The sequence below is a fragment of the Anatilimnocola floriformis genome, assembly GCF_024256385.1.
Taxonomy (GTDB): domain Bacteria; phylum Planctomycetota; class Planctomycetia; order Pirellulales; family Pirellulaceae; genus Anatilimnocola; species Anatilimnocola floriformis.
In genome coordinates, this window is the sequence record NZ_JAMLFW010000001.1 from 230687 (window position 1) to 288357 (window position 57671).

Below are 57671 nucleotides of genomic sequence, written 5' to 3' on the forward strand. Positions count from 1 at the left end.
AGCAGGCCCAGGTAATCTGCGGCGGCAAACTGAGCTTTCCCGCTGCGAGGCCTGCTGGCACAATAATGCTAGGAAGCATTTTTGCGAAAGGATTTGCCGGTGAATAGGCGCGCGCGTGTTCTCGTTGGTTCGTTGTTTTGTTCGTTCGCGCTCCTCGCTGCGCTCATCGGCTGTCAGAACGATCCGCCGGCGAAGCCCGTGACCACGGGCGGCAACGGCGTGACGCCCGTCAGTCAGGCGACGGCTGAAAAAGGAACGCCGAATGAAATGCTGCAGCAGTTGCTCGCGGCGTATCGCGGCGCGCAGAGCTACCAAGATCAGGCCGTTGTCAAGCTGCAGTTCCGCCGCGGCGGCGAACAGAGCTCCTTCGCCTGGCCGATGTCCGTGGCCTTCCAACGCCCCAACAAACTTTCGCTGAAGGTCTATCAGGCCGAAGTTCGCATCGACGGCAAAGAGTTCAAAGCGTCGATTAACGATCCTGAGTCGAACAACGTCGACGGCCAGATCGTGGTGCGCAAAGCGCCAGAACAATTGAAGCTGACCGAGCTCGCCAATGATCCACTGCTGTATGAAATTCTCTCCGGCCGTGCGCGGCGACAACCAATTCAGCTGGAGTTGCTCCTGGAATCGCGCGGGCTGGCGAATGCCTTTGCTGTCGATGTCGCTTGCCAGGCACTCGAAGATGGTGTGACCGATGGCAAGTCTTGCCGGCGAATTGCGGTGCCATCGCCGGGCGGCAACTTTGTGTTTTGGATCGATCGCGATCAACCGCTACTGCGGCGGCTCGATTATCCAGCCGCAGCACTGTTGCCCGATCTCGGCACCGACAGCAGTGTGAGCGATTTGCAATTTTGGGTGGAGCTGCCCGGCGCTCAACTGGGCGCGCAGATCGCCGCCGACAAATGGAATCTGCCCACGCCAGCCGGCGCGAAGATTGTGAAGTCGTTCGTCACGCCGCCGCGGCCGTTGCCCTCGCAACTCTTCGGCAAACAGCCTGGCGAGTTTTATTTCACCACGCTCGATGATCGCCGCCTGACGCAGGCTCAGCTCACTGAAAAAATATCCATTCTCTGCTGGTATCACGACAATCCCGCCTGCGAAGCGACACTGCAACAAATCGCCCTCGCGGCGAAGGAATTCAAGGATCATCCGCAGGTCGTGTTTCAAGCCGTTGCGACCGATCCGCTGCCGGCAACATCGGCTCAGATTCAAAGCAAGCTAAAGGCCTGGCAGGTCGAACTGCCCGTCGTGCGCGATCTGGAAGCCTTCGGCGACAAGATTTTCAAAATTCAGTTTCAGCCGGCAGTGATCGTCTTCGACAAGCAAGGCCGCGTGCAAATCTTCGAACTCGGCGGCAATCCAGAGCTCGCCAAGCAACTGTCGGTGATTATCGAACGCCTCTTGAAGGGGGACGACATCGCCGGCGAACTCCTCGCCAGCTCGGCGCGCGAGCACAAGGACTATGCCGAACTGATCGCCATGGGTGGCAAAGAACCGGAGCCCGTTGTCGAACTCACCGAAGCCGTTATTCGTCGCAAGAGCGATCCCAAGCAATTGAAACTCACGCCGCTGTGGGACAATGCAGAGATCAAAAACCCCGGCAATATTCTCTTTGTGCCCGGGCGAAACAAAGATGAGCAGCCGAAGCTGATTGTTTGCGAAGGCTGGCGGAACGTCGTCGAAGTCGATCTCGTCGGCAAAGTGATTCGCCGTTACGAACTCGAACTGCCTGAGCAGGCCGCGGTCACGTACTTGCGAACGACGGTCGACAAGGAAGGCAAACGTTTCTACATCGGCAGTGCCCCCCTCGCGCCGCAATGGTTTTTGTTCGACGATCAATTCCGCGTGCTGCGAGCTTATCCCGAGCTCGATCAAAGCCTGCGGATCACCGACATTCAGCTCGCCGATGTCGACGACGACGGCACGGCCGAGGTGCTTGCCGCGAATGTCGGTTTGCTCGGTCTGCACGTAACAACGCTGCAAGGCGAAATGAAATGGCGGAACCGCGGCGTGCCGAACGTGATCTCGCTCGCCGTCACTCACAAGAATGACGTCGGTTCGTGGCAGATCCTGCTGACCGGAGAAGCAGGCAGCGTGTTGCCGCTGAACCGCTTTGGCCGCGAAGAGCCGCTGAAGACGGTTCCCAATTGGCCTCTCGCGCGGTTGGCGGTGGCGAGTTTTCCCACGCCGACGCAATCTTCGTTCGTCGGCATCTCGAATGACGCCAGCGGCAATCTCGTCGCGGTCGGGCTCACTTCGCAACTGCGCGAATGCTGGAACTATCAACTTCCTGCGGGCGCGCATCAGCAACCCATCGATCCGATCGCCTCGTCGAACATGCTCGAAGGGCATCAAGGCGAATGGTGGTTCGCCGGCGCCGACGGCAGCATTCACCTGGTGACCGAAGACGGCAAGCTGCACGATTCGTTCGCCCGCGGCGCCGTCCTCAGCGGCCTGGCGGCAGCCGAATATCAAGAGCGCGGGATGCTCATCATTTCTGCAACCACCGGGCTATCGGCAGTGCAGGTGAGCAAGTAACGTAGCATTTCACTTTTTGAAAGTCTTCGCATCGAGCACCTTGCCGTCGAGCGATTTCAACTCGACGGTCAATCGCAACGGTGTCGACGTCAGCAACAAGTAGCTCGCGGTGCTCTCAAAGAACTCGGCTTTCGCATCTTTATACTTCGCACCCACGCCGAGCGCGGTGTTGTAATACGGAAAGCCATCGACCTCGGCCCGCTCGGCAAAATAACCAAAACCCGTCGCCGCCAGCGTGCCGCGACGAAATAGGTCATGCCAGGCCCCTTTCTCCTGGCCCCGCATGTTGCCGCTCTTTTCATTGTGCAGCGTGACTGTCCAGGGCTGCTGTGGCTCGTCCTTTAGCAGCTTCTCGTACCAGCGAAATTGTTCTGATTCGCGGGTGAGCGGATGGCATGTTTGCCAGGTCGTTCCTTGATCCTGAATGTGATTCAGGTCGAGCGCGACCAATCGCAGGCCGAACTCCCGCAAATCGAAATGCCATTTCCATTCGTCGTCGGGCAGCTCAAAGAATTTTCGATAGGCCGTCGCATCGACGTCGTACACCGAGTCGGCTGGCGGCTTGTCGCCGCGGGGGCGAATCTCGCGATCGTGATTGCCTAGGCAGGGCATGAACCGCACCGTGCGAAACAATTCTGGATAACCATCGATCAACTCGCCGTAGGGCTTGGTGCAATCCTTCACCCCCACGCCGCAACGGGCATGCAGACTCGGAATGTTGTCGCCAGCCGTGCAGAGGATGTGAATCTTGTCGGCAATCAGCGCATCGAGGTTCGCCCGCGAATGCCAGTCGGCAACGACGGCGACTCGCAAGGCATCGTCTTTGGGATAAGCCCGCAGTTGCAGGCCAGCGGGAGAAGTTTGCGCGCCGGTTTGCACCTGATAGCGAATCATCTCGCCGCGCTGAGGAACGTCGATTTCGACATGGTGCAGTGTCGCTGTCGGATCGGCTTTCTCACGAAAGCTCTTCAGTTCCTCCGCCAGGACCACCACCTGTGACTCACCAGGAGCCGATGACTCCCAATTCACGACCACCTTGTTTGGGTCCGGCGAACGATGCGACAGCCAGATTCGCGTGATGGCCGGTTCCTGCGCGAGCGCTGCCGCAGCAATCAAAAACAAGGACGAGCCAGTCAACCAGCGAGCAACTGTCCCAAGCATATCCGCCTCGTCTTGCGAATCGAAATCACTTCCACCGCGCCGCCACGGCGACGAGGATGCTCACGGCCACCATCAGCAGCATCGGTCCCGCGAGCAGAAACAGCAGCGCAATCAACTTGAAACTAGGATCGTTCCCATCTGCCCGCACCAGGTAATACGCCCCCGCCGACGCCATGCTGCAGATCAGCATCACGACGAACATGCCCAGAATGGTGAACTGCGGCTTGGGCTTTGGCGGCTCGGGAGCTCGCTTCGGCAGCGACGGTTTCGGTTTGACGGGTCGTGGCGGCATGCTGCTACTTTAGCGGAACTACTTGCACTGTAGCACTGGCCGTCACCCGACGTCGCTTCGCTGGCGGCGCACTGTCAGCCGATTGTTGCGACGTCTCGTCTTGCCAAAAGTCGCGTGGTCACCGTCGATAATGCCCCGTCTTCTGCGCGCCGATCAACACTGGCTCTGGCCAGTGGCACACGTCGCAAGGCGAGGAGTCATCGGTATTGCCGGTTCCATCGCTGCATCATTCTGAACGTGAAATAACGATTGCTTCTCGTTGCTTGAAGACCTTTGCCTAACTGCCTGGAAGGCCCGCATTTACTCCGGACCGATATAAAACACATCATCACCACCCGGCGGTCGGCGTCGCGGCGGCACATGTTGCAAGGCAGCCGAGGTGGGCATCGTGTTTTCATCGATGAACAGCACTTCGCCCGTGGCCGCGGGGCTCGACCAGCGCACCCCTTCGCCAGCGCGATGCGAGTAGCGGACGATGTTCGACGGGCTGATGTTGCCGGCGCCGCGGAGTGGCCGGGCGTCGACCGGCAATTGAAACTTGCACTCGTCTTCGTACCAATTCTTGGCCGAGTAGTTGGTCGCGCGCTCGAGATTCACAAACGCGCTGCGGGCAATGTCCCACAGACGCTCGACGATCACATCGAGCCCGATATCGGGGGTCCACGGCAGACCCATTTCGGTCAGATTCACAAAGCCGCTGAACGAAACGTTGGGATGCAGAATGGGCGTCATCCAACGAATATCGGGCGGACTCGCGGGATAAGCGTAGGGCAACCTCAGTTCGACCTGATGCAATTCCACAATCGAGACTTCGCCCGGCTGCGTCACGTCACGGGCCAGGCCTTTGCCGCGAAAGGTGAGCACATAGCGATCGGCAGGATCGTTTTGCGACTCGATGCGCAGAATGGCATTGTTCGCGGCCAGGTTTTGCAGCAGCGCTTGATCGGCTTGCAGGCGGGTGGTCCGTTGATTGGGATCCATGAGTTACTACTTGCAGAGAAACAGAGCGGAAGGTTTCAACATCAAGGCGCCGTTTTTTCGGGTTCACTCTTCGGGGCAGGAATTTCATTGGCCGGCGCTGCTTCGCGGACAACTGGCTCGCGTGGCAGCGGATCGCGCGGTGCAGGTTCGCGGGGCGGATCGACCAGGGGCGAACGGCCGTACGGTGGCTCCGAAAGTGATTCGTTCGGTCCATCCTTTCCTTGACCCGCGTTATCTTGAAAGCGCAGCCAAAGCCCGACACCGCCGATGATGCCGGCAATCACGACACCACCGAACACCAGGTAGGTTTGCCGAGTCGGTGGCCAGGCAAAAATGCCGCGGTCGCTGGCCGTTGTCTTCTCTTCGGGCTCGAGTTTTGCTTTCAGCTCTTTGATCGTGGTGTCGCGGGCCAGCAGGTCGTCTTTCAGTTTCGACTTCTGCTCGCCCAGGTTCTTCAGCGCCAGCTCGACTTTTTCGATCTGCACGCTGCGCAGCGCGAGTTCAGCTTTCATTTCCGCGAGCGAGTTCGCCGTTTCTTCCTGCAATTTGTGCTGCACAAATTCGCTGTTGGAAAGCGCGAGCGCGAGCCGTTCGTTCTCTTTTTGCTGGAGATCGTAGGCTTCGACCAGGCCTTTCGGCGTGCGTTGCACTTCGTGCAGCACGCGATCCACGGTCTGCAGATCGCGTTTGTGCAGTTCGATCAGGCGCGCGGTCTCGTCGCGGGTTTCGATCAACTTTTCGAGCTTCGTGAGCGCGTCGCTATTCGCCGGCGGCTCGGCAGGACTCATCATCTTCACCGCGATGAGCGCCAGCAAGCAGAACTGCAGCGCGAGCATGCCGAACATGCCGGCCGTTTCCCACGCGGGCTTCGGTGGCGGAGGCGGAGACTGCACATTGATGATCGGCGAACCGTTGCCGCCGCCGCTGGAGTAGGTCGGCATGGGAGTTTTTCCTTCGAGTGCTGCCACCGCCGTCACGAGTTCCTGTTCGCGGAACCGTGACGCCATGACATAAAAGCCGCCCGTCCGTTGCGTGCGGGCTGGATCACCGCGACGAGGTTCACGCTTCATGCGCTCGTCACTGGCATGTTCCGTCCATTGAAAAAAAGCCCGGTCGAGTCGGCACGGATCGATCACGTAAGCGACGTCGAGCTTCTTGTTGAAAAAATTGTCGCAGATGAACATATCCATCCCGGACAGGAACACGCCCCAATCGGGATGCGTGTGATACCAGCCGGCCATCTGCAGTTCGGGTGGAAACTCCTCGCGCTGTCGCGAGATCTTCTCCCACGTCTCGTGCGTGAACTTGAAACTTCCCTTGGTGCTCTCGTAATGCTCGGCCCGCAGCGAGTCAGTCACCACGACGAACGGCTTGCCGTCGCTATCGTGATAATGCCCGCCGAGCATCACTCCGCCGAGCTCGACCGTTTTGTCCGACGCCGCGTGCTGTTCCATATCGAGCAGCACATCGAGATCGACAAAGATCGGCAGTTCCCGCTCGTTCGGATTGCCGTATGAGACGACGGCAAAATGGCGATTGCGGTCCGGCCGGAGATTTTTCTCCGGCTGAACTTCTTCGACGTCGCCAAATTGGATGTCGTCCATGGGGGAAGAGGGAAGAGGTTAGAGGTTAGAGGTCAGGGGAAAGGCGGTGGATTGATCAGTAGCGAGCAAGAACACTTTTTGTTCGCCGCCGCTGGTGATTCGCACGATATCGTAAGCGGGAATGCCCAGCGCTGCGAGTTTTTGCTCGGCGTGGGGGCTGGTTTGTTCGATGCTGTGGATCATCTCGGGCTGTGCCGTTTCGCCGCACTTCGGGCAAAGGGCTTCGTTGGCCGAGACAAGTTGCTGCGGCTGCATGACGGAGCGAGTGTTACCGCAATTGCAGTGCAGTGCGAGGACCAGGTCGCGATCGAGTTCGAGCGTCAGCGGTTGATCGCCGGTGAAATGCGACTTTGCCGCGGCGAAGAGTTCCTTCGCAGTGTTCTTCTCGGCGGAGAATGGCAGTACGACGGCCTCGGGATAAGTCTCATGGCTGAGGCAGTCCTCGCGGCGCTGATAATGCGTCGTGTAAAAGTTGTTTGCCACGCCGTTGAAGACCAGCGCTGCGCCAGCTTGCACGGGCAAACCGTGCAGCAGTTTCAACGCTTCCTGCGTTTGTAAACCGGCGATCATCGAAGCGATCGTCGGTGCCGTCGGCACTTTGCCAGCGAGCAGGTCTTCGCGTTTCAGCAACGGACAGCTGTACCGCAGGCTGATCAGCCGATAGTCGTTTTCGGTCATCGCGCATTCATAGCAAGCGCTGCCGGGTGGCACAAAGACTTTCGCCACGCCGCTGATTTCTTGAATGCCGCCGTCGACCCACGGCGTGCCGACCTTCCAGCAACAGCGATTCACCCACAGGCGGGCTTCGCGATTGTCGAGGCAGCCGATGACCACATCCACATCGCGAAAAACACCCAGGCCGATGTCGGTCATCACATTGCCGTGAATCGGCACGACCTGCGTGTCGGAATTGATCTCGCGCAGCATCTTCGCCGCAGCCACGGCTTTGCTTTTGCCGCGATCACTAGTACGAAACAGCACCGAGCGCGTCAGGTTCGAATCTTCAATCTCATCGAGATCGATCACCAGCACCTGGCCGATGCCCAGCAGCGCCAGATTCTTCAGCACTTCGTTGCCAAGCGCGCCAGCGCCGACGACCAGCACCTTCGCCGCGCGCAGTTTGTCCTGATTCCACCAGCTAATAAGCCGGAGTCGGGAGTAGCGGTCGGAGTCGTCGAGGTAGAGTTCGGACATTGGGGAAGAGATGAAGAGATGAAGAGGTTAGAGAGTAGGGATAGTGGTTGTGTTGTTGGTTTACATATGAGGTAGTTTTTGTATTTGCATTTCCCTAATCTCTAATCCCTTCCTCTCTTCACCTCTTCACTGCCCCAAACACACAAACCCGCAATCCAGCACCTCTTCATTCCGCCAGTGGAAGAAGCCGAGCTCTTGTCGTCGCGGGTCGACGACCATGGCGATTTGCCAGGGGGCCGAGAAAAAGTTGCGCTGGATGAACATGTCGTAGGCCGATAGGAAAATGCCGAAGCCGGGGTGCGTGTGTTGCCAGCCGATGACGGCAGCGCCGGGGAACCGCGACTCGGCCTGGCGATGGAGGTCGGACCAGGTTTCGTGCGTGAACGTCAGCGACGCCGCCCGCGAAGTGGCTTGCACGGCTGGATGAAAGTGGCGAATGATGACGCAATTGGGCTCTTGTTGATGTACTTCGCCGAGCAGGAACCCGCCGACTTCGCGGACTAGGTCCTTGTTCGAGTATTCGAGGATTTCTTCCAGCACCGGCTCTTCGATCACGACCACAGCACCGCTGCGATACAGCGTGCCGAGCTGCCGTGCGTCGCGCAGGCGGTCGAGATCAAAGGGTTCTTTGGCGCCGGTTGCAGTCTTCAGCGTGGACATATGGATTCAAACAACGGTTATTGAATGAACATGATGTCGGAGTCGCTCGCAGTGCGGGTCGGCGCCGGTGCGGCTTCGGAATCGAGAAAGATCACGCCGCCATCGTCAGCAGCAGCCGCTGGTGCAGGCCGAGCGGTTCGCAGCGGCGTGCGCACCACTGGCGGAACGGCGGGACGAACCGCCGCGGGCTGTTGCGGATACAACGGCTGCACGCGCGAGCCAGTCTGCGGCGAATAATGCCAACGACCATTCGGGGCCTGCGTCACTTCCGGCAGTGGCGGCGGCGGCGGAGCAGCCGGGCGGGTTTCTCCGGCGCGCGAGTCAGCAAAAGTGGCTTCCACCAATTCCGAACGCTCTTCAGGTTCATAACCGGCCAGGCGATCGCGCAGCGGCCGTTCGTCGAGCGGCAAACGAAATTCCGACTGCGTCTTGGCCCACAAGGCGGCTTCGCGGTTATAAGGGCTCGTCTCGTCGTAATTCTCATAACGAATCATGTCCCACAACATGTGACACAATTCGTCGAGCGTAAGACTCGGCACCCAATAGGTACCATAACCACCGAGGCAGACGCTGCCGTTGCCCGAAATATTCGGATGAAAGATCGGCGACTTCCAGCGGATCTCGGGCATCATGCGCGGATAACCAGCGCCGAGGCGGATGTGCACCTCGTGCCGCTCCTGCATTTCGATGGGCCCATTATTTTCCTGGCGCATCATGCCGCGGCCGAGGAAATAAATGGTATAGGCCTCAGGCAATTCACCATGCGCGGTGAAGTGGAGGATCGAGCTTTCGCTGCGCAACTGCTGCATGGCTTTGAGGTCGCTTTGCAGACGGCGCAGGCGGGGGGATGAGGCTGTCATAGTGCCTTAGACGAACAAACTGAAGAGTTGTGTAGGGTGGGTCGAACGTACTCGTGAGGCCCACCAGGATTCGCGTCGTTTCGGTGGGCCTCGCGGAGGACCGCTCGACCCACCCTACAATTAACCAGCCACAATCTCGGGATACACAATTAAGTGGTGACCATCCGCCACGCTGGCGTCGATCAACGTTTGTTCTTCGCGCAGCCGTTTGCCACCCTCTTTGTGATCGAGGCTGTAGCTCATCGGCTGGCCGTCGGGCCCCATCACCGGCAGGTTCATCTTGGTGATGATGTTGGGGAGAATCCGTTTCACGGTCACGGTGTCGGCGATCACAGCTTCGACGCTCTTGGCGCCAGTTTGATCGAGGAACGTCACGCGCGTCCCTTTGCGTTCATCATTCGAAGACATGGACATTACTCTCCTTGCTGACAAAAACGTCGGCTTTGCAAGGTATTCGTTGCATCGCCCCTGATCTTACGGCATGCCGTAACGAATTCCTATGAGCAACCTGAAAGGAGGACGGCACGAAAAGGAGTTTGGTTCGCGCAAAGTGAATCAGCCGCGACACTTATTGCAAAATTTCGCCTGCTGGCGGGAATAAGCCGGCTAGTCGACTGCGAAATGCTATTCAGCCGCTCGCTCCCGCGGTTTTTGGCGCAGGAAACTCCCGCACGCACGCCCGAGGCTCCGCCGATGTCACCTGCTCTTCGCATCGATCGACTCCTACCGCCGTGGTTGCTGGCGCTCGCGGTTTGCCTGGCAACGCTCGTGGCGATCACGGTGCTGCAGCAACAACAACAGCCCGCTGTCGAGACGCCGAGAAAAATCCGTCAGCAACAGCAACCATTGCGAACTGCTCCGCAGGAGAGCATTCCAAATTTGGAATCGTTTGTGGTGGCCGATCCTGGCGCGGCGACGACAACTTACCAAGTGATGCTGCAACAGGCCGATGAAGAGCCGCCGATGCCACTCGAGCGCGCACGTCAGGAACAAAATTCAGCAGCCGTCGCCTTGAGTTGGCTCGCAAGACATCAACAGGCCGATGGCAGTTGGAGCTTTGCCCATCGTGGCGAAAAGTGCGACGCGGGTTGCTCTCACGAAGGAAAAAACGCCGAGCAACGCAACGAACCGACGGCGCTAGTATTGTTGAACTTTTTGGGTGCGGGACAGTCCGACGTTACCCGTGGGCCCTATCAAGCAAATTGCAAAACCGGCTGGGCCTATTTGTTGGCACAGAAAAAGGAATCCAAGCAAGGCGACATCTCGTTTGCCGACTTTTCGCAAGGCAACACTCGGACACAATCGCTGTGTACCCTCCTGCTCTGTGAAGCCTCTCAACGATCTGGCGATGAATCGACCAAGCAACTAGCTCAGGCCGCCCTGAATCAACTGCTACGCGAACCGCTCGAACTGGATGACGGCTGGCGGTGGTTGGCTTTGCACAGCGCGCGGTTAAACGGCTTGAAAACGAATGAATCTTTGACGATCTCGGCGAATCAATTCCTGGCGGGCTCGCTGCAACTTCGCCCGAGTGGTGAGTCCGCCGTGCAGCGGCAGCGAAAGCTGGTTTCCACCGGTTTGCTGGCACAGATGACTGCAGGCTGGCGCGAAAAAGATATCTTCGTCGAGCGTGCCACGAAATCGATCATTGACGACGGCGTGGTTGGCAACGATGTCGACCAACTATTTTTCAGCACGCTGGCCCTTCGCAGCCAACCGACCGCGTGGGAAGACTGGAGCCGCCAACGGCGCAAGCATCTCGTGGCATCGCAATCGCGCGAAGGACATTCGGCCGGCAGTTGGTATTTCGCAGATGACTCCTCGGCGAAGTCCGGCGGCCGGTTGTACTGCACCGCGATGGTGCTCGCGTCGCAGGAAATTTATTACCGATATCTCACGGTTTATAAGCCGATTCCGGCTCTCGATGCCCAGCAGGAGTTCTGACCGTACTGTTGGCTTTCAAGTAGCCGAATTCGCCAGAATTCAGACTTGGCACAAAGGCTCCGCGATCTGAATTCTGGCGAATTCAGCTACACTTAGGAGATGCCAAAATTTCAACTTGCTCTCATTCAATTGCGCGTCGATGGCGGCGAGAAGGCTGCTAATCTGCAGCGCGCAGAAGAACGCATTGCCGAAGCTGCGCAGCACGGCGCTCAAGTGGTGCTGCTCCCGGAAGCACTCACGGCCGGTTGGACCTGGCCTGGTTCAGCCGAACTCGCTGATGCGATTCCTGGCGGCCAATCGTGCGAGCAGTTAGCGGCCTGCGCGCGGAAGCATGGCGTGTATGTTTGCGCGGGACTTGTCGAGTGCGCCGGCGATCGGGTTTACAACGCTGCCGTGCTGATTGACCCCGCCGGCCAGATCATTCTGCATCATCGCAAGATCAACGAGCTCGAGATCGGCCATCCTTACTACGCGCTGGGCGATCGCTTGCAGGTCGCTCGCACGCCGCTCGGGACGTTCGGCCTGATGATCTGCGCTGACGGTTTTGCGCAGGGACAGGTTATCGGGCGTTCGCTGGCCTACATGGGCGCCGATGTCATTCTCTCGCCCTGCGCCTGGGCCGTGCCTGCCGATTACGATCCTGTCGCCAAACCGTACGGCCAACTGTGGCGAGATAACTACGGCCCGGTTTGTCGCGATTTCAAAATCTGGATCGCCGGCTGCAGCAACGTCGGCCCGCTCATGGCAGGCCCTTGGGCAGGACGCAAATGCATCGGCAGTTCGCTGGTGGTTGGTCCGAACGGCGAGCAAGTGCTGCAAGGACCGTTTGGTGAAACGGCGGAAGAGATTCTCTATGTTGATGTCACGCCGGTCCCTAGACCGGCGCAGGGAGATGGCTGGAGTGGGCACGTGCCGTAGCACGAAGGCCCGCGACCGAATCAAGCTCTTCCAGCAGGAACACACGCCACGACAAACGATTATTTCCAGCGAATCAGACTTTCGTGATGAAATCGCTTTTGAACAACAGTGTCAATCCAAGGCTCTTCGATTTCAGAGAACGCGAATCGCTCTACCTGACTCAGAATGCGGCGGTTCACTTCTTTCACATCTCTTTGATTTACATCGCGGTAAATTACTTTGTTGATACCAAGATGCTGGCCGATTAGTGCGTGGGAGGTGGAAAGGGGAAACGTAAATTCTGAATTCGGCCGCCCCACTCCAAGACTCGGAAAAAAGTGCGCTGGTGTATCGCCGGTGACGAATCTGGCGTTCGATGCCTTGCAAATATTCCAGGTCATTTGAAACACCGCACCCACAGTTGATGGGCTTGTGAATGGTGTGCGGATGATTCCATCTTGCAGTTCTTGCGGAAGTGCCGCGTTGAATTGGGCCTCAACTTGATCCAGTTCCTTCAAACGCTTCGCCACCTTTTCCGGGTCACTACCCTGAGTGATCACTTCTCGAACTTCGGTGATCGTACTTGCAAGAACATCTGATGACATGGCCTGTACTTGCCGCCGGCGTCGCGGCCCGCGAGTTGCCATCGTGAACATGTAGAACGAGAACTGAAACCGCTCTTCCGTCGTCAGTGACTCATTCCTGATCAGTTTGCGAACGCATTCCGCTCCTGGGGCCTCGACTTTGATCGCTAGTTCTCTCTCGACCTCATCCGGATAGTAGTCGACTTCATTGGCGACTGCAGATATTCCTGCTCTGACAGACCGGCGTGATTGCTTGTCGTACATCCAGACGAACTTGCACTCAGCATTCTCAGAAAATCGTTTCAGGTGCTCACGGGGAACGTAGTGATCGCCCATATCTCCCCTTTCAGGATGAGGTTGCGTTGCACTTTTTCGCATCATCGAAGATTGGCACGGTCAAGGTGCGACTACGTCCACATCTGCCGATCGAGCATTCGATAATTAATCGCTTCGCTCAAATGCGCTTCATCGATCTCCGCGCTTCCTTCCAGATCGGCGATGGTGCGGGCGACGCGGAGGACCTTGTCGTGGGCGCGGGCCGATAAGCCCAGGTCGTTGACGCTGGCTTTGATGAGTTCCTGGGACGGCGGCGTTAGTTTGCAGAACTGCCGGACGAGGCGGCTGCTCATGTGGGCGTTGTAGCGGGTGTGAATGCCTTTGAAACGTTCGGCTTGAATCGCGCGGGCGGCGATCACTTGCTCGCGCATCTGTGCACTGCTCGTGCCAGCCCGCTCGGCGGAGAGTTCCTTGTAGGGGACGGCGGGAACTTCCATGTGCAGATCGATACGGTCGATGAGCGGGCCGGAAATCTTCGCCATGTAGCGTTCGATTTGGGGGACGGTGCAACTGCAGTCGCGACGAGGATCCGTCTTGTATCCGCACGGACACGGATTGAGCGCGGCGACGAGCATGAACTCGGCGGGGAAGGTCGTGCTGTTCAGCGCGCGGCTGATCGTCACCACGCCGTCCTCGAGTGGTTGCCGCATCACTTCGAGCGTGCGGCGGTTGAACTCGGGTAGCTCATCGAGAAAGAGGACGCCGTTGTGCGCTTGCGAGATTTCGCCCGGCGCGGGCGGATTCCCACCGCCGACGAGGCCGGCTTCGGAAATCGTATGGTGCGGCGAACGAAAGGGCCGGCGCGCGAGGAGCGGCTGACCAGGCGTGAGTTTGCCGAGGGAACTGTAGATGCGCGTCGTCTCGATCGATTCACTCGCAGTCAGAGACGGCAGAATCGTCGGCACGCGCTTGGCGAGCATCGTTTTGCCGGAACCGGGCGGCCCGAGCATCAATAAATTGTGCGAACCTGCCGCAGCGACCACGACCGCACGCTTGGCCATCTCTTGGCCGCGGACGTCGGCGAAATCATCGTCGTACTTGCCGAGCGTATCGAACAGTTCGCCCATTCGCGACGGCGTCGGCTGAATGTCGATCACGCCGCTGAGAAAACCGACGGCTTGCGTCAAGCTGCTAACCGGAATGACTTCGATCTGCTCGACCACGGCAGCTTCGGCGGCATTTTCGGCGGGCAGGATCAAACCGCGCAAGCCTTTTTGCTTCGCCGTGGCCATCGCCATCGAGAGCGCGCCTTTGACGGGCCGCGTGGCTCCTTCGAGCGACAATTCGCCAACGACTGCGTATTGCTCGAGCAGTTCCGATTGCAATTGTCCGCTGCCGACGAGCATGCCGAGCGAAATCGGCAGATCGAACGACGCCGCCGACTTCTGCAACTCGGCGGGGGCTAGGTTGATCACCACGCGATCGTTCAGCCGCAGGAAACCACTGTTGGCGAGGGCTCGCTCGATGCGATGCTGACTTTCTTTGACGGCGGCTTCGCCCAGGCCGACGAGAATGGTTTTCGGCATCGCGCCGGGCGAGACATCGACCTCGACTTCAACAGGAACGGCATCGATTCCCAACAGCGAGTACGTTTGCAACTTCGCGAGCATGAATCGTCAATCGATCAGCAGGTGTAGCCACGGCCAACAGACCGTGGGCGATCGACGCTGGCCAACCCCACACTCTGGTGAGCGCGGCTACAAGAATGGCGGATGATCGCTCTGAAGAATGTACACTCGCTCAGGCCCGCGCCGCAAACTGTTCGACATATTCCAGCACCCAGGCATCGATCAGCTGGCGGAATTTCTCGATGTCGACTTCTTCGAGCTTTTCGAAATAGTTGCGATTGAAAATCTCGCGATTGCGAATGGTTCCCTTCGCGGCCAGGTCGAGCACGTGGGCGCTCGTGTACGGCCGCACCGTCACTTCCAGCCGGCTGTAAGTGCTCGAACGGCTGCTGTGGGCTTGAAAATCGTCGCGAAAGCATGCGCCGCCCCAGCCGCGGTCGCCAAACATCGTTTCGTATTGAAAGCCGGGAAAAAAGCCCGGCAGCCGGCGAACGCAATCCTCGATGTAATCGGAGAGGGCCAGGCGATGCTGGGAATGGAGGCGGCGGAACTCCTCCTCGGTGAGCTGTTTTGCCCGGGCTTCGCGCGCAGAATCTGCGCCGCGCCGCTGGCCACGTTCAATCGCCTGTCGCAATCGGTCGTCGAAACTCATGTTGATATTGTTGCTGGCCGTGCTGCGGCGGGGAAGTGCTGCGTGGAAAATAGTAGGGCATGAGCAGTCAAGAAACGAAGAGACCGCCGCAGGTCCAGGGGGGAGTGACTTGCGGCGGTCTCAAACGAGAGAGCTCTCGTGGATCGATTAGATTGGGCGGGACAGAGGAGTGCTCCATCCCAGGTTTTCGTCGGGAGCGGGCCGGTGGTGCCCAGCTCCCTGACAGACCATTGGTCCGTCGTGCTTCAGGAAATTACTTACCTGGATCTTCGAAGTCGATACCAAGTTTCTCTTCTTCTTCTTCCTGAATGATGATGCGAGGAGTCACCATCATCATCAAGCTCTGAGCATCGCGGCCGATACCCACGTTGGTGAAGAGGCGGCTGACGTACGGGATCTTGCTCACCAGCGGCAGACCACGTTCGGTGCGGCCTTCGCGGAGACGCTTGATACCGCCCAGCAGCACCGTACCGCCGTCCGGCACGCTCACCGTGGTGGTCACCGTCGTAGTAGCCAAGGTCGGCAGCTGCACCGTGGTGCCGCTAACCGTCCGAGTGGCGCCACTCACGGCGTTCTGATCAGGATTCGAAGGATCTTGAATAACCGTACCGCTGTTGGTGGTCACGCTACCGGTGAAGGTGAACGTTTCCACGTCGCCGATCTGGCTGAAGAACGGCACCAGCGTGAGCCGAACGAATCGGCGATCGGCTGACACAACCGCTTGCACGCTCATCATCGTGCCTTCGCTGAGCACGACGATCACCGGCTGATGGGCCGCGGCGAAGTCGCCGACGACGGGAATCACGCTGGTAACGAACGGGCGGAACGAGCTGTCGATGATGGTCGCTTGCTGACCGTTGAACAGCGTGACCTTCGGGGCTTGGAGCACGTTCGTGCGGTCATCACCCTGAGCGGCTTGCAGCAGGAAGAAGACTTCGATGTCGCTGAGAATCGCAAAGCCGAAGTTGGCCGCGGAACCAGCATCGAAACCACCGAACTGAGGCACCGCCGTGACGAAACCACCCTGACTAAACCGATAGTCGAGATCCGCCGTCGGACCAGTCGGGGTGAGACCCACCGCGAAGCTCTTGAAATCGTCGTCGAACGGGCTCAGCGGCTGAGACTGCGTCGGCGTCGGAATCTGATCGGCAAAGCGGTTGAGGTGCGTGTTGTCGTCGATGTTGAAGTCGAAGTCGATACCGATCCGCTCGAAGAAGCGGTCGCTGACGGTGATGAACCGGACTTCGATCGTCACCTGCAAGTCTTGCAGACGACGGAGCTGTTCGAGCAGATCCGCGATCCGTTCGTGGATGTCCTGCCGTTGGCTGACGACGAGGCTCAGGTTGGTATCGAAGCCCGAGACCGAACCCGGACCGCCGACGTCTTGCCACGAATCGGGCTCGATCGTCGAAGTGATCAGGTCGATCAGCGGATCGAAGTCGGCTTGCACACCACCACCCATGCCGCCCGGTCCGCCAGGCGTGGCCGGATTGCGCGAGGTAGCCGTCGGGAACAAACCATTCCCTTCGCTCATGCCTTGCTGAGCCAGGTAGTGCTGGTGACCAGCCTGAGTCGGGTTGATCGAGTTGTTCTGCATCGGATCGTTCTTAGCGACCGTCAGCGGAGCCCGTCCGAGCGGCGAACCGTTGCCACCGTAACCGAGCGTCGAGAGGCTTTCTTTCAAAGCACCCGCGATACCCATGTTGTAGGTCGGCGTGAAGTTCGGAATCGGAATGACCAGGTCGGCCACGTAATACACCTTGGCATAGACATTCGAATCACGCATGTGCTGGCTGGTAACCCGCAGCACTTCGTTCTGAATGACATACGACATACCCAGCGGTTCGAGCAGCAGGTTGAGTGCGCTCTTCAGCGAGATCGGCTGGCTCAGGTCGAGCGTCACCGGGGTATCGACCGTCACCCCTTCGGCATGCAAGCCTTGCGGATCGAGGTAGATGTTCACACCGGTCATCTGGCTGAGAACGTTCACCACTTCATTGAGCGGCCGGTTGACGAATTTGACTTCGACCGGTTTGCCCAGCGACTTTTGAATCTCTTGCTCGGCAGGCGACATACGATTGCGCGATTCGAGCAGACCACGACGGCGGCGAGTCAGTTCGCCCCAACGACGAGCGTTGAAGACGATCGGATCGGCATCGTTGACATTGGCATAACCAGCGTCATCCACATCTTGCAGCTGCTGGCGGAAGGCTTCTTCCTTGTTGCGACGAGTCGATTCGCTTTGAGCGATGCCGACAGCGAGCGCACCCTTTTCGATCAGCGAAACCGTAACCGGATCGTTCGGAGCGAGCTCCTTCGCCTGTTTGGCGATCACGAGGGCTTCGGCGTAACGGCGATCGTCCATCAGCTTGTTGAACTGCTCGACCAGGCTGGCCAGCTTGTCCTGCATTTCGTAGGTCAGCTCTTGTTCGCGAGCGCGACCAGCGAGCACGGCCCGATTCTTCTCGGCGTTCTCGATGCTCGACTTGTTGTTGTCGATGTACGTTTGCAATTCCGAGGCCCGGCGATCGACCAGGGTCAACAGATTCTTGCGAGCGTTGGTATCGATTTCAGCACTGACCACGCGTTCGCGGAAAGCCTTGATCTTGGCGAGCGCGGCCTTCGGATCTTTTTGCGCGATCTGTTCGGCAGCCTTCGTTTCGTTCGAGAATTCCCGTTGCAACCGCTGACGAGCCACTTCCTGTTGCGAACCAGCCGCTTCTAGCGAGGGCGAGGTCTGCTGCGGTTGAATCGGCGAGGCCGGACCATCGGGCCGCGGCAACGGCTGAGCCGGAGCATTGGCAGCCCGGAGGAAAGTCAGCTTGTCCTTGAGCGCGGCTCGCAACTCCGGATCGAGTTGATCGGCCGACTTCCAGGCTTCAGTGAATTTCCGCATGGCGGTGTCGCGATCTTGAGCTTCGAGGGCTTTCACACCTTCGTCGTACAGCCGCATCGGATGCGAGCCGCCGATCGCTTCGGGGTTCTGACGCATCAGGTTGGCCGAGACGGCCGCAGCTGGCTGAATCCGCGAGGGCTCCGCATTGCCTTGGTTGAAAACGCCAGGCTGCACGGGGAACTTCGGATCACCGGGGCCTTGAATGCCGCCGGCAGCTTGCACACCTTGATTGCGATAGATGGCCTTGTCGACTTCGAGCATGACTTGCCACGGACGAGTTTCGTTCTGAGCAAACATGCTGTCTGGCACTCGCAAGCCATCGGCTTGCTTGGCCAGTTGCGAAGCCTTGTTCAAATCACCCTTGTCGAGGGCCATGCGAGCTTCGGCGACCAGTCGCAGAGCTTCGGCCTTCTTCTCAGGAGTATTGGTCGGAGCCGGCGTGAACGGCGGCGTCGGCAAGCGCTGTGGCGCTTCGTCCGGACGACCCGCTTCGCGAGCGGCAGGCATATTCATGCCAGCGAATTGGTCGGCCGTGCCGGGCATGCCAGGCTGAGGACCAGCCGGAGCACTCGGGGCCGGGCCAAAGCTCGGTGGGTTGAAAGCCACCGGCGGCGCGTTCGACATTTCGGGGTTACGGGCCAGCGGATTGGCTTCCTGCGGCAACGCATACGGATTAGGAGCGCCAGTCGCTTGCCCATTGGCAAAGCCCGGTGGGCCCGCACCGTTCGGCAACAGCGGCACACCTTGCTGATCCTTAGCCGCCATCTCGGTGGGGCTCATCACAAAGGGGGCCGTTGGATTGTTTTGCGGCATCGAGCCGTTGGTGATCTTATCGACCGTGTTCTCGCGAGCATTGCGAGCGGCGAAAGGATCAGCTGGTGGCTGCGACGGCGGAGCCGGCTGCTTGTCGCCAGGCTGCATGAACGCCGGGAAGAGCGAGCTTGGCTTGGCGATGCCGCCCTTGCCCTTGGCTCGTTCTTCGGCGGCCAGCTTCTTGAGCACGGCCGGCGTATCGGCAAACTTGTCCCACACCGGGTCGTATTTCACGCCCAGCTTTTCGGCTTCCACGATCAAGCCATCGGCCCGATCGAATTGGCCATCTTTAAGGGCCTTCCGCGCCTGCCGCAGCAGGTCATCGGATTGGCGACGGGGATCAGCTGCTGGCGCTTGGCCAACAGCATCCGCCGCAATGATCCAAGCCACTGCCGTGGGCGTGGCCGCCTGACTCGACGCAACGAGCAAGGTCGACAATACGACGATGCTCGGCAACACGACGCTCGCTTTCAAAGCGCTTCTCCTAAAACGAGAACAACCGCACGCGCCAAGCTGCGACCACAGTGAACACTGCAGTCGCGGTGACCTGTCCGCTGGAGTTCGGCGCCGAGGCTCGCAAGTTTGCGAACCATAGCGGCCGGACTCGAACGGACGTTGTCTGCTGGCATCCAGGGAAATTCCTGGCCGTCCAACTCGACGATCCCACTCGACGAGAACCAACCTGGGTAGACGAGAGGCGGGTAATTACTGGTAATCGCCCCCGACCGTCAAGAGCGAAAAGGCGAACAATTTTCGCCCCGCACCAGAAGATTTCCGCCGCCGACCGAGACAGTTCGTCGCGGCGGGGAGTAATTAGCGGAGGAGAAGCTTTTGCGACAGATGAATTGCTCTCACTGTTGTCAAATGGCGAGGTTGCGCTCGCAGCCGCACGGCTCATGGCACTGCGTGTGGTGGGGCTAACGACAAGTGACAATCTGTCGCAGCACTTCTAACCAATTTGTAAACCGTTCCAAAGCTCTCGCCGCCCGCTATTGCATTAGAAAGGAAGGAGGTGGTTTAAGTCTCAGGCAGGCGGAGTGCGGTGATGGCCAACAAGGCGAAACAGGCGAAGAAGACGAATCAGCACCAATCAAATAACGGCGAGGCCGCTCAAGAACCGCCGGTGCGGCTCGTCGTCGATGCCCGACTGATGCAACTTTGCTGCTGGGCCGTGGGCCTGGGAATCACTGCGGCCATCGCTGCGCAAATCCTGTTGCTGTTGATTGCCTTCTTCACCAACCTCGCCTTCTTCCAGCGATTCTCGTTCATCACCGTGTCGCCCGCAGACAATCAGATGGGTTGGTGGGTGCTCGTGCCACCAATCATCGGCGCGTTCATCATCGGCTTGATGGCGCGATATGGCTCGTCAGCGATTCGCGGCCACGGCATTCCGGAAGCCATGGAACAAGTGCTCACGAACGAAAGTCGCATTCCCGCCCGCATGACCTGGCTCAAGCCATTGTCGGCGGCGATCTCGATCGGAACCGGTGGCCCGTTTGGATCCGAAGGGCCGATCATCGCAACCGGCAGCGCGCTCGGTTCGTTGCTGGGCCAATTGATTCGCACGACGGCCGGCGAACGCAAAACGTTGCTCGCCGCAGGAGCCGCGGCGGGCATGGCAGCGACCTTTGGCGCTCCAGTTTCTGCAGTTCTTTTAGCGATTGAATTACTGCTGTTCGAATTCCGGCCGCGCTCACTCATTCCTGTGGCGCTTGCCAGTGTAACAGCGGCTGCCGTGCGCATCGGTATCGAAGGGGCCGACCCGGTCTTTCCAATGCCCGACTTGGCCACACCGACTGCTGTTGCGATTCTCGTCTACGTGGCGATCGGCGCACTGATGGGTGTGATGGCTGCGGCGATCACGAAGATTACCTACGCCATCGAGGATGCTTTCGAACATTTGCCGATCCATTGGATGTGGTGGCCCATGATCGGCGCGCTGGCGATTGGCGGCGTTGGTTACTTCGCGCCGCGCACGCTCGGCGTGGGTTATGCGAATATCAGCGACGCGCTCAATGGTAACTTCGCCATGCAAGCCGCGATCTTTCTGGTCGGCATGAAATTCATCAGTTGGTCGGTCTCACTCGGCAGCGGCACTTCGGGCGGAACACTCGCGCCGCTCTTCACCGTCGGAGCGGGACTCGGTCTTGTCATCGGCCAGTTCCTCAACTCAATCTTTCCCGCCGCGGGCATCGACCCGCGCGTGGCAGCGCTCGTCGGCATGGCGGCGCTCTTTGCGGGGGCTTCGCGAGCCTTGCTCGCTTCCGCGGTCTTTGCTTTCGAGACCACACTGCAGCCGCTCGGTTTGCTGCCGCTGCTCGGCGGTTGCGGCATGTCGTATTTGCTTGCGTCACTCCTCTGCCGCAATTCGCTCCTCACCGAAAAGATCGCCCGTCGCGGCGTGCATGCTCCGGTCGAATACCTGACTGACCATCTCGACCAGGTCGCAGTCGGCTCGATCGCCAGCAAGCAAGTGGTGACGTTGCGCGCTCAACAAACACTGGCCGAAGTGCGGAAGTGGCTCGATAGCGATCCCGAACACAGCCAGCATCAGGGATATCCCGTTGTCGACGAGCGTATGCGACTCATCGGCGTCCTCACGCGCCGCAATTTGCTCGCTGCGACCGAAGCCGCCGATACTCCGCTGCGAAACCTCGTGACTCGTTTTCCGATTTACGTCTACGACACGTCCACAGCACGCGATGCCGCCGATCACATGGTTCGCCACGACGTCGGCCGCTTGCCGGTCGTCAGCCGCGCGAATCCCAAACTGCTCGTGGGCATCGTCACTCGCAGCGATATTCTCTCGGTTTACGAACGCCGCCTGCGCGAAACCGAATCGATCCATCCGCGCGAACATTGGCAACGCTCGGCGTGAGCTTTTACTCTCTTGCGTTTTTCAGCTGCTCAAGGATCCAGGCCGCTGGCGATGTAGAGCCGACGGCCTGCTCGCCAACGAGCCGGTTCCAAGCGTCGACGGTTTCGGTCAAGCGAACCGTTCGGGGCTGCACGAAGTCACCTTCGTAACGTCGCGGCAACGGCACGGCATCGTGCGGCAACAGCACGAGTTGGTGATCGAGCGCCGAGCCCAACGACTCGAGGCCGCCGCGCACGAACACAGGCAGCTTGGGATTTTGCCCGGCGACCAAAAACGCCACACGCTGCGGCAGTGGATCGGCGCCGGCTGGCAACTGGCCATCGTCATCGCGCGGCACGTGAAACTTGGCTTCCGTCGCATTCGGCGGAACGAGGCTGTCGCTCCACAAAACGAATTTGGAATCTCGATTGCTGCTGCGTAGCCAGTCGTACACTGAGCACGCATCCATGGCTTGCAGATGAGCCAGTTCCAGGCCATGCATCGCGAGCGTCGAGCTGCGTCCGGTGTTACTGCTTCGCCGGCCGATATCGCTACCGCTGCCGGTCAGGCCGGAACTATATAAATCGGGCAGCGCCACACTCACGCCTGCCTGGAGCAGCTCACCGATCATCGCAGCTCGCTGACGGACGAACGATTGCTTACTCGCGCGTGTGAGGACGATAACAAACGGCCGTTGCTTAGTAACGACGTTTGGCTCGAGCAGCAAAATCGGAATCAGTTGAGTTTCACTCCCGAGCAGCAACGTATGCGCGGTCGCGGCAGCAACTCTTGTTGTCTCGCTCTGCCAGCTTTTTTCCAAAGCGGCTCCTTCGATCAATTCGTCATTGAAATTCTTCGCGGCAACTTTCTCCCACTGCGTTTGCACTGGCGTGTGCAAAGCGACCGGCGTTAGCTTGTTCTTCATTTCGTCGGTCCAGCAGCGCAGTTCGCTCGCGTCTCGTCGTTCGGATTTTTCTTCACCGCCGGGCAACTGAATATCGAACCACTTCGCCAGCGCGACATGGATTTGCTGGCGATGTGTTTTGCCGATGTGCGTGCAATGGCTGCCCGGAGGATCTTTCGACGTGAGCGTGCCATGGCCATGCGCGAAGGAGAGATGCGCGGGCTGGTCGTACCAGGAGTAGATCTTTTCGAACCGCTGCCAGACGGGATCGTGCTCGCGGTCCCACGAAAACTCATGGCCATAAATGAGTCGCCGCGGCGCGATGCTGCCGACGATGACCCACGGCAGAAAGCCGTCGCGATAGGAGCACGCGAGATTGCGAGTCGATTCCCAACCGCCGCTGCCGCCGTAGTCGAAGTTGACTCCTTCGGGCAACGGAAATTTCGTTTCGGGCTGCGGCCCGCCGAAATTGAACGGCGCGGCGCAGGTAATCCGTTCATCGAGCGCAGCCGCCACCCCGCACGGATCACCGCCGCCGGCGACAGCGCCGAGGAGGATGATCTTTTCCTTGTCGATTCCTTTTAACTCATGCAGCAAGCTCACGCCGCTCATCAGATCGAGGGCCAGGCAACCCATCAGGCTTTCGCCGATGAGGTTGAGTTGCTGATTGACGTCGTAACGGAAGTAATAGTCCTGCCGACTGACTTGAAACGGCTTGTCGTAATCGTCCTTCGACTTGAACGGATGCTGCCGCCGCTCGCCATGGCCCAAGTGATCAGGCACGAGCACATAGCAACCCGCGCGGGCCCACAGCGTGCCCATGTCCTGCAGTTCGCCGTTCTCCTTCGGCGTGTGATGAGCATGGCTGATGATGATGCCCGGCATTTTTTCGCGAGGCGGATCCGGCATGTACAAATTGGCCGAGATCCACAAGCCATACGAGCTGCGGTAGAGCAATTTATCGATGCGATAGCCGTCGCCTGGAATCGTGCCGCTGAGTTCAACATTGCCGATGACCTGCGGCGGTTTCCAGTCGTCTTTGCGGAACGACAGGCCCAGCGACTCGCGCAGGAGTTTCAATTTGGTGTTGCGAAATGCTTCCCATTCCTCGCGCGTCTTGATCTTTTCCCACGCCGCCGTGCTCTTTGCGTTCCCCTCGTCACGCCGGCGTTTTAAATCGTTGGGGACGTAGTCGCGAAGCTTTTGTTTGAGCTCGGGCGGGATTTCGGCAGGAGAGAAATTTGAAAGAGCATCGGTGAGGGATTTTGGAGAAGCTTCGTCGGCGCGCAGTGTGCTGACTGTGGCAAGGATCGTCGCAATGACACAGAGGCGGATGCAGATGATCATCGAATCCTCGGTTGGGATATCTGTTGGCAGGAGTTGCCCGCGGGGTCGCCCCCTCACCCCAGCCCTCTCCCCGGAGTACCGGGGCGAGGGAGCAAATCACTATAGTAGAGGTCAGCTGCGACCTGCCAACCAATTCTCATTCACGCCATTCCCAAACGATTTGTCATTCCGATGACCAATGCCCAGATTGCTGATGCGTTCGACATGATTGCCGATCTGCTTGAGTTTCAAGCCGCGAATCCGTTTCGGGTGCGGGCGTATCGGAATAGTGCGCGGACGATTCGCGATTACTCCGAGCCGTTGTCGTCGGTTGTCGCGACGGACAAGAGCAAGCTGACCGAGATTGATGGCATTGGGGACGATCTGGCGCTGAAGATTGTCACGCTGGTGGAGACGGGCGATGTGCCGATGCTCGCCGAGTTGCGCGAGCAAGTGCCGCAAAGCGTGCTCGCCCTGTTGCGGATTCCGGGCGTCGGGCCGAAGAAAGCCGCGGCGCTGCACAAGCAACTCGGCATCGCCACGCTCGATCAACTGCGGGCCGCCTGCGAAGAGCACAAGGTGCGCGATTTGAAGGGCTTTGGCGATAAGACCGAGCAGCTGATTCTCGCCGGCATCACCCTGCCTGCGACGGCGAGCCTGCGGATGTTGTGGGCCGAAGCCGACGCGCTCGCGCAGTCGCTGCGCGAGCATTTTCAAAATTGCCCCGGCGTGCAGCAGTTCGAATTCGGCGGCAGTTATCGCCGCGGCAAAGAGACGGTCGGCGATCTCGATATTTTGATTGTCGCCGCCAGTCCCGATGAGGCGATGAATCGTCTGGCGTCATTCGAACAGACCAAAGACGTCATCGCCCGCGGCGACACGAAGATGAGCATTCGGACGCACGCGGGTTTTCAAGTCGATTTGCGGGTCGTTCCCGAAGAATCGTTCGGCGCCGCGCTGCAGTACTTCACCGGCAGCAAGGAGCACAATGTGATCGTCCGCGGCCGTGCAAAGGCCAAGGGTTTGAAGATCAATGAGTGGGGCGTGTTCAAAATCGACGGCGAAAAGGAAACGTACGTCGCCGGCAAAACCGAAGCCGATGTGTACGCGACGCTTGGCTTGCCTGATTTTCCGCCCGAATTGCGCGAAGCCCGCAAGGAATTTGAATGGGCTGAAAATGATTCACTGCCGGAGCTGATCACCGTCGACGATATCCGCGGCGATCTGCACATGCATACGCACGCGACTGACGGCAGTGCTTCGATCGAAGAGATGGCCGCGGCTGCGCGGGCGCGGGGTTTGTCTTATATCGTGATCACCGACCACTCGCAGCGGGTCTCGATGGCGAATGGGTTGACACCGGAACGGGCCCTCGCGCAGTGGAAAGAAATCGACCGCATCAACAAAGATCAGCCGACCGGCTTTCGGATTCTAAAGGGGATCGAATGCGATATTCTGGAAAAAGGTGGGATGGATCTGCCCGATGACGTGCTTGCCGAAGCCGATTGGGTGATCGCCAGCATTCACTACGGCCAGAAGCAACCGCGCGAGCAAATCACCGATCGCATGCTGGGCGCGATCGCGAATCCGCACGTCAGCCAGATCGCGCACCCAACGGGCCGCTTGCTGAATCGTCGCGATGCCTATGAGATCGATCTCGATGCGGTCTTCGCCGCCGCCAAGCAACACGGCAAACTCCTCGAGCTCAATGCCAACCCGATGCGTCTCGATCTCAGCGATGCGAATCTCATCAAAGCAAAGCAGCTGGGCATTCCGATTGTCATCAACACCGATGCCCACAGCCCTGAAGGCTTCAACGTGCTTCGTTTCGGCATTCTGCAAGCCCGCCGCGCGGGGCTGACAAAGGCTGATGTGGGGAATACGAAGACGTGGTTGCAGTTGAAGAAGTTGGTGGGGAAGAAGGCTTAGGTAGTTTTCAGCCCCGATCTGCGATTTGTAACCGAAATCCGCTTTCCGCCCGGCAACCGGGTGTGTTATCCTCCCCTCATCTGCTCCCTCCCACCTCTCGCCAGATCGAGGTCGTTCATGCCCAGGCGTGCAACCGGTTTCACTCTCGTGGAACTGCTCGTGGTGATCGCGATTATCGGAGTGCTGGTTGCGCTCTTGCTCCCTGCTGTGCAGTCGGCCCGCGAAGCCGCTCGGCGGTCGTCGTGTCAGAACAATCTGCGGCAGATCGCGCTCGCGGTGCATAACTATGAAAGCACGCTGAAATGTCTGCCGCCGGGCAGCACTGGCGGTTGGACTGGCTCGCAAATGGCTGCGGGCTGGTGCGATCCTTCCATTGGCTGTGGAACACCTTGGGGGCACTTCGGCTGGTCGGCAGTTATTTTGCCGTACATGGAAAATCAGCCGTTGTACGAAGCGATCAACTTCAACGTGCCGGCCTTCACGACCTTCGCTCGCAACAACGGCACGACGTACACCAACCAAGGAAACGTGGCTAATAAGCTGGCGCACACCAGCATGCCGAAGACGTTCGTGTGCCCGAGTGCATTCCGCGTAAAACCGGTGAATGAGTTCAAGGACTACGGCATGAATAGCGGTACAGGCGCGTGCTGTCCTGAACGCACGCAGGCGAACATGGATGGCATCGGCTTTTTGAACAGCAACCTCCGCCTGGCCGAAGTGAAAGATGGCACGAGCAACACCTTTCTCTTCATCGAATTTGCCCACTTCGGCAATCACAGTTGGACGAACTACAAGGAAGGGACGAACCAGTTCTTTTGGATCGACCACACCTCGCAAGGCTATGTGAACTCGAACGAACAGGACGGCACGCCGACGCCGCCGAATAGCACGTTCTATAACCATCGCGGCTCGCACAGCGCTCATCCCGAGTTAGTGCAAGCAGCGATGGTCGATGGCCGCGTGGTGGTCGTGACCGATCACGTCGATTTTCAGATCTATCGCTCGACGTTCACCCGCGACGGCGAAGAACCCCGAGGCGGCAACTTCTAATGCGTTTTCAGCTCCTCATGTTGCTGTTAGCCGTAACCTGCATTGGTTGCGGTCGGTCCGACGTCGTGCCGGTGAGCGGCACGGTGGTGCGCGGCGGTCAGCCGGTGCCGAATGTTGTGGTCTGGTTCACCCCCGCCGAGGGGCGACCCAGTTGGGCGCTGACCGATAGCAACGGCCATTTCGAGCTGGAATACAACCGCGAGCACAAAGGCGCCAAAGTCGGCAAGCACGTGGTGACGGTCAAATACGACGCCAGGCCCGCCGATCCAGTCGAGGAGCAACTCATTCTGACGGGTAAAAAGGCGAGGCCGGTGCGGCCGCCAGGGATGGACGAAATCCTGGCCAAGTACGGCCCTGGCGTGTCGCAACTGCAGATCGACGTATCACGCGCGGTAAAAGATCTCGAAGTGAAAGTTGACTGAGCGATTGCAGATTGAGCAACAACTCAATCTGCAATCTTCGATCTGCCATCTGCAATCAATTTACTTCTTGCGGACCAGCTTCATCGTGCCGCACATTTCCTTGGCCGGCGCGCCGTCTTCCCAGCCGTTCCCTTCGATTTCGATGTGATCGGCATCGACGATCTTCAGCTTCGCGCCGTGCATGTGCTTGTCTTTCTTCACGTCGAGATTGCCGCCGCCGGCAAAGTCGAAGTTGATCTGGTCAGCCGGCGACTTGGGATCGGCTTTCATGCGAGGCTGATTGCCGATCACGCAGTAGTGCGTCATCACCAGATCGTTGCCGTCGACGGTGTAGACCGAGAGCATTTCCATCGGCTCGCCCGGAAAGATCGTTTCCTGCAGCGCACTGCCGCCGGCGGTGACCTTCATGACCGAGACCACCTTATCGGTCGGCTTGCCGTCTTTGTCGGCTTCGACCCAGGTGCCGACCAGCTTCTTCAGCTTTTCGAACTGCGCGTTCGAGGTCGTAGCCGCGGCGTGCTTGTGCCCCTCATGCTTGTCCTCGGCCCGCACCGAAACCGCGACCGCCGCGGCCAGCAAACCACCCACCAAAATTTGACGCAACATGTTGCCCACTCCTGCTTATCGAAAAATGAAAGAACTCTTCCCCCACCTACCAGTCGAACGACGGCAAGGTGGATCGACAAGATGGCCGAAGAATTTTCGAAATTCCTGCGAGCTTGCGGCGCAGGTAAGATCGCCACGTTTTGAGCTTTGTGCTCAGCAAGTGGCTCCGGTGGCTGCTGGCACGTTTTTTGAAAACGCGGCACGTCAATTGTCGATATCAAACGGACAGAGTCCCGGAGGGGCTTGCGACTGCATCAGGAGGATTGCTGCCATCCTACTGAACTGCCGTCCTGCCTATGCTCGGTCCTGCCAACAGAGTATTTGCCCTTCTCCTATTGGGAAGCGGGTTCATTCTGTCTGGCTGTGTATCGCCGCGCGCGTTGACTCGCTGCGAAACGGTGCAACTCTTCACAGCCAATGCCGACGCGGTTGCCGTTCGTCCTCTTTCGCAATTCGTCGCCGAGCCTGCTGGTGACGGTCCTGTCGAAGCCTGCTTCTGGGAATGTGCCCGCCAATGGCAACAGTTGCCCGCTGCGGATGAGTCCGTGGGACGGGCCGTCGAGGCGAACTGCGAATCGTACAACGCCGCGGTGTGGCAGCTCTTCGCAACGGCCTGCCGCCAAGGGCGAATCAATCCAGTTCACGGGTTGGCAGTGCGGTGCGGAACAAAATCGTTCACAATCCCGATCGATTATTGTGGCTTCCCCTGGCAGCCGGATGACTTTGTCCGGATTCATCTGCCACCCACCGGAACCGATCCGTTGCTGCAACGGCGATATGAGTGCGCTGGCGTGGGTTGTCCGCTCGTGGTCGAGCGCGTGCGCCGCGAATGCAATCCGCTGGAAGCAAAATTCTTTCCCGAGAAGTCTTTCTTCGCGGCGACCTTGGTTCTGGAGTTTGAAGGCCCTGCTGCGAATGCCAAGCTGACGTTTTATGATCCGCTCAGCGTTCGCACTACCAAAACTGGACAGCCGCTCGCAAAGGATCTCACCGCGCCTCTGGCGATGACCTTGGAAGCGGCGCCGCGAACTTATTTCGCCGGCTTCATCGAGCCGGGCGGCGCGACGAACCAGCCGCGCTTGACCATGCTCGAGCCCTATCAGCCTGGAAAAACTCCGCTGGTGTTGATTCATGGTTTGTTCTCCGATCCGCAAAGTTGGGCGGACATGATCAACGACCTGCGGGCCGCGCCGGGATTTTCGCAGCGGCATCAGATTTGGGTTTTTCGCTACCCGACAGGCCGCGGCTTTCTGCAATCGGCGACGGCGCTGCGCACCGAAATGCGAGCGCTGGTGGCCGCGCTCGATCCTACGAAGAGCGATCCCGCCCTGCATCACATCGTGCTCGTGGGCCACAGCATGGGCGGGCTGATCGCCAAATTGCAAGTGACTCACTCTGCCGAACTGGTTTGGAACGAGCTCGCGAACCAGCCGCTCGAGACCATCGCCACGTCGGAACAAGCCCGCGGCTTCTTGGCCGAGAACTGCTACTTCGATCCGTCGCCGAATGTCGACCGGGTTATTTTCATCGCCACGCCGCACGCTGGCTCGGTGACATCGAGCGGCTTGGTCGGGCGTGGGGCTTCGATGCTCGTGGAAACAGCCCCCACGCAAGCAGCCATGCACCAACAACTCATCGACGACAACCCCGGCACATTTAACCCGCAGTTCACCCGCCGGCTTCCCACGAGTATCGACATGCTCGAGCCGCAATCGCCGCTGCTCGACGTGATGCGACAGATGCGCGTCAACCCATGCGTGAAGCTACACAATGTGATCGGCGCCGCAGTGCCATTGTCGCTCGATGGTCCGTCCGATGGCGTGGTCTCGGTGCGCAGCGCCAAGCATCCCGGTTGTCAAAGCGTCATCGCGTTCAACGCCATGCACTCGAAGGTGCACCGCGACCTGCGTACAAGCTGTGAAGTGCTGCGAATCCTGAATACAACTACGGCGCAGCAGCCGTTGCCGTGAATAGCGGTAGGTCGATGAGATTCTGGCCCGCTTTGATTTCTGCGCTCAATCCACTGGCCCCCAGCTGCTGGTATTTTTCGGGAACAAGCTTCGGCTGCGACGCCGCGGATTTTGCCAGTTGCTTGAAATACTCGTCGGGAGCGGGCACGCCGACCGCAGGCCTATTCGGCGCAGTGCTCGCGCTCGTCGCGGCAGGCTGACTCACGGTGACTTGATTCAGGCCGAGGTACGCGCCGTCATTTTCGGCGATCGTCGTCAACGCGAATTTGCCGTCGGCGTCTGTTTGTCCGAACGACCATTTGGGCGAACCTTCGCGCATGAAGCACACCGTCGCGCCGGCCAGCGGTTGACCGTCGAGCGTTACGCGGCCGGTGACCGGCGCCAGCGGAGCGCCTTTGCTGCCGCAGCCCAAGACGCCGACGACGATCAACGTTGCCAAAGCCAGAGCGATACCGGAAATGCGATTCATGCGAACCTTGTCGGCGATTCTCAGTAGGCGGTGACGACCTGGCCATCGCTGCGACAGCCTAGTCGTTGGTAGTTGAGGTATTCGATGCTGTCGTTCAGAAAGTGCACCGAGCCGTCGGCGAACACAAATTGAACTCCCCCCGGGTGCTGCGATTTGAAGCCCATGTCGGTACTCCAGTTCGACCAACCGTTGCACCCAGAACCGGTGTTACCCGGCCCTTCGTTGGGACAGGTGGGATAGTTCAACGGCGCCGCGGTGCTCACAAACCATTGCTGCCCGTTCCACCACGGCAGTTGAAGGTGCGTGCTGCAACCCGGTCGGACTTCGCCCATCGCAATCACATTCGAAGTGCCGTCGGTGATTTCCTTGAGCGCGGCCGCCCACGGATAGCGCGAGAAGAGCCCAGAGATTTGCGTGCTGTCGGTCGCGTTGCCATCCGCCGAGGGGCCGGTGCCGAAAACATTTCCTGGATAGATCGAACAGTTCGGAGTGTTCCGCTGCTGCGAGCCTTGGCTGGGAGCGTAGGTGACCACTGCTGAGCCCGTCGAATTGAGCGGGCGCGACGTATCGGTGGGACAACGGAACAACGGGAGCACCATCTTTTTCAAGACGGCATCGGCATCGATCTGCGCGACCACGTCCCCCTGCATATCCAGCTTGTCGTAGAAATTGTTCCCTTCGCAAAACTGCAGCAGCTTGACGTGCATCGGACCTTTGCGATTGGCAGCCGCGGGGTACCACGCCGAATTCAGCGGCAAGCGTTCGTGGACGTCGTGATAGTTGTGCAGCGCGAGCCCAAATTGCTTCAGGTTGTTCGCGCACTTGATCCGCCGAGCGGCTTCGCGAGCCGCCTGCACGGCTGGCAGCAAGAGGGCGACCAACACTCCGATGATCGCGATCACGACCAACAATTCGACGAGCGTGAAAGCCGGTTTCTTACCAGATCGGTGCTGCATCTCAATGAATCCCCAGGCACGCAGAGAACGTCGAAAACGTCCGCGGAGAGAGCAGACTGCAGAGGTGCGATCAGATTGATCGGGCGGGATTGATTTGTCAAGCCTCAGTCGCGGGCTTGCTGCCAGCGTCATGCGAACTTCCACTTCGCACAAAGCGAATGCTGTTGCCATCCGCATCCTTGACGTACATCTCGCGATTACCCCAGGTCTGGTCGGTCGGTTCGAGAGCGATCGGCACACCCCTCGCGACGAATTCCGCATGCAGAGCGTCGACATCGGTGACGAGAAAATTGATCACACCACCGGCCACGCCATCGCCGGAGAAAGATGATAAGTGCAGCACGACTCCATCGCGAACCAAGCCCAGGTAACAGGGATCGGCTCGCAACTCATCAGGGCGATAAGCGAACGTCTGCCGAAATCCGAGACCAGCGCAGTAAAACTGCTCGGCAGCAATCGAGCTCGACACGTGCAGCACGGGGATCGCTAACTTCAGCATTCAGTGCCTCGGTTTACCTTTCTGCGCGCCGCAACAATTCTCGCCACCCGCCCCCGGTTCCAGCGCTGCGTGATCAGCGGATAGAAATGAACCAAGAGCGTGATGATCGCAAAAGTGAACCCAACTCTCGCGTGACCAGTCGCTGCGTATCCGAGCGCCAAAGCGAGTGTGATGACGCCCCCAACCAGATGCGCGCCTTCGGCAAAGTTCACTGCCGGAGCAAGTTCTCGAGATCCGCCTGGCGAGTCATCCTCACGGCAGGGTTGAGCCAAGCAAGTGGTGTCTTTCGCAATAACCAGCGAAACGCCTCGACACCGGCGTAGCGATAGATTCCCCCTTCACGCTCCCACCAGGCAAAACGAAATCGCCAGGGATCCAGCCGCAGCAAAAAACTTTGCGTGGCGAGCCCGACGAACCCACCGATCACCCAAGTCAGCGAGAAAGCAAAAATAACCGGATGCCTGTCGACATCGGGCACTGCGACAACCATCCCCACCATTGCCAGGATGGATAAAACGCCCGCCGTCAACAACCACCTGGCGTGCGATCTGGAATCGATCGTCGTACGCCAAGCGTTCATGTTTCGTTGGCTTCTAAAGAGGGAGTCACCGCTACAACGCTGCTATTGAGCAGTGTAATCGGTCCTCTCCTTTTCGATCACCGATACGCCATTTACTGCCTCCAGGCTTTCCAGGGCCGTGGCTGGCGCCTTGCCACTGAGCACACCGATATCATCTAGAGTCTCGGTGAGAACAAAGCCCTTCGCCTTGAGCTTGGTGGCCACGGCGGACAACTTGCTCTTGTGCGAATCTTCGACCAGGACATTGATATTAATCAAACTAGGCTTGGCCATGGATTGGTCTCCTTATACGACCAATCCTATCATACCGCGCCGAGAATGAACGTGCTGGCCGGCGTTACAACAGTCACACTAGAATTGCGGCGCCTGAACGAGCCCGACACCCACATCGCGAGACGAAATCGACAGTCGCCGAGCATTGCTCAGCAGCAGTTGCCATAGCGCGAGCGCGGGAGTGTTCGGACGAGCTTCCAGCCACATCGCCGCGATTCCCGCGACGTGAGGCGTCGCCATGCTGGTGCCCGAAATCGTGTGATAACGAGCAGGCCAGGGTCGGCCACCACCGGCGGGTTGCACGTTCGCGGGAAACGGCGTCGGTACCGAGGAGAAGACGGCGCCACCGGGACCCGCCAGATCGACGCCACCGCCACCACTTACTGGGTTGATCGTGCCGTTGGAAAACGCGGACACTGCCAAATTGGAATCGAGCGAAGCAACTGCCATGATCGATGGACAGTTGGCTGGCCGACCGACGGGCCGCGGCGGGTTCAGCCGCAGGCCGGTCGATAAACTGCGACTATCGTTTCCTGCCGCCGCAATAATCAACGTCCCCGGGTTCGAGTTCAGCGCGCGCTGGGCGATGTTCTCATACAAGGGCGAAAAGCTCTCACCAGGCTGCACGGGTGAACCAAGCGACATGGAGATGATGCGGCAGTTGTTCGCGATGGCCCAGTTGATGCCAGCGAGAATGCCGTTATCTGCACCCGATCCTTGATTGCTCAAGACCTTGCCGACAAAAATCGAACCGCCAAAAGAGCAGCCGTAGCGGCGCACGCCTCCTGCCGGTTGTTGGGGCCCGAGCGCCGTGCCGATGCAATGGGTCCCGTGCCCGTTGAAGTCGTCCACCGCCTGGCCGGAAATAAAGGATCTACTGGTGACGCTTCGGCCTACAAAGTCGGGATGATCGAGATCAAACCCAGTATCGAGCACCGCAACGCGAATGTTTCGGCCGGCAAATCGCGAGGTATTCACGCGTGTAGCCTGCAGGCCCCAGGTGAATTGGGCGTTGTCGGCCGCTTGAATGGACGCCTCGAGTTCCGAGATCGCATCTGTCGGCTGCTGCGATCGCAGCTGATCGTAAAGATGATTCACCGCATCCCGATATCCCTTTAAATACTCAAAGGGAAACGCTGGCTCATTTAACGCATACATGATGCGCTCGGGTTCGACCGCAAGAATGTCGTTATTGCCTTCATCATCAGCCGCAGCGCGCAGATCGCCGGCCTGACGCGGATCAACGTCGACTACCGCGACCTTGATTTCATCCAGGTACAAAATATCTGCCTGATCGGCCTGCTCCATATCGACCGCGCTGTTGGCAAAGCTCGACGCGCTGCACACATCCGAAGCACCGCAGGCCGACTTGATGGCTTCCGTAGCCTTCTTTTCGCTCACATCTGCGCGGAGTAGCACCAGGTATTTCCCCGTATATTCCCCTGCCGTCGCATCGCCCACCATCGAGGAATCGGAGCCCTCTGGGGGAAGAACTGGCGCCGCCGGCGGCGGATTGCCCTGGGGACGAGTACGTCCACGACCACGAGTCTTAGCCATCAGCAAATCTCCTCAAATGAAGCCTGCCAAGTTGGAGCAAAACTGCCAAACATGCCTGAAGAATGCCAATTCCCTTTAGCCAGGTACTCCCGACTTATTGCCGTCTAATGCCCCACCAATCCGTGGTGATAGCCGCCGCATTGTATGTAGTGTCAATGAGCGGTCAACTAATACTGAAAAATTAACAGATGACTAACATTGCATTTTGTTATACGTCTCAACATGAATCGGTGACAAAACATGTCATATTGCTATTAGATACTTGGTCTTCTTAAATACGCGTAGCGAAGACTGGCTGTGCCGGGAGTCGAACAGCGGCTCGTGCTTCGTCCATACATTTATTAGACGCACTACGCCGGACAACTTTGGTCAACCGCGCATCGCATTTCGCTTCTGTCACGACCTTGCGTGATCTTGCGTTCGGCGCAACCTCTTACGTATAGCGAAACGTAGGGTACATCTTCTTCAGCGCCTGACCGTGGGCTTTCATTTCGGCGGTCGTTGGTAGGCGAATGGCTGCTGCTCGCACTTCACCATCGGCCATGCGGTCGTAGCCCCAGAAGATCGCTACGAGGTGGTGGACGTGTTTGTCGGTCACTTCGGTGAGCGCCAGAATGAATTGCGTCCATACTCGCCCTTTGTCCGGCTTCGGATTCTGGGGTTCGTCCGAAAATCCGGGCCCACTCCCATTTTTCAGATCGTCTGCGGTCCAATAGAAGGGCAGAAGGTCGTCGGCTTTGCAGGTGCCCGGCATCGTGGGCAGATCAAACTTGTGCAGGCTGGGCGTGCCATAGCCGAATGGGTCCACAATCGTTTGCTGCTTGCAAACCTTGGCGAAGACATTGTTGCTCGTGAACGTCTGCACCCACTGAATCTGCTTGCCGGCGACGACGGGCACATTGTGCTCGACGTTGATCTTCATGCCGGTCTTCGTTCTCTCATAACGCGTGACCTGAATCTGCTTCCCCTTGTGATCCCCTTTCGCGATTTTGAAAGTGCGCACGACGACACTCCTCTCACCAAAGAATGCGGAGAAACAGCTAGCCCAGGGGCACCGGTCTACCTAGCGCAGAAAGCTGGGAAATGTTACATCCGGCCGGCGAAATGGTACGATCTTTACCGGCCAGGCGGCCTGCAAAGCCATTTCCTCCACCTCGCGCCATCGGACCTCTCTCATGCTCAATCGTCCGCAACACTCCAAAGCCGCGCCGAATTACTTCTTCGAGTGTGGCCGTTGTCGCCGACCACAACATGTCGGCCCGCAGCAAGCAGGCAGTAAGCTCGACTGTCCTTGCGGCGTAACCAACGTCGTGCCGTCGATCATTCATCTGCAGAAATTGGAGCCCGGCACATGCCCCGCATTTGCTCCTTCGCAAACCAGCCCACCCCCAGTAGCGACTGCGTCTCAGGCGGCCTATCCGCAGCCAGTTCCGACAACGCCTCGCTGCCCGTTCTGTTCACAGCCGATGCATGCGGGCCGGATTCTCGGCGATCGCTATCAATTGAAGTGGCTTTACGCCAATAGTCCCACGTTGCTAGGCATCTGGGCCGTCGGCGGAATCCCAATCGGCCACGGCGGGTTCATGCAGTTCAACCGCCCGCACGTCTGGGGCTGGCGATGCGCTGGGTGCGCCAAGATCATCGTCGACGAGCGGGCCTAGTTAAGTGCCTGACCTACCCACGCCGGCCGCGTACCGACCAGAATCGTTCATCTGGCATCACCATTGACGTGATCCTCACGCCGAACTTCTCGCCGACTTTTACGGCTTCGCCAACCGCGAATGAGTTGTCGCCGACAGCCAGCGACAACGGCTGTTCGCACGATTGATCAAACTGAATGATCGAGCCCGGGCCGATCTCGAGAATCCGGCCGACAGGCAAATTCGTCGTCGCCAGCGAAGCGACCACCGCGACTTGAATCTTCAGCAAGCTCCGCGTGAACGGCGGCAACGATGGAATGCCGTCTTCAAATTCCTGCGGGGCCGGCGCCGCTGAAAAGCGCGCACCAATCGTCGGTGTCGGCGCGACTGAAGTCGGTTCGTATGCGGCTGCTGGCGGCGGAGCAGCCGCAGCAACGGGTGTCGGAGCCGCCGTCAGCAAAGCACCGTCGGCCACCCCGAGCAGGATCGCTTGCAGCGTGACTTCGCCATGCTTGATCGTGAGCGGCAACACATCGACGCCGCCTGCCGGCTGACAGCGGAGCAGCGCTTCCTGCAGATTTTCGATCCGCACGACAGCTTCGCTCGTCGGCATCAGATCGGCGGGGAGCGCGATCATGCCGAGCTCTTGCGCGAGCGTAGCTAATCGACTCTTTGCCGAAGCATCGGGCGTGGCCAACCACTCGGGAAAGGCACTCGTTGGATCGGCCACGAGTAACGCAATCGCGCCGCTCGCCTGACCCAGAATCACCGCTAGGCCGGCTGCGTTCCATTCATCGCGCGAGACCTGCGTCAGCACATCGGCAGGTTCGCCGAACGAAAACTCTGCCGCCGTGATAGCAAAGGCCCGCTGCCAGGCTTCGGCAGCTTCGCTGGCTCCCTGTTTGAAGGTGGAGACAATCTCGGGAGTAATGCTAGGCGCAGTCATGTCTGCAATATCGGCCAATTCGCCGCCAAACTTCGCCCTGCCCGCAAAGTCTTCCCAATTGCAGACCAACGAATTGCAGATGGCAGATTTCAGATTGCAGATTGAAAGACGATAGCATCCACTCCTCCTCAATTTGCAATCTGCCATCTCAAATCTGCAATCACTCCTCGCTAGCAGCCACCCCTGGCCAAACTTATCGCGTTTTTCCCCGCAAGCGGTTTTGCGGGTGTATTCGTTAAGGTCAACTTGCCGAAGAAAAGGATGCGACGCGGGCAGTTCGCGCCCGTTCGTCGTCTTTTCCTCGCGAAGGTTGCGACTATGGCCGTCCGAACATTGCTCACTCGGGGATTCCTGTTCGCTTGCACGCTGCTGGCGATGTCGGCCAGGTTGTCGGCCGAAGATCAGATCCCCTGGGCCGAAGACTTCGCCATCGCTTGCCAACAAGCGGGCGCGCAGGGCAAGCTGGTACTGCTGCACTTCTATTCCGACGACTGCCCGCCTTGCGTGCGCGTCGAGAAGAATGTCTTCAGCCAACCCGAAGTCGGCGCCGCCATCGGTCGCACTTGCGTGCCGGTGAAAGTGCATGCTCGCAAAACGCCGGCGCTCGTCGCCAAGTATCGCGTGCAGGCCTGGCCGACCGACGTCTTCGTCACGCCGGCAGGTTTGGAATTGACCCGCACCGTCAGCCCGCAATCGCCGACCGATTACATCTCGATGGTCAACACCGTCGCCATCAGCACCGGCGCCGGCGTGGGCAAATCGAATAACAACGGCACGATCACGCAAGTCAGCGGACAGACCGCGACCAATTACATGGCCGCCGGCGCCGCTCAAACCGCTCAGCAAATGCAAGCGACCGGACAGCAGCTGCAATCCGGGGCCCAGCAAGCTCAGGCATCCGCTCAACAAGCAGCCCAGCAACAATGGCTGAACGCTCAAGCGCAAGCCAATCAATACGCAGCCCAAGCCAACCAGTATGCGGCGGGTGCTCAAGCTCAGGCCGGTCAATATGTGGCCGGCGCTCAGGCCCAGGCCAGTCAATACGCTGCCAGCGCTCAAACCCAAGCGAGCCAATACGCTGCCAGCGCTCAACAAGCGGGGCAGCAGTTCTCGCAAAACACTCAACAACAAACCCAAGCCGCCGCCGATCAAGCCAAGGAAGTGATCAACCGCTACTCGCAGCCGTACGCACAAGCGGCCGCCGCGGGTGGCTGGCAACCGCCGGGCTTCGCTGCTCCTGCTGCTGCACCAGCGGCTGCTGTAGCTGCCGCAGCCGCTCCGCAGTTCGCACAGGCCAGCGCTCCGCCGCAGAATCCACAACCAGCAGCTCAACCGCAACCGCCAGCCGGTGGTGCGAACGTCGCGCTGGCTTCGGGAACTTATCCCGTAGCGATGGAAGGTTTCTGCCCGGTCACGCTTGCCGTCGAACGGAAGTGGAAGAAGGGTCAGCCGCAGTTTGGTGCTGTGCATCGTCGCCGGACCTTTCTCTTTACCTCAGCTGCCGAACAACAAAAGTTCCTCGCCGAGCCCGATCGCTACAGCCCCGTCATGGTCGGCTACGATCCGGTCAAGTTCATGCAGACCGGCGAGCTCGTCGATGGCCGAGCCACCTACAGCCTGACCTATCGCAAGCAGGTCTACCTCTTCAACGACGACACTTCGCTCAAGTCGTTCTGGCAGAACCCTGGCCAATTCACCGAAGGCCTCCGCCAAGCCATGACGCAGGCCGAAAGCAAAACGCTGCGATAGTGCACACAAGCCCGACGCGCCAGCGAGGGAACCATCGCCGGGCGGCTGCTACTGCTTCTTCGGCGGGTGGATCGGGCCCCAACTATATTGCCCGCCGCCCGGCCGTTCTGGTGGCGGATCGAAGTCCCACTCACTGCGTCCCCGCAACTGATTGTTGCGGCGGCGGGTCGTGAGTTCTTCGAACGTTTCGCTGCGAGGATTGCCCTTCTCGTCGAAATACACGCCTTGCACAGCATACTTGTCATAGTGCGGATAGTCCTTGAAGGGCTGCGCCGGCCGACTCGCACTACTGTCTTTTAACAACACCTTTTCACGAGTTCTGTTCGCACTAACCTCTTGTTGTTTCTCACCTTGCGCCGAATCGAACTCTTTTTCGCACAACACTTTCTCACTGTTTACAACAGTTTCACCACTGTCTCCACCATAAGACGCGTCTCCCTCGTAGGCCGAACCATTGGTTCGTCCCTGAGGCGGGTACTCGCTCAAAGCAACTCCTGGCAAGTCACTCGCCTCCTCCAGCGGCCTAATTACCACGCCCCGTTGCTTCAATTCCTCGGCCCAGGCTCCGGGAATCCCTTCATCGCCGGGCGTATCGAACAAGCCAATGAAGACGCGACGTTTGACTTCACGATAGGCCTCGACCGGTGTTATCGGCAGCGCCTCAGGAACGCGCCCCGTGACCGACACATCGACGTTGCCGTGCCGATCAAAGCCCTCGAACTCAATGAGCCGCTCGGCAGCCAGCAGCACGTTCTTAAAAAGACGGCTGTCGCCGCTTTGTGTCACGGCGTGGGTTTCGGCGACGACCTCGCCCTTGATCGTCCGATTCTTGCGCACGATCTTCGGCTGTTGCGAACCTTGCCAGGCCGCGACCGCTTCGTTGAGCAGATGCTCGAGCAGCATCCGATGAGCTCGCCCGGCCTGCCGCAATCGCTCGACCCGATTGAGCTCCTGAAAACCCTCTGGCACGGGCAACGATAACCACACCTCGACCCGCTTCACGATCGCGCTGACCCGTTGCTGCGTCAGGCCGTATTCCTGCCCGACTGCAACTTGATTCCTCCGCTGAATCTTCACCGCGTTGTAGATCAGACGATCCCGTTCCCGCACTCGGATCGGTTTGAGCGGATCCTTCGGCTTTTTCTCAGACATGGCGACTCTCCTTCGAAAAAAAGAAACACCCGTTTCAGGAAGTCCGAGCCGTAAGGCGAAGGTTTGGGCGAGTCGACACGGTTGTTGGCAACGTGCGGCAGCACTACGGAGTTGGTGCTACGGCACGTTGCCAGACCGAATGTCCTCGCGCCCATCTCCTTCGCCACACGGCTCGGGCTTCCTGGTTGCATCGCTCACTGTTTTTCGCCGCAGGGCCTCATGCCAAAAGATCTAATCTCCGCCTTCACTGGCCTAATTACCGCCACTCGCCCACCAAGCACTGGCGAAAGGACGCCAGTGGCACACCGGACTTGGCTCCAGCTAGATAGTGTACGTATGTTTATTAAATAAGTCAAGAGATGCTGCGATTGTTTGTTCGACTGAATCGCGAATAAGAAATAACTTGTGTTGCTACTTGAGATAATTCGTTCACAACGACATTGGCCAAAAAAAGAAAGGCCACCGACGGGAAGTCCCGTCGATGGCCTTGGAGTTCGAAGCCGGAGGCTAGCGCCTGGCGGCTGATTGCGTCATTCGAAACGCAGGCATGGACGAAGCCTTAGGCTTCGGCAATGCCCGTGGGTTGCTCGTGAATCTTGATCGCTTTGTATCCGCCGATCGACTTGAAGTAGATCAACAGAATCAAGTAAATCCCCGCCATAGTTGCTGGGATCAGGCTGTCGGTCCGGAGCGTGCGACGATCGCCTTCGATGTCGGCAGCGGCCACCTTCTTTTGCTCATCGGTCGCCGTGGGCTTGTCCGCGATCTTCGGATCCTTGGCGGCCTCTTTTTCCTTGTTCACTGCTTCTTTCGCAGCGCCCAACAACTTGCCATCGAGACCGGTTGCCTTCGGGAACACGAGGAACGCGCTGGGCTTCTCGGCTTTGTACTTTTCAAACAAGGCCGGATCGACCTTGGCGACTTCTTCGCCCGAGTAACGATCCTTGAAGTAACCGAGCCCCTTCGAGCCCACCAGACCAGCCGACATCATGCCGATGCCGCCCATGATGCTGATCGCCACAGCGCCCGAACGCGGAAAGCGATCGCTGGCGACCGCGAGCATCGTCGGCCAAAAGAACGTCTTGCCAATGCCGTACACCGTCAAGGCGAGCAACGCCATCACGAACGAGGTCGTCATGCTAGTTAGGTTGAGGCCGATGCAGCCCAGGATTGCACAGACCAGCAGAATCGCGATCGGCGACATCTTGAGATTCTTCTCGATGAATTCCGAGCAGAACCTCAAGAAGAACATCACCGAGGAAGTGAACACGAACAAAATCTTGCCTTCGCTGGACGACAGGATGTTGCCCGTGATGTTTTGAATCCAGCCATCGGTGCCGAGTTCAACCGCGCCCACCAACGCATGCGTGATGAACAGCACGAAGAGGAGGAACGAGCCGATCGAGAACTTGGTGATCACACCGATCAGAATCAGCAGCACGCCGCCGATCGCATAGCCGAGATACATCGGGATTGCCGATTCTTTGTCGGCGAAGAACGGCTTGAAGAAATCGCCAAAGAAGAGTGCGATCAAATAGCAAACGACCAAGCCGCCGAGGATACCGACGTCTTTGAACATTTCGCCCAGGCTGAGACCTTTTTCCGAAGCTTCCGATTTCGGAAATTTCTGGCCAATGAACATGATGCCGTAGAGGGCGGTCGGAATGAGATACAGCGCGAGCTGATACTTCCAGTGGATCTTGAACATGTCGTCGAGCACCCAGCCGAGCGCGCTGCCAAGAACCAGACCGGCCGGCCAGCTGGCGTGCAAGATATTGAGGTAGTGCGTGCGGTTGTTCGGGAACAGCGTGGCCACGAGCGGATTAGCCACGGCTTCGAGCGTGCCGTTCGCGATGGCGAACAGAAACATGCCGATGGTGAGATAGAGGCTCGCGCTATTCTTGGCGGCTTCGAGGGCTACCTTGTCGAGCGAAGCGACATTTTCAGGAGCCATCGCGGCGAAGGTCACGACTGCAGAGGCGATGTGAAATAGGAAAGCGGCGGCAACCAGCCAGCCGTAACCCACCTTATCGACGACCACACCGCCGATGATGATGCCGAAGCAAAATCCCGTGAAACCGGCAGCGCCGATCGCACCGAGTTCGGTGGCAGTGAAACCAAACTCACTCCCCCAGTTATCAAAAATGCCGCCGCGAATCGCGAATCCCACGCCGGCGGCGAGGATGGCCATGAAACCGGCCCACAACAGGCGATAGGCGTTGGGGGCCACTACATCGGACGATTTCATGCGCACTAGCTCCAGGAGAGGATTTCGACGCCATGTTCATTCACAGCGCCTGCTTTTCAGCGAAATCAAGCAAGCTCGCCAATATAACTAGCCCTGCTGGCAAAGCAATGTTGAATGACGGAAACTTCGCCCACAGCGGGCGATAGCGGCGATTCTGGCGGCGACCAGCGCTCGTTGACCGTGCCGATCAGGCAATCAATACTGGCCGTTCCCCATCACTCTCGCGCCACCATCAAGTGCCCTATGCCCGCCTTTCGAAGTCGTGATCTCTCGCTGCTCGCCATCGCCTTTGCTTTGCTGACGAATCACCTGGGCCACTGCCAGGAAAAGCCTGCCACCCGGCCGCCGAACATCGTGGTGATCATCGCGGATGATCTCGGCTATGGCGATGTTTCCTGCAATGGCGCGACGGAGATTCAAACGCCGAATATCGATCGGCTGGCTGCGGAGGGGCAGCGGTTCACGAGTGGCTATTGCTCGGCGTCGACTTGCACGCCCACACGTTATTCACTGCTGACCGGCACGGCTGCCTTTCGCGTGAAAGGGACCGGCGTAGCGCCGCCCAATGGCGCGGCGCTCATTCGTCCCGGCACGGAAACACTGCCGTCGATCTTGAAACGGGCTGGCTATGCGACGGCCGTGATCGGCAAGTGGCACCTCGGGCTCGGTGATAAGGCACCCGATTGGAATGGCGAGCTCAAGCCTGGGCCGCTTGAGATTGGTTTCGATCACTGCTTCCTGATGCCGACGACCAACGATCGCGTGCCGCAAATCTTTGTCGAGGATCATCGCGTCCGCAATCTCGATCCCAAGGATCCCCTCTGGGTCGGCGACGCCAAGCTCGCCGAAGATCATCCGACTGGGCAATCGCATCGCGACACGCTGCGGATGAATTGGGCGCAGGGGCACAACGGCACGATTCACAACGGCATTAGCCGCATCGGCTATTACACCGGCGGTATGAAGGCCCGCTTTCGCGACGAGGACCTTGGCGATGAATGGGTCAAGCAAGCCGACGCCTGGATGGAGCAGCAGCGCGACAAGCCGTTCTTTTTGTACTTTGCCTCGCACGACATTCACGTGCCGCGGATGCCGCATGAACGCTTTCAAGGGAAGTCGAAGCTCGGCTTTCGCGGCGATTCGATTTTAGAATTTGACTGGTGCGTGGGCGAAGTTGTGAAAAGCCTCGATCGCCTCGGCCTGACGGAAAACACGCTCGTCATTCTCTGCAGCGACAACGGCCCGGTGCTGAACGACGGCTACGTCGACGGCTCGGTCGAGAAAATCGGCGATCACAAACCGGCAGGCCCTTACAGCGGCGGCAAGTACAGCGTGCTCGAAGGTGGCACACGGATTCCCTTCATCACGCGCTGGAAGGGCCGCATTCCGGCCGGCGTGAGCGAGCAGATGGTCTGTACGATCGACTTCGCTGCCAGCCTCGCCGAACTCACCAAAGAAAAAATCGCCGACGACGGTTGCCTCGACAGTTTGAACGTCCTTGGCGCCCTCCTCGGCGAACCCGGCGCGAAAGGGCGCGACTATCTACTGCAACAAGACAACAGCGGCAACAACTTCGGCCTGCGCGCCGGCGATTGGAAACTGAGTCGCACAAAGGCCGGCATGGGAAAACAAAAAGCCCAGGGCGAAAACGTCTACAAGCTCTTCGATCTGAAAAAAGATCCCGCCGAGAAAACAAATGTCGCGGCGGAGCATCCCGAGGAAGCGAAGAAGCTACAGGCGTTGATGGAGAAGGTGATTGCGGATGGGCGAAGTCGGTAACGCCCGCGAATTGCACAGGTAGCCCGACGCGTGAGCGGAAGGGGGAGCAGCGAGCGAACCTGGCCATCAGCAACGTGCGTTAGCACCATAACGGTGATGCGTAGCCCAAATCTAAACCACTTCCTTTGGTGCTGCCGCACGTTGGTGAATCATGTGACCACTTGCAGGGCCCCTTCCGCTTACGCGTCGGGCTTCCTGTTCAGCAGCAGCATTTCGAGATACCCACGCCGTTCGGTTTGCGTGAGGTTCAACCGCGCGGCGAGTGCGAGGATGGCGTCGCGGGCGGCGGCGAGGGTGTTTTCTTCGGCTTGGATTTCCAGTTCCACGAAGCTGCCGACTTCGGCGACTTCATCGAGACAAACTTCGACGGACCAGGCTTGCCAGGTGAACGTTCCCTTGGTGCGGATCTTGCGCACTTCGGCGACGCGGCGGAAGCTGAGCGTTTCGAGGAGTTCGCCGAAGTGAGCGAGGCCATCCTTGCCGGCGGCAATCGGAAGTTCGATTTCGCGGCGGGTTTTGGTGGCGGCGTCGAGCTTCGGGCCTTTGTAGGTGATGACGTTGTCACTGCCCATTTGTCGCAGACGAAGGGCTTCGTCGGTTTGCACGAAGTCGCGGGCTGGGTGATTGAAGTAACAATCGACTTGCTCTTCCGGCGCATGCCAGGCAATGTCGAAGGCGGCGAGCTCGCGCTGCAATGCAGCGGCGTCGGTGAGATGGAATTTCAGTTCGACTTCTAGCATGGCTACTAGCACAGCCTCGCGTGAAATTGCCGGGCGACTTCGCCAGGGTTTGCTGCCGAAGTGATCGCGCTGCTGACGGCCACGCGCGCGAGCCCTGCTGCTTGGACTTCGGCAAGATTCTCCAACGTCACACCGCCGATGGCAAATGCCGGCAGGGTGATTTCGGCGGCCACCTGCTGCAGGAAAGGAACGCCGGGAAATTCGTCGAACGATTTGGTGCGCGAAGGAAACGTCGGCCCACAGCCGAGGTAATCGGCTCCGGCGAGCACGGCAGCGCGGGCTTGTTCGATGTTGTGGGTCGATACGCCGATCTGCAACTGCGGGCCGACGAGTTGCCGGACCTGCGCGACGCTGAGTTCCTCTTGGCCGACATGCACGCCATCGGCGCGAGCGAGCAGCGCCAGATCGGGCCGATCGTTCATGATGAACAGCGGCTTGGTTTCGATCTTCGCCCCGTCGATCAAGCCGCGAAGAACGATGCCACGAGCCAGCAGCGTGCGATCATCGAGATTCTTGTCGCGCAGCTGCAGCACGTTCACGCCAGCGAAAATTAGATCGCTGACTAACTCTGCAAATTCGGTTTCATTCGCACAGCCATCGATCAACACATACAGCCGGCGATTCTGCCAGACTTCGCTGCTGCGTTGATTCACCGCGCAGGCTTTGGCGAGCGTGTACGACTGGTAACGAATCTGCTCAAACTCTCCGCCGCTGCCGAGCAACTTGGCAAACTCTTCGATCACGCGCAGGGCCTGCGTCACGCGCTGCCAATTGGCGGCGACGAGTCCGGCGGCGGAGACTCGTTGAGTTTCCTGCGGTGTGGTGATCGTCGTACCGACATCGCCGAGGGTATCGCGGGCGAAAACTCGTTCACCGCGCGGATCGAGCGTTTGAATTGCCGTCGTCAGGTCGTGACGTAACCGCTTGCAGCCGCCGGCGAGGAATTCGTCGTTCAGAATGAAGCGCGCGTGATCTTCGACGACGCGCAGCCCTTCGACCGCGCGATTGAAATTGGCGTCGATCGTGCGCAGAGCAGCGGCTTGTTCGGCGGGCAACATTAAAAGGGCCAAGTTTTGGCGAGAGCTTTCTTTTGAATTTCCGTCAGCTCGGTGATCCCCTTCCGCGAGAGCTTGAGCAGCGCGGCGAGTTCGTCGTCGCCAAAGGTGGCTTCTTCGCCGGTCCCTTGAATCTCGACAAAGCGGCCACGGCCCGTCATCACGACGTTCATATCGACATCGGCGTCGACATCTTGAACATATTCGAGATCGAGCGTTGGTTTGCCATCGACAATGCCCACGCTGATTGCGGCCACGCTGTCGCTGAGGGGATATTTCGCCGGATCGGGCAATTCTTTTCGAATGGAATGGATCGCATCGACGAGTGCTATGAGCGCACCGGTGATGCTCGCCGTGCGCGTGCCGCCGTCGGCTTGCAGGACGTCGCAGTCGACCCAAATCGATCGTTCGCCGAGGGCTTTGAGATCGACAACCGCTCGCAGACTGCGGCCGATGAGTCGTTGAATTTCCGTGGTGCGGCCGTCGACCTTGGCACGATCACGGCCTTTGCGCGGGCTGGTGCTGCCGGGGAGCATGTTGTATTCCGACGTGATCCAGCCCTTGCCTTTGCCGGCCATCCAATCGGGGACTTTGTTATCGATGCTCGCGGTGCAGAGGACGACGGTCTCGCCGGCTTGATAAAGAACGCTGCCTGGCGTGGCGCGAGTGTAACCCCGTTTGATTTTGACGGGACGAAGTTCGTTAGGTTTGCGTGTCATGGGGCTATCGTGGCGGAATCGGCGATTGGCCTCAAGGGGTTGGCTGCCTTCGCGTTGGTCAATTTGTCGTGGTCAGATCATTACAATCTGATCGGAGCGATCTTTCTCCCCGGCGTGCGGTAGCCCATCCCTGCATTTGTGGATAGAATTCCGCGCAACGGAACGACAGAGAAAATCAGCGAGGAATTGTCCTTCACCCATGAGTTCGCAGGACAACGAAGAGAGCTTCGGCAACGATTCGGTGCTGGTTCACCTCCTGCAGCAGGCCAGCACCGGCGACAAGCCTGCCCTGGAGCAATTGTTTCAGCGGTTGTATCCCTACATGCTGCTGTGTGCTCGCAACGAACTCGATTCCGATCTGCGGGCGCAGGTCCGCGAGTCGGATCTGGTGCAGCAATCGCTGCTCGAAGCGCACCAGGATTTTCCCAAGTTTGAAGGGCGCGATGTCCACACGCTCATCAAGTGGATTGAGACCATTCTGAAGTCGAACGTCGCCGATCTGCGCCGTCGCTACGATGCTCGCAAGCGACAGGGCGTGGAGCCCGCTGTCTCGCTCGACGACAGCCAGTCGAGTTTTGCTCAACAGGTGAAGCAGAATTTGTTCGATTCAGGCCCTGGCGAAGTTGGTGCGTCGAGTACGGCCGACAGCGCTCTGGAACAAGCCTTGGCGCGCTTGACCGAAGATCATCGCGAAGTGATTCTGCTTCGGCATCGAGATAAACTGTCGTTTGCCGAAATCGGCGAGCGGACCAATCGCTCAGCCGATGCGGCCCGCATGTGCTGGACGCGGGCCGTCAAACGGCTACAGTCGGAGTTGACCGGCGAACCGGACGAATAGTACTTTCGTTGCAGGCCCAAACTCGTGGATGATTCTGCCAATCCGAACCGAGAAAGCGCTGCGCGCGGCGATGCACCGCCACCGAGCGCTCCTGAGCCGTCGCGCGATGCGGAAATCGCCGACGAGTCGCTACTGGCCGATCCTAAGTTTGCCGATTGCCTGGCTCGGCTCGAAGCGCGTTGGCCGGCGCCGAAGGTAAAAGCGCCGTTGCTGACTCTGCAGCGGTTGGGCCGATATGAGATTCGCCGCGAACTGGGCCGCGGCCGGTTTGGCGTGGTGTTTCTGGCCTGGGATCCGACGCTCAAGCGGCAGGTGGCGCTGAAGGTGCCGCAGTTCGATGCTGCCATTGATCCTGAATTGCGGGAACGATTTCGCGGCGAGGCCCTCTCGGTCAGTCAGCTGCAACATCCGGGCATTGTCGCGTTGTATGACGTCGGCCAGCACGCGGGTGTCGACTACATCGCGATGGCCTTCGTCGAAGGGATGACTCTCGGCGATCGTTTGCAGGAAGGGCCGTTGCCGCCCAATGAAGCAGCACAGTTGATTGTGCAATTGGCCCGCGCGGTGCATCACGCGCACGAGCATGATGTAATTCATCGCGATCTGAAACCGAACAACGTGCTGCTCGATAAAGCAGGCCAGCCGCATGTCACCGACTTTGGTCTGGCGCGACGACTCTCGGATTCCACCATGCGGGCCACGCACACCGGCCAGGTGCTCGGCACGCCGGCGTACATGTCGCCCGAACAAGCGACGGGCCAAAGCGAGATCGGCCCGACCAGCGACGTCTATTCGCTCGGTGTCATTCTCTACGAAACGATCACCGGCCGGCCGCCGTTTCAAGCGGCGACGTTTGCCGAAGCGGTCGAGTTCATTTTGAATCGCGATCCACTGCCGCCGAGCAAACTCAATCCGAAGTTGCCGCGCGAGCTCGATGCCATCACCTTCAAAAGCCTCGAGAAACGTCCGCCGAACCGTTACGCCTCGGCGCAAGAACTAGCCGACGATTTGCAATGTTTTCTCGAAGGCAAACCGATCCGCGCGCGGACGCAAGGCTTTGCGCAGAAGGCGGTGCGCTGGACTTGGAAGCATCCATCGCAGGCCCTGCTGTTAGTTGCGATGCTGGTGCTGGTTGGTGTGCTGCTGATGACGACCGCCGTCTACAACCGCTGGCAGCACGCCGATGCGCTCGCCGCCGAACGCCAGACCTCGGCGGAGACGCAGCGTTACTTTGCCACGGTAAATCAGGCCCGCAACGTGATCACGCGGCGGCAACCAGGCTGGAGTGAGCAAGGACTGAAAGAACTGCAGCAAGCCGCCGCCATCGCGCGGCCGATTAACGATCGCAGCGAACTGCGCCAGTTGGTGGCCGATTGCTTGACTGGTTTTGATTTGCAGAAAGAAGAATCGGTGGTGGCCGGTATGGTGATCGGCCGCTTGGCGAACAGTGCCGATGGTTCGCTGCTGGCCGTGGGTGAGCTCAAAGGGAACACGAGTTTTCGCGTGGTTGTCTACGACACGAAGACCCGCAAGCCGGCGCAGAGTTTTACGATTCTCAACAGCGCCGTGCTGCGTGCACTTAGGGGCGAAGGGAAATGGCAGGATGGCGTGCGGGAGTTTGCCTTCAGCAGCGACAACCGCTACCTCGCCGTGGGCCTGCGCTTTGGTCTCGTTTACTGCTTCGACTTGCAAAACCCTCAAGAGCTGCCGCGGCAATTGACGGTGAGCAAGGAACGTGAACTCGATCGGATGGCATTCTCGGCTGACGGGCAAAGTCTGTTTGCTCATACCAGAGATGAGGAGTTTATCCATTGGAAGGATTGGCGGAACGATGCGAAATACGAGAGCCCTCTGAACTTCAAACCGCGCAGTTTTGCAGTCGCCAATTTCAGCAACGATTTGTTTGTCTCAGGTTTCTCTGCTGCCGACTTTCGCATGATGAGTCAATCGCTCGCGCGGCGGCCTTACATTTCGCCGTTTGCCATCATGCCCCGCGGCGCGGATGGCCGCCTGGAGACCGATGGCAGTGGTTCGCTGCTGGCGGCGCGGACCGATTTTGGTTTGCAAGTGTATGACACGTTGGGGGGCGGCCATGTGCGCCGCTTGCAAGACGATACGGTGGGTGACGAATCGCCGGGACACGATTTGAAGTTTTCACGCGACGGCCGCTTGCTGACCACTTTTCATGATCGAGGTGTGGCCCGATTTTTCGACGTTTCGCAAGGCCGACAAGTGTTGCGGCTCGATCTGCCTCGCAATGACTTACAGGATTTTTCGGTAGACCCGCACAAACGCTGGTTGGTGACGGCCAACCTAGATCAGCTTGATTTTTGGAGCCTTCGTCAGCAGCGGATCTATCAGCAGTTGGTCAGCCCGGCCGAAGAGGTCGATGCGGTTTCGTTTTCGCCCGACGCCAAGATGCTGGCTTGTGTGACGACGCGCGGCACGAACGCCTCGCCCCGTTGCAACACGCTGTACCTCTTTCAAAACGAAACTGGCGAACTCGTTGCCGAGCGGCGGAGCGGTGTCGAGCACATGAACTGGAGCCGCGAAGAAGCCCGCGTGGCGTGGAGCCAATCGGGCGAGCAAATCTACGTCGGCACGCTGTTTGGAACGCACCTTTACGGCCAAAAAAATGGGACGTGGATCAACAGCGGCATTATCTCGATTAATGGTCCCGCGGCGGACGTGCGCTTCGAGGTTCAGCCAGTGTCGGAAGGTGAAGAAGCGAAAGCGATCGTCAACGAGTTGGATAATCCACTCGCGCCGGCGAGAAAAATCCTGCAAGTCACCCCGCAGGGACAAAAGCTGAAATTGAAGTGCCGAGTGAACCCAGCGATCAAACTATCGAAGCAACTGCCGATGGTGGTGATCTCGCTCAGGATCGATGCTGAGCAAACTTGGAACGCGCCGCTGCTGGTGAAGCCCATCATGCCGAAGTCAGAAACGCAGCGCGCTCCACCCTGGACCTGGCGGCAGGGCAAGGATTTCCAAAGCTGGTGCGTGCATCTTCCCTACGAAACGACCGAGGTGGGTGAGTTTGAACTCCAGTTCGAACCGCAAGCTGGTTTGCGCTCGTTCGAGATCGAGCGAATCGACTTGTCGGTTCTTAACCCGTCGCCGGAAAAGAAAACGAATCTGCAGTTCATGACGCAGCTGTCGACCGGCGGCGCCGATCAACGGATCTGGGCTGTCTTCGACGAGGAAGTTGGTTCGTGGTCGTGGCCGATCGGCAAACGGCTGACGGCCTGGCACAACTCGAATCATCAGGTGACTGGAGCGGGAAATATTCGGACGCTGCAAGCCGGTCGCACCGGCACGCTCGTCGGCACGCGCGACGGTTGGATCCATTGGCTCGATCCTGTGGAAGGAACGTCGCGCGGATCGTGGGCGGGGCCTGGCAGCGAAGTGATTTCGGCTGCGTTGTGCGAACAAGCTAAAGTGGCTCTGATCGGCTGCGAGACCGGCCTGGTTCGTTGCCTGGCGCTACCAAGCGGCGAAACGCAATTCGATTTCGCCGCCGACGACACCGCCGTACTTGCCCTTGCAGCCACTCCCGATGCCAAGACAATCGCGACGGCCAGCAACAATCGCATGGTCACGATTTGGCGACGCTCGGCGACCACGGGGCGCTACGGACTCTTCTGCCGCTTGCCCGCTTCGGCCAGCCCTGCCAAAGCCATCAATCTGTCGGCTGATGGAAAGTTTGTCGCCGTGATCGGCCGCATCCATGGAGCTCTGGAGCTGTGGAACCTGTCGGCCCTCGAAACCGAACTGCAGCGGCTTGGTATTGAGTGAGCCGTATCGAGTGAGCCGGCGCGTTCGTGCTAAGATGACCCGCGTCACTCACTGCCATGGACGTTCTTTCGAGCAACAGGGCCCGGAACATGCCCCTCCGTAATATTGCTGTCATCTTTCTCGCCATGATCGGCGCCCTGGTTTGCTATCGCACGGCCAGCCGCAATCGCCACGTCGGTACGCTGGCCCAGGCCATGAATCTGGTCGTTGAGCATTACGTCGACGAGGTCGACGATCGTCAGCTCTTCGAAGGGGCGATGGTTGGAATGATCGATAAGCTCGACAGCAACTCGAAATACACGCCCCCCGAAGATCTGCCGCAGTTTCAAGAAGCCATCGATCAGGAATTTCCGGGCATCGGCATCATCGTGGAGTTCGACAACGAAGCGAAGCGGCTGCGAATCAAAAGCCCGATTCCGAAATTGCCTGCCTTTCGCGCAGGGCTCAAACGCGGCGACATCATTTTGCAGATCGACGGCCACGATACCGAAAACAAATCGCTGCCCGAATGCACCAAGCTCATTCGTGGTCCGGAGGGGAGCAAAGTGAAGTTGCAGGTTCGCCGCAAGAGTGAGAAAGAGCCGCTATCGTTCGATGTGGTGCGCGAAAAGATTCCGATCGAATCGGTGAAGGGGGATCGCCACAACGCGGCCGGCGAATGGATCTATACGCTGCAGGATCATCCGCGACTTGGCTACATCCGGATCATCACATTCGGTGAACGAACCGTCGATGAGTTGAAAGCGGCCCTCGAAAAGTTCGGCCCTGGCGCGCAGCAGATTGATGGCTTGATTCTCGACCTGCGCGGCAACCCGGGTGGATTGCTAACGGCCGGCGTTGGCGTGTGCGATGCGTTTCTTGACGAAGGTTTGATCGTCAGTACGCGCGGCCGCGGCAAAGTCGAACTCGAAGCGCATAAGGCACACGGCGATCTCTCGGTGCCGAAATCGCTGCCGATTGTCGTGCTCGTCGACAGCTATTCAGCGAGTGCCAGCGAGATTGTCGCGGCCTGCCTGCAAGATCATCAGCGGGCAACGATCATCGGCCAGCGCACCTACGGCAAAGGGACCGTGCAAAAGGTCTACATGCTGGAAGGAAACAAGTCGGCGCTGCGGCTGACCTTTGCCACCTATTGGCGGCCAAATAACAAGGACATTCACAAGCGCAAAGGCGCGAAGGACAGCGACGACTGGGGCGTGCGGCCTGATGCGGGGCAGGAAGTGGTCATCTCGAAAGAACTGCGCGAGCAACTACTCGAAGCGAGGTTGAATCGTGATCTCGACGTGATCGACGGTGTCTCCGAACCACCGACAAAAACCGAAACGCCGAAGGACGGCAATGGCGAAAAGCCGCCGGCGATTCCGGTTCCCGAAGCGGATCCCGATGAGATCAATCCCGCGGATGTCGCGAAGCCGATCCCGGTCGATCCGCAGTTGAAGCGCGCAGTGGAATTCTTGCTCGTAAAAAAGAGTTAGAATCTGCACTAATCATCCGAGCAGCAACTTTGCAGCATCACTATGTCGACCGTTCGTTCCGCGAAACGCACTGCGAAGCCCGTAGTTGCGCCCAACTCGATCCATTGCGGCGATGCGCTGCAGATCCTGCGAACCTGGCCGGCCGAGCGAATCGATACGGTGGTTACCAGCCCGCCCTACTATCAGCAGCGTGATTACCACGGCAAAGCCGAGCAGGTCGGTCAGGAAGATTCACCGGCTGAGTACGTCACGCGGCTGCAAAATATTTTTGGCGAAGTGCGCCGCTGTTTGAAATCAACGGGCTCGCTCTGGCTGGTAATCGGCGATAAGTACGACCGCGACGGCGCGCAGTTGGGATTGCCGTGGCGAGTGGCGCTGGCGCTCGTCGATGAAGGCTGGAAGCTGCGGAGCGACTGTATCTGGCACAAGCCGAACGCGATGCCCTCGAGCACGAAGACGCGGCCGACGACCGATCACGAATACATTTTCTTTCTCACCAAATCGGCTGACTATTTTTACAACGCCGACGCCATTCGCGAGCCGCACGTCACCTTCAGTGAAAACAGCAAAATGAAAGGTGGCCGCAACCACTTCGGCAAGCGCGGCGGCACGCCTGAAGCGGGTAAAAACGGCGGCGATACTAACCTGCACAACGGCAGGTGGGATCAGGCCTTTCATCCGCTCGGCAGAAACAAGCGGACCGTGTGGTCGATTCCGCTGTCGAAGTTCCGCGGCGCTCACTTCGCGGTTTTTCCGGAGAAGCTCGTGCAAACCTGCCTGCTCGCCAGTTGTCCGCCGAAAGGACTCGTGCTCGATCCCTTCCTCGGCAGCGGCACCACGGCAGTCGTGGCGCAGCAACTGGGGCATTCGTATCTGGGGATCGATGTGGCAGCGGAGTATTGCGAGATTGCTCGCGACAGAGTCACTTGAAATCACTTCAAGCGAATCCCCTCGCCTAGCCACTGATTCATGTTCTCTTGACACTTCTTCGCGGCCGCACCTGATTTGTCATCACCAAATCGGGCTTGCAACTGGTCGCCGAGATCGTTCACTTTGGCCAGCGCGGCCTCGAATTCAGCCTGCACCGCTTTGCTGGCTGGTTTGAATTTCTTCCAGCGGCGGTGGTCTTCGTCAAACTGCGCATCCCATGCTTTGAATACGAGGTTGTATTGATGGTTCTCAGCGTCTTCATCGTAGGCCGCCAAGTCCTCGGGCAGTGGCTCGCGACGGCCGAAGTTCGGAATGGGCGAACGAATACCCGTCCAGGCCATTTCCCGATGCGGTGAGAAGCGGATCACCACCAAGCCTGGTTGCCATTCTGCACACCAGTAGAGCTCCTGCTCGAACAGAACGTAGCTGAACCGAGCGAGAGTTCGCAAAATGATCACCGGCCCGGTCATGTACTCTTCGTCGCTCAAGGGTCGCAAGGTCGGGATGACTCGATCACACAGATAAGAGGCGTCGGCAGTTGCCAATGGCGCGGCGTGCATTACTTCTTTCCCGTTATCTTCGTCATCGGCAACGAAGATAAGATATTGCACGGCTACTCGCTTGTTGACCTTCGTTTGTACAGCCTTTTTGTTTGGAACTAGCGGGCTTTTTTTCGCGGCACGCTTAGTGGCCTTCTTGGCGACATTTTTCCGCGGCGTCTTTTTCTTGGCCATATTTATTCCTTAGGCACACTCTGTCGTCGAACGATGCACAGCAGGATCGGGATAGCAGCCCGGCAGATCTTCGGCGTACCACTTTTGCAGCACGCCGTCCCATTCGGACAGATCTTTGATGCGCGCGAACGATTCGCGGACGAGCAGATGCTGCGGATGCGAAGCCGCGAACTTGATGCCGAACTTGCGCATCTGCGGGCCGCAGCGCTCCGCGCCGTAGAGTTCCTGGGCCAGGAGAAAATGCTCGCGGAGAACATCGCGCTGTTCATAGAGCGATGGCGGCGGCGGCAACGGTTGGCCGGCAGCGAGGGCTCGGCATTGTGAGAAAATCCACGGGTTGCCGATGCAGCCGCGGGCGATCGTCACGCCGTCGACGCTGGTGGTGCGAATCATGTTCAGGCAATCTTCAGCTGTAAAGAGATCGCCGCTGCCGATGATCGTGCGCGTCGGGTACTGCTTCTTCACTTCGGTGAGAAACTCCCAGCGACTGGGGCCGACGTAGCGCTGCTTCACGGTGCGGCCATGCACGGTGATGGCGTCGATGCCCATCTGCCACGCGCCTTCCATGATCGTGAAAAAGTTGTCGCGGCTTTCCTGCGTGTCGTCGAGGCCGCGGCGCATTTTGATCGTGACAGGAATATTCGCGGGAACCGATTCGCGCGTGCGCCGAACAATTTCGAGCGCGACCGACGGCTGACTGAGATGAAATCCGCCGCGACAACGGCCGAGGACTTTTTTCACCGGACAACCGAAGTTGATATCGATCACATCGAAGCCCGCCGCGGCTAATCGGGCGGCCCCTTGGGCGAATTGCTCCGGCTCGGCCCCCATCAACTGTCCAGCGACGGGGCGTTCTTCATCGGTCAGGTAGAGAAAGTGTTTGTTGCGAGCCCGGTCTTTGAACGTGACCAGAAACTGATCGAGCAACACTTCGCAGAGCGTGTACGACGCCCCATGCCGCCGCGCGATCAGCCGCATCGGCCAATCGCTGTATCCCGACAGGGCGGCCTGGACAAATGGCGAGCCGATTTGCAGGTGACCAATGCGAAGCTGAGGGAGGGGCGACATGGCGAGCAAAGTTCCAACAACGGGGCGAATCTCTCCCCCGCATCCTACCGCAGGGCGGCAAATTCGTCGCGGCAGGGCTGAATCCGGAGTTCCCGCCACGCGAGGCAAATCGCTAGCAACTGGCGTAATTTCGGGTGCCGCGGCGGCGGATCGCCAGGATTACTATCTCGTAAGCTATTTAGCGGAAATGAGTTGCGCAGTCGCTTGGCCTTGCCGCCGTAGGTGGGCTCTGCGAGGTTCCACCCCAAATCCTGCACTTGCCGCCGAACCCCCCAGACTGCCGCCGACGCCTTTACCCCGTCGCGATTTCGGCAAACAATACGGTTGGCGGTTTTTGCGGATTGCGCAAAGTTTTGCTGACACTACGTAGTTTTAGGATGGACTGCCGAAGATCGGTCTGCCGAAAAGCTGAAGTGACATTTCAGGAAAAGAAATCGCCTTGCTGCTGCAGGCTCGCAGCCGGGCCGAGATTGAGAAAGAGAGTTGCTAATGTCAGACGTACAAGACATTCCTGTTGATGATGCTGCCGCAGGCACTCACAACCAATCGCCGGTGCAGGATCTCGATCCCGCCGAAACTCAGGAATGGCTTGATTCGCTGAACTACGTTCTGCAAAGCAAAGGCGGCGAGCGGGTGAAATACCTGCTGTCGGTCCTCGAAGAGCGAGCCCGCGAGCAAGGGGTCGATCTGCCTATCGATCTCGACACTCCTTATATCAATACGATTCCCGCCTCGGCCCAGCCGCGGTATCCCGGCAATCGCGAAATCGAACGCCGCATCAAGAGCATCGTCCGCTGGAATGCGATGGCGATGGTCGTGAAGGCGAACAAGAACTTCGACGGCGTGGGTGGGCACATCTCCACGTTTGCGTCGAGCGCGACCTTGTACGAAGTGGCCTTCAACCACTTCTTCAAAGGCCGTGGCGAAGATGGCTACAGCAGTGACCAGATTTATTTTCAGGGGCACGCTTCGCCGGGCATGTACTCGCGGGCCTTCCTCGAAGGCCGTTTGAGCGAAGAGAATCTGAATCACTTCCGCCGCGAGTTGCGCGAGACGCCCGGGTTGTCGTCGTATCCACATCCGTGGTTGATGCCGGAGTTCTGGGAATTCCCCACGGTGTCGATGGGCCTCGGCCCGATCATGTCGATCTATCAAGCCCGCTTCAACTATTACCTGCAAGATCGCGGCATCAAGCCGATCAACGGTCGCAAGGTGTGGGCCTTCCTCGGTGACGGCGAATGCGACGAACCCGAGTCGCTCGGCGCGATCACGCTGGCCGGCCGCGAAAAGCTCGAAAATCTGGTCTTCGTCATCAACTGCAATCTGCAACGGCTCGATGGTCCGGTGCGCGGCAACGGCAAGATCATTCAAGAGCTCGAAGGGCTGTTCCGTGGCGCCGGCTGGAATGTGATCAAAGTCGTCTGGGGCGAAGACTGGGATCCGCTACTGGAAAAAGATGAATCGGGCTTGCTCGCGAAACGAATGGCAGAGGTAGTCGACGGTCAGTATCAAAAGTACGTCGTCATGCCGGGCTCGTACACGCGTGAGCACTTCTTCGGCAAGTATCCCGAGTTGCTCAAGCTGGTCGAGAACTACTCCGACGAAAAGCTCGCCAAGCTCCGCCGCGGCGGTCACGATCCGGAGAAGGTTTACGCGGCCTACAAAGCGGCCATGGACTGCAAAGGCAAGCCGACCGTCATTCTCGCGAAGACGATCAAGGGCTATGGTCTCGGCGAAGCGGGCGAAGGCCGCAACGTCGCGCACAACAACAAGAAGATGAACGAAGCGGAGTTGCTCGAGTTCCGCACGCGGTTTGGCATTCCGATTTCGGATGCGGAAGTGGCCAAGACGCCGTTCTACAAGCCGCCAGAAGATTCTCAGGAAATGCGTTATCTGCGCGAACGTCGCGCAGCGCTCGGCGGCAGCGTGCCGAGCCGGCCGAAGGTCGCGCCGACGATTCAAACACCGCAGTTCTCGGATTCCACGTTCAACGAGTTCAAAGTCGGCACCGGCGACAAGGAAGCCTCGACCACGATGGCCTTCGTGTCGTTGCTCCGCAAGCTGGTCCGCGACAAGCAGATCGGCAAGTATGTCGTGCCGATTGTTCCCGATGAATCGCGGACGTTCGGCATGGAAGGCATGTTCAACGAGATCGGCATCTACTCGCACGTCGGTCAGCTGTACGAGCCGGTCGATTCGGGCATTCTCGCCAAATACAAAGAGGCGACGAACGGCCAGATTCTGGAAGAAGGAATCACCGAAGCGGGCTCGATCAGCAGCTTCTGCGCGGCGGGCACTGCCTATGCTTCGCATGGCGTGAACATGATTCCGTTCTACATCTACTACTCGATGTTCGGCTTCCAGCGCGTCGGCGATTCGATCTGGTGCGCTCAGGACATGCGGGCCAAGGGCTTCTTGCTCG

Annotated in this window: 46 protein-coding genes (1 of these 46 cut by a window edge); 16 read left to right on the plus strand and 30 right to left on the minus strand. The window is 59.0% G+C overall.

All coding sequences use genetic code 11. The features are described 5' to 3' along the window. The first annotated feature begins 99 nt into the window (after positions 1-99). Positions 100-2538: a TlpA family protein disulfide reductase gene (locus tag M9Q49_RS00900; RefSeq protein ID WP_254506686.1), complete on the plus strand. Its 2439-nt coding sequence runs from the start codon at positions 100-102 to the stop codon at positions 2536-2538. 9 nt (positions 2539-2547) lie between these two features. Here the strand turns inward: M9Q49_RS00900 and M9Q49_RS00905 are convergent, their stop codons facing one another. The 8 genes from M9Q49_RS00905 to M9Q49_RS00940 form a co-directional block, all read right to left on the minus strand. After that, a complete protein-coding gene (locus tag M9Q49_RS00905) occupies positions 2548-3699 on the minus strand; it encodes a metallophosphoesterase family protein (protein WP_254506689.1) in 1152 nt (383 codons plus the stop codon). 25 nt (positions 3700-3724) lie between these two features. Further along, positions 3725-3991: a hypothetical protein gene (locus M9Q49_RS00910; RefSeq protein WP_254506691.1), complete on the minus strand. Its 267-nt coding sequence runs from the start codon at positions 3989-3991 to the stop codon at positions 3725-3727. Between the two features lie 300 nt (positions 3992-4291). Further along, on the minus strand, positions 4292-4972 hold the full coding sequence (locus tag M9Q49_RS00915) for a ubiquitin-conjugating enzyme E2 (RefSeq protein ID WP_254506693.1): 681 nt from the start codon (positions 4970-4972) through the stop codon (positions 4292-4294). A 41-nt stretch (positions 4973-5013) separates the two neighbouring features. After that, a complete protein-coding gene (locus M9Q49_RS00920; protein ID WP_254506694.1) occupies positions 5014-6576 on the minus strand; it encodes a hypothetical protein in 1563 nt (520 codons plus the stop codon). A gap of 18 nt (positions 6577-6594) precedes the next feature. After that, positions 6595-7770, minus strand: a complete 1176-nt coding sequence (locus M9Q49_RS00925; protein WP_254506695.1) for a HesA/MoeB/ThiF family protein — start codon at positions 7768-7770, stop codon at positions 6595-6597. A 126-nt stretch (positions 7771-7896) separates the two neighbouring features. Beyond that, positions 7897-8430 (minus strand): Mov34/MPN/PAD-1 family protein, encoded by a 534-nt coding sequence (locus M9Q49_RS00930; protein WP_254506697.1) that lies wholly within the window; start codon positions 8428-8430, stop codon positions 7897-7899. Between the two features lie 17 nt (positions 8431-8447). Continuing rightward, positions 8448-9290: a ubiquitin-conjugating enzyme E2 gene (locus M9Q49_RS00935; protein WP_254506699.1), complete on the minus strand. Its 843-nt coding sequence runs from the start codon at positions 9288-9290 to the stop codon at positions 8448-8450. Between the two features lie 120 nt (positions 9291-9410). After that, a complete protein-coding gene (locus tag M9Q49_RS00940) occupies positions 9411-9698 on the minus strand; it encodes an EsaB/YukD family protein (protein WP_254506701.1) in 288 nt (95 codons plus the stop codon). A gap of 285 nt (positions 9699-9983) precedes the next feature. Between M9Q49_RS00940 and M9Q49_RS00945 the strand changes: the two genes are divergently transcribed. Together M9Q49_RS00945 and M9Q49_RS00950 are read left to right on the plus strand one after the other, a co-directional pair. Next, positions 9984-11234: a hypothetical protein gene (locus tag M9Q49_RS00945; protein WP_254506702.1), complete on the plus strand. Its 1251-nt coding sequence runs from the start codon at positions 9984-9986 to the stop codon at positions 11232-11234. Between the two features lie 99 nt (positions 11235-11333). Beyond that, a complete protein-coding gene (locus M9Q49_RS00950) occupies positions 11334-12152 on the plus strand; it encodes a carbon-nitrogen hydrolase family protein (protein WP_254506703.1) in 819 nt (272 codons plus the stop codon). A 59-nt stretch (positions 12153-12211) separates the two neighbouring features. Here M9Q49_RS00950 and M9Q49_RS00955 read toward each other — a convergent pair whose 3' ends face one another. From M9Q49_RS00955 to M9Q49_RS00970, 4 genes are all read right to left on the minus strand, one after another. Continuing rightward, the gene (locus M9Q49_RS00955; protein ID WP_254506704.1) at positions 12212-13051 is read right to left on the minus strand and encodes a DUF4238 domain-containing protein; all 840 of its coding nucleotides are present in this window, start codon (positions 13049-13051) and stop codon (positions 12212-12214) included. Between the two features lie 71 nt (positions 13052-13122). Next, complete coding sequence (locus M9Q49_RS00960) at positions 13123-14661, minus strand: YifB family Mg chelatase-like AAA ATPase (RefSeq protein WP_254506706.1); 1539 nt, start codon at positions 14659-14661, stop codon at positions 13123-13125. A gap of 130 nt (positions 14662-14791) precedes the next feature. Beyond that, positions 14792-15271 carry a hypothetical protein gene (locus M9Q49_RS00965; RefSeq protein WP_254506707.1) on the minus strand — a complete coding sequence of 160 codons (480 nt, stop codon included), beginning with the start codon at positions 15269-15271 and terminating at the stop codon, positions 14792-14794. Positions 15272-15524: 253 nt separating this feature from the next. Further along, positions 15525-19454, minus strand: a complete 3930-nt coding sequence (locus M9Q49_RS00970) for a general secretion pathway protein GspD (RefSeq protein WP_254506709.1) — start codon at positions 19452-19454, stop codon at positions 15525-15527. A 571-nt stretch (positions 19455-20025) separates the two neighbouring features. Between M9Q49_RS00970 and M9Q49_RS00975 the strand changes: the two genes are divergently transcribed. After that, complete coding sequence (locus tag M9Q49_RS00975; RefSeq protein WP_254506710.1) at positions 20026-21858, plus strand: chloride channel protein; 1833 nt, start codon at positions 20026-20028, stop codon at positions 21856-21858. Positions 21859-21862: 4 nt separating this feature from the next. Here the strand turns inward: M9Q49_RS00975 and M9Q49_RS00980 are convergent, their stop codons facing one another. Beyond that, on the minus strand, positions 21863-24088 hold the full coding sequence (locus M9Q49_RS00980) for a hypothetical protein (protein WP_254506712.1): 2226 nt from the start codon (positions 24086-24088) through the stop codon (positions 21863-21865). A 171-nt stretch (positions 24089-24259) separates the two neighbouring features. On the opposite strand from M9Q49_RS00980, the gene polX reads away from it, so the two are divergent. From polX to M9Q49_RS00995, 3 genes are all read left to right on the plus strand, one after another. Beyond that, the gene (gene polX / locus M9Q49_RS00985; protein WP_254506714.1) at positions 24260-25996 is read left to right on the plus strand and encodes a DNA polymerase/3'-5' exonuclease PolX; all 1737 of its coding nucleotides are present in this window, start codon (positions 24260-24262) and stop codon (positions 25994-25996) included. A gap of 117 nt (positions 25997-26113) precedes the next feature. Beyond that, complete coding sequence (locus M9Q49_RS00990; protein WP_254506715.1) at positions 26114-27046, plus strand: DUF1559 domain-containing protein; 933 nt, start codon at positions 26114-26116, stop codon at positions 27044-27046. Continuing rightward, positions 27046-27468, plus strand: coding sequence for an Ig-like domain-containing protein (locus M9Q49_RS00995; protein WP_254506716.1), 423 nt, complete (start codon positions 27046-27048; stop codon positions 27466-27468). The genes M9Q49_RS00990 and M9Q49_RS00995 overlap by 1 nt, the downstream gene beginning before the upstream one ends. A gap of 60 nt (positions 27469-27528) precedes the next feature. Here M9Q49_RS00995 and M9Q49_RS01000 read toward each other — a convergent pair whose 3' ends face one another. Beyond that, a complete protein-coding gene (locus tag M9Q49_RS01000; RefSeq protein ID WP_254506717.1) occupies positions 27529-28074 on the minus strand; it encodes a hypothetical protein in 546 nt (181 codons plus the stop codon). Between the two features lie 398 nt (positions 28075-28472). On the opposite strand from M9Q49_RS01000, the gene M9Q49_RS35685 reads away from it, so the two are divergent. Beyond that, complete coding sequence (locus M9Q49_RS35685; RefSeq protein WP_254506718.1) at positions 28473-30044, plus strand: esterase/lipase family protein; 1572 nt, start codon at positions 28473-28475, stop codon at positions 30042-30044. Here the strand turns inward: M9Q49_RS35685 and M9Q49_RS01010 are convergent. From M9Q49_RS01010 to M9Q49_RS01040, 8 genes are all read right to left on the minus strand, one after another. Then, on the minus strand, positions 30019-30513 hold the full coding sequence (locus M9Q49_RS01010; RefSeq protein ID WP_254506719.1) for a DUF4198 domain-containing protein: 495 nt from the start codon (positions 30511-30513) through the stop codon (positions 30019-30021). The two genes, M9Q49_RS35685 and M9Q49_RS01010, sit on opposite strands and share 26 nt — an antisense overlap. Positions 30514-30533: 20 nt before the next feature. Continuing rightward, a complete protein-coding gene (locus M9Q49_RS01015) occupies positions 30534-31469 on the minus strand; it encodes a DUF1559 domain-containing protein (protein WP_254506720.1) in 936 nt (311 codons plus the stop codon). A 97-nt stretch (positions 31470-31566) separates the two neighbouring features. Further along, positions 31567-31968, minus strand: a complete 402-nt coding sequence (locus M9Q49_RS01020) for a bleomycin resistance protein (RefSeq protein ID WP_254506721.1) — start codon at positions 31966-31968, stop codon at positions 31567-31569. Next, complete coding sequence (locus M9Q49_RS35915; protein WP_390843094.1) at positions 31962-32180, minus strand: glycosyl-4,4'-diaponeurosporenoate acyltransferase CrtO family protein; 219 nt, start codon at positions 32178-32180, stop codon at positions 31962-31964. The genes M9Q49_RS01020 and M9Q49_RS35915 overlap by 7 nt, the downstream gene beginning before the upstream one ends. Further along, entirely contained in the window at positions 32177-32548 is a 372-nt protein-coding gene (locus tag M9Q49_RS01025; RefSeq protein ID WP_254506722.1) for a hypothetical protein, read from the minus strand. The genes M9Q49_RS35915 and M9Q49_RS01025 overlap by 4 nt, the downstream gene beginning before the upstream one ends. Positions 32549-32590: 42 nt before the next feature. Then, a complete protein-coding gene (locus M9Q49_RS01030) occupies positions 32591-32821 on the minus strand; it encodes a hypothetical protein (RefSeq protein ID WP_254506724.1) in 231 nt (76 codons plus the stop codon). A gap of 78 nt (positions 32822-32899) precedes the next feature. Further along, positions 32900-34378 (minus strand): S8 family serine peptidase, encoded by a 1479-nt coding sequence (locus M9Q49_RS01035; RefSeq protein WP_254506726.1) that lies wholly within the window; start codon positions 34376-34378, stop codon positions 32900-32902. Positions 34379-34811: 433 nt separating this feature from the next. After that, complete coding sequence (locus tag M9Q49_RS01040) at positions 34812-35381, minus strand: hypothetical protein (protein ID WP_254506728.1); 570 nt, start codon at positions 35379-35381, stop codon at positions 34812-34814. Positions 35382-35553: 172 nt separating this feature from the next. Here M9Q49_RS01040 and M9Q49_RS01045 point away from each other — a divergent pair, with 172 nt between their 5' ends. Next, positions 35554-36039, plus strand: coding sequence for a PF20097 family protein (locus M9Q49_RS01045; RefSeq protein ID WP_254506730.1), 486 nt, complete (start codon positions 35554-35556; stop codon positions 36037-36039). A gap of 13 nt (positions 36040-36052) precedes the next feature. On the opposite strand, the gene M9Q49_RS01050 is transcribed toward M9Q49_RS01045, so the two are convergent. Further along, positions 36053-36964: a FliM/FliN family flagellar motor C-terminal domain-containing protein gene (locus tag M9Q49_RS01050; protein WP_254506731.1), complete on the minus strand. Its 912-nt coding sequence runs from the start codon at positions 36962-36964 to the stop codon at positions 36053-36055. Positions 36965-37282: 318 nt separating this feature from the next. Between M9Q49_RS01050 and M9Q49_RS01055 the strand changes: the two genes are divergently transcribed. Further along, positions 37283-38713, plus strand: a complete 1431-nt coding sequence (locus M9Q49_RS01055; protein ID WP_254506732.1) for a thioredoxin family protein — start codon at positions 37283-37285, stop codon at positions 38711-38713. Between the two features lie 48 nt (positions 38714-38761). On the opposite strand, the gene M9Q49_RS01060 is transcribed toward M9Q49_RS01055, so the two are convergent. Together M9Q49_RS01060 and M9Q49_RS01065 are read right to left on the minus strand one after the other, a co-directional pair. Then, positions 38762-39865: a hypothetical protein gene (locus tag M9Q49_RS01060; RefSeq protein ID WP_254506733.1), complete on the minus strand. Its 1104-nt coding sequence runs from the start codon at positions 39863-39865 to the stop codon at positions 38762-38764. A 559-nt stretch (positions 39866-40424) separates the two neighbouring features. Beyond that, positions 40425-42113, minus strand: coding sequence for an MFS transporter (locus tag M9Q49_RS01065; protein ID WP_254506734.1), 1689 nt, complete (start codon positions 42111-42113; stop codon positions 40425-40427). 243 nt (positions 42114-42356) lie between these two features. On the opposite strand from M9Q49_RS01065, the gene M9Q49_RS01070 reads away from it, so the two are divergent. Beyond that, positions 42357-43892, plus strand: a complete 1536-nt coding sequence (locus tag M9Q49_RS01070) for a sulfatase family protein (RefSeq protein ID WP_254506735.1) — start codon at positions 42357-42359, stop codon at positions 43890-43892. A 179-nt stretch (positions 43893-44071) separates the two neighbouring features. Here M9Q49_RS01070 and cyaB read toward each other — a convergent pair whose 3' ends face one another. Genes cyaB through rph form a run of 3 tightly spaced genes read right to left on the minus strand, consistent with a single transcriptional unit; the run spans position 44072 to position 46406 of the window. Beyond that, positions 44072-44632, minus strand: coding sequence for a class IV adenylate cyclase (gene cyaB, locus M9Q49_RS01075; protein ID WP_254506736.1), 561 nt, complete (start codon positions 44630-44632; stop codon positions 44072-44074). A 5-nt stretch (positions 44633-44637) separates the two neighbouring features. Further along, positions 44638-45690, minus strand: a complete 1053-nt coding sequence (locus tag M9Q49_RS01080) for a thiamine phosphate synthase (RefSeq protein ID WP_254506737.1) — start codon at positions 45688-45690, stop codon at positions 44638-44640. Then, a complete protein-coding gene (gene rph / locus M9Q49_RS01085) occupies positions 45690-46406 on the minus strand; it encodes a ribonuclease PH (RefSeq protein WP_254506739.1) in 717 nt (238 codons plus the stop codon). The genes M9Q49_RS01080 and rph overlap by 1 nt, the downstream gene beginning before the upstream one ends. Positions 46407-46605: 199 nt before the next feature. Between rph and M9Q49_RS01090 the strand changes: the two genes are divergently transcribed. From M9Q49_RS01090 to M9Q49_RS01105, 4 genes are all read left to right on the plus strand, one after another. Then, positions 46606-47244: a sigma-70 family RNA polymerase sigma factor gene (locus M9Q49_RS01090; protein WP_254506741.1), complete on the plus strand. Its 639-nt coding sequence runs from the start codon at positions 46606-46608 to the stop codon at positions 47242-47244. 24 nt (positions 47245-47268) lie between these two features. Continuing rightward, a complete protein-coding gene (locus M9Q49_RS01095; RefSeq protein WP_254506743.1) occupies positions 47269-51042 on the plus strand; it encodes a WD40 repeat domain-containing serine/threonine protein kinase in 3774 nt (1257 codons plus the stop codon). Positions 51043-51131: 89 nt separating this feature from the next. Beyond that, a complete protein-coding gene (locus M9Q49_RS01100; protein ID WP_254506744.1) occupies positions 51132-52517 on the plus strand; it encodes a S41 family peptidase in 1386 nt (461 codons plus the stop codon). Between the two features lie 42 nt (positions 52518-52559). Beyond that, on the plus strand, positions 52560-53447 hold the full coding sequence (locus M9Q49_RS01105; RefSeq protein ID WP_254506745.1) for a DNA-methyltransferase: 888 nt from the start codon (positions 52560-52562) through the stop codon (positions 53445-53447). 2 nt (positions 53448-53449) lie between these two features. Here M9Q49_RS01105 and M9Q49_RS01110 read toward each other — a convergent pair whose 3' ends face one another. After that, on the minus strand, positions 53450-54181 hold the full coding sequence (locus tag M9Q49_RS01110) for a hypothetical protein (RefSeq protein ID WP_254506752.1): 732 nt from the start codon (positions 54179-54181) through the stop codon (positions 53450-53452). Between the two features lie 9 nt (positions 54182-54190). Next, positions 54191-55249, minus strand: a complete 1059-nt coding sequence (locus M9Q49_RS01115; protein WP_254506753.1) for a tRNA dihydrouridine synthase — start codon at positions 55247-55249, stop codon at positions 54191-54193. 489 nt (positions 55250-55738) lie between these two features. On the opposite strand from M9Q49_RS01115, the gene aceE reads away from it, so the two are divergent. Beyond that, on the plus strand, positions 55739-57671 hold the 5' portion of the coding sequence (gene aceE / locus M9Q49_RS01120) for a pyruvate dehydrogenase (acetyl-transferring), homodimeric type (RefSeq protein ID WP_254506755.1). It continues 797 nt past the right edge of the window; the window shows 1933 of its 2730 coding nt (coding positions 1-1933); the start codon lies at positions 55739-55741; the stop codon falls past the right edge of the window.

Bases quoted from the DNA above. Each gene is read 5' to 3' on its own strand.
- M9Q49_RS00905 (WP_254506689.1), bottom strand. From the start codon at position 3,699: ATGCTTGGGACAGTTGCTCGCTGGTTGACTGGCTCGTCCTTGTTTTTG.
- M9Q49_RS00910 (WP_254506691.1), bottom strand. From the start codon at position 3,991: ATGCCGCCACGACCCGTCAAACCGAAACCGTCGCTGCCGAAGCGAGCT.
- M9Q49_RS00915 (WP_254506693.1), bottom strand. From the start codon at position 4,972: ATGGATCCCAATCAACGGACCACCCGCCTGCAAGCCGATCAAGCGCTG.
- M9Q49_RS00920 (WP_254506694.1), bottom strand. From the start codon at position 6,576: ATGGACGACATCCAATTTGGCGACGTCGAAGAAGTTCAGCCGGAGAAA.
- M9Q49_RS00925 (WP_254506695.1), bottom strand. From the start codon at position 7,770: ATGTCCGAACTCTACCTCGACGACTCCGACCGCTACTCCCGACTCCGG.
- M9Q49_RS00930 (WP_254506697.1), bottom strand. From the start codon at position 8,430: ATGTCCACGCTGAAGACTGCAACCGGCGCCAAAGAACCCTTTGATCTC.
- M9Q49_RS00935 (WP_254506699.1), bottom strand. From the start codon at position 9,290: ATGACAGCCTCATCCCCCCGCCTGCGCCGTCTGCAAAGCGACCTCAAA.
- M9Q49_RS00940 (WP_254506701.1), bottom strand. From the start codon at position 9,698: ATGTCTTCGAATGATGAACGCAAAGGGACGCGCGTGACGTTCCTCGAT.
- M9Q49_RS00945 (WP_254506702.1), top strand. From the start codon at position 9,984: ATGTCACCTGCTCTTCGCATCGATCGACTCCTACCGCCGTGGTTGCTG.
- M9Q49_RS00950 (WP_254506703.1), top strand. From the start codon at position 11,334: ATGCCAAAATTTCAACTTGCTCTCATTCAATTGCGCGTCGATGGCGGC.
- M9Q49_RS00955 (WP_254506704.1), bottom strand. From the start codon at position 13,051: ATGGGCGATCACTACGTTCCCCGTGAGCACCTGAAACGATTTTCTGAG.
- M9Q49_RS00960 (WP_254506706.1), bottom strand. From the start codon at position 14,661: ATGCTCGCGAAGTTGCAAACGTACTCGCTGTTGGGAATCGATGCCGTT.
- M9Q49_RS00965 (WP_254506707.1), bottom strand. From the start codon at position 15,271: ATGAGTTTCGACGACCGATTGCGACAGGCGATTGAACGTGGCCAGCGG.
- M9Q49_RS00975 (WP_254506710.1), top strand. From the start codon at position 20,026: ATGGCCAACAAGGCGAAACAGGCGAAGAAGACGAATCAGCACCAATCA.
- M9Q49_RS00980 (WP_254506712.1), bottom strand. From the start codon at position 24,088: ATGATCATCTGCATCCGCCTCTGTGTCATTGCGACGATCCTTGCCACA.
- polX (WP_254506714.1), top strand. From the start codon at position 24,260: ATGACCAATGCCCAGATTGCTGATGCGTTCGACATGATTGCCGATCTG.
- M9Q49_RS00990 (WP_254506715.1), top strand. From the start codon at position 26,114: ATGCCCAGGCGTGCAACCGGTTTCACTCTCGTGGAACTGCTCGTGGTG.
- M9Q49_RS00995 (WP_254506716.1), top strand. From the start codon at position 27,046: ATGCGTTTTCAGCTCCTCATGTTGCTGTTAGCCGTAACCTGCATTGGT.
- M9Q49_RS01000 (WP_254506717.1), bottom strand. From the start codon at position 28,074: ATGTTGCGTCAAATTTTGGTGGGTGGTTTGCTGGCCGCGGCGGTCGCG.
- M9Q49_RS01010 (WP_254506719.1), bottom strand. From the start codon at position 30,513: ATGAATCGCATTTCCGGTATCGCTCTGGCTTTGGCAACGTTGATCGTC.
- M9Q49_RS01015 (WP_254506720.1), bottom strand. From the start codon at position 31,469: ATGCAGCACCGATCTGGTAAGAAACCGGCTTTCACGCTCGTCGAATTG.
- M9Q49_RS01020 (WP_254506721.1), bottom strand. From the start codon at position 31,968: ATGCTGAAGTTAGCGATCCCCGTGCTGCACGTGTCGAGCTCGATTGCT.
- M9Q49_RS01025 (WP_254506722.1), bottom strand. From the start codon at position 32,548: ATGAACGCTTGGCGTACGACGATCGATTCCAGATCGCACGCCAGGTGG.
- M9Q49_RS01030 (WP_254506724.1), bottom strand. From the start codon at position 32,821: ATGGCCAAGCCTAGTTTGATTAATATCAATGTCCTGGTCGAAGATTCG.
- M9Q49_RS01035 (WP_254506726.1), bottom strand. From the start codon at position 34,378: ATGGCTAAGACTCGTGGTCGTGGACGTACTCGTCCCCAGGGCAATCCG.
- M9Q49_RS01045 (WP_254506730.1), top strand. From the start codon at position 35,554: ATGCTCAATCGTCCGCAACACTCCAAAGCCGCGCCGAATTACTTCTTC.
- M9Q49_RS01050 (WP_254506731.1), bottom strand. From the start codon at position 36,964: ATGACTGCGCCTAGCATTACTCCCGAGATTGTCTCCACCTTCAAACAG.
- M9Q49_RS01055 (WP_254506732.1), top strand. From the start codon at position 37,283: ATGGCCGTCCGAACATTGCTCACTCGGGGATTCCTGTTCGCTTGCACG.
- M9Q49_RS01060 (WP_254506733.1), bottom strand. From the start codon at position 39,865: ATGTCTGAGAAAAAGCCGAAGGATCCGCTCAAACCGATCCGAGTGCGG.
- M9Q49_RS01065 (WP_254506734.1), bottom strand. From the start codon at position 42,113: ATGAAATCGTCCGATGTAGTGGCCCCCAACGCCTATCGCCTGTTGTGG.
- M9Q49_RS01070 (WP_254506735.1), top strand. From the start codon at position 42,357: ATGCCCGCCTTTCGAAGTCGTGATCTCTCGCTGCTCGCCATCGCCTTT.
- cyaB (WP_254506736.1), bottom strand. From the start codon at position 44,632: ATGCTAGAAGTCGAACTGAAATTCCATCTCACCGACGCCGCTGCATTG.
- M9Q49_RS01080 (WP_254506737.1), bottom strand. From the start codon at position 45,690: ATGTTGCCCGCCGAACAAGCCGCTGCTCTGCGCACGATCGACGCCAAT.
- rph (WP_254506739.1), bottom strand. From the start codon at position 46,406: ATGACACGCAAACCTAACGAACTTCGTCCCGTCAAAATCAAACGGGGT.
- M9Q49_RS01090 (WP_254506741.1), top strand. From the start codon at position 46,606: ATGAGTTCGCAGGACAACGAAGAGAGCTTCGGCAACGATTCGGTGCTG.
- M9Q49_RS01100 (WP_254506744.1), top strand. From the start codon at position 51,132: ATGCCCCTCCGTAATATTGCTGTCATCTTTCTCGCCATGATCGGCGCC.
- M9Q49_RS01105 (WP_254506745.1), top strand. From the start codon at position 52,560: ATGTCGACCGTTCGTTCCGCGAAACGCACTGCGAAGCCCGTAGTTGCG.
- M9Q49_RS01110 (WP_254506752.1), bottom strand. From the start codon at position 54,181: ATGGCCAAGAAAAAGACGCCGCGGAAAAATGTCGCCAAGAAGGCCACT.
- M9Q49_RS01115 (WP_254506753.1), bottom strand. From the start codon at position 55,249: ATGTCGCCCCTCCCTCAGCTTCGCATTGGTCACCTGCAAATCGGCTCG.